Source organism: Aquabacter spiritensis, assembly GCF_004346185.1.
GTDB lineage: Bacteria > Pseudomonadota > Alphaproteobacteria > Rhizobiales > Xanthobacteraceae > Aquabacter > Aquabacter spiritensis.
The window spans coordinates 56,758-98,330 of sequence record NZ_SMAI01000019.1 but is presented as its reverse complement, the minus strand read 5'-3'; the positions used below and the strand labels follow the sequence as shown (position 1 = coordinate 98,330).

General features: G+C 66.6%; 29 protein-coding genes and 1 other annotated feature (1 of these 30 running past the window's edge). Of the genes, 16 read left to right on the top strand and 13 right to left on the bottom strand.

Annotated features, from left to right (window positions below; genetic code table 11):
* From EDC64_RS23650 to EDC64_RS21810, 3 genes are all read left to right on the top strand, one after another.
* A partial coding sequence (locus tag EDC64_RS23650) for an MBG domain-containing protein (RefSeq protein ID WP_274594963.1) occupies positions 1–731 on the top strand: 731 nt, incomplete at its 5' end.
* A 3-nt stretch (positions 732–734) separates the two neighbouring features.
* Positions 735–2,537 carry a ShlB/FhaC/HecB family hemolysin secretion/activation protein gene (locus tag EDC64_RS21815; protein ID WP_132035586.1) on the top strand — a complete coding sequence of 601 codons (1,803 nt, stop codon included), beginning with the start codon at positions 735–737 and terminating at the stop codon, positions 2,535–2,537.
* A 141-nt stretch (positions 2,538–2,678) separates the two neighbouring features.
* Positions 2,679–2,734, top strand: a sequence feature (sul1 is cis-regulatory element that is thought to sense ions involved in sulfur or methionine metabolism; They are found in Alphaproteobacteria).
* A gap of 63 nt (positions 2,735–2,797) precedes the next feature.
* Entirely contained in the window at positions 2,798–4,279 is a 1,482-nt protein-coding gene (locus EDC64_RS21810) for a SulP family inorganic anion transporter (protein WP_132035608.1), read from the top strand.
* A 45-nt stretch (positions 4,280–4,324) separates the two neighbouring features.
* On the opposite strand, the gene EDC64_RS21805 is transcribed toward EDC64_RS21810, so the two are convergent.
* The 8 genes from EDC64_RS21805 to EDC64_RS21770 form a co-directional block, all read right to left on the bottom strand.
* Positions 4,325–5,854: an FAD-dependent oxidoreductase gene (locus tag EDC64_RS21805; RefSeq protein ID WP_245504834.1), complete on the bottom strand. Its 1,530-nt coding sequence runs from the start codon at positions 5,852–5,854 to the stop codon at positions 4,325–4,327.
* Between the two features lie 9 nt (positions 5,855–5,863).
* Complete coding sequence (locus tag EDC64_RS21800; RefSeq protein WP_207916159.1) at positions 5,864–6,697, bottom strand: NAD-dependent epimerase/dehydratase family protein; 834 nt, start codon at positions 6,695–6,697, stop codon at positions 5,864–5,866.
* Positions 6,698–6,701: 4 nt separating this feature from the next.
* Positions 6,702–7,682, bottom strand: coding sequence for a Bug family tripartite tricarboxylate transporter substrate binding protein (locus EDC64_RS21795; RefSeq protein ID WP_132035584.1), 981 nt, complete (start codon positions 7,680–7,682; stop codon positions 6,702–6,704).
* A 28-nt stretch (positions 7,683–7,710) separates the two neighbouring features.
* Complete coding sequence (locus EDC64_RS21790) at positions 7,711–8,763, bottom strand: SDR family oxidoreductase (RefSeq protein ID WP_132035582.1); 1,053 nt, start codon at positions 8,761–8,763, stop codon at positions 7,711–7,713.
* Between the two features lie 70 nt (positions 8,764–8,833).
* Positions 8,834–9,823 (bottom strand): Bug family tripartite tricarboxylate transporter substrate binding protein, encoded by a 990-nt coding sequence (locus EDC64_RS21785; RefSeq protein WP_165933857.1) that lies wholly within the window; start codon positions 9,821–9,823, stop codon positions 8,834–8,836.
* A gap of 488 nt (positions 9,824–10,311) precedes the next feature.
* Entirely contained in the window at positions 10,312–11,160 is an 849-nt protein-coding gene (locus EDC64_RS21780; RefSeq protein WP_132035576.1) for an IclR family transcriptional regulator, read from the bottom strand.
* Positions 11,161–11,256: 96 nt separating this feature from the next.
* The gene (locus EDC64_RS21775; RefSeq protein ID WP_165933856.1) at positions 11,257–12,669 is read right to left on the bottom strand and encodes an MmgE/PrpD family protein; all 1,413 of its coding nucleotides are present in this window, start codon (positions 12,667–12,669) and stop codon (positions 11,257–11,259) included.
* Positions 12,670–12,728: 59 nt separating this feature from the next.
* On the bottom strand, positions 12,729–13,706 hold the full coding sequence (locus EDC64_RS21770; protein ID WP_132035570.1) for a Bug family tripartite tricarboxylate transporter substrate binding protein: 978 nt from the start codon (positions 13,704–13,706) through the stop codon (positions 12,729–12,731).
* A gap of 437 nt (positions 13,707–14,143) precedes the next feature.
* Between EDC64_RS21770 and EDC64_RS21765 the strand changes: the two genes are divergently transcribed.
* The 9 genes from EDC64_RS21765 (at position 14,144) to EDC64_RS21725 (ending at position 31,855) form a co-directional block, all read left to right on the top strand.
* Positions 14,144–15,292, top strand: a complete 1,149-nt coding sequence (locus EDC64_RS21765) for an alpha/beta hydrolase (RefSeq protein ID WP_165933855.1) — start codon at positions 14,144–14,146, stop codon at positions 15,290–15,292.
* 57 nt (positions 15,293–15,349) lie between these two features.
* Positions 15,350–16,249, top strand: coding sequence for a DJ-1/PfpI family protein (locus EDC64_RS21760; protein ID WP_245504833.1), 900 nt, complete (start codon positions 15,350–15,352; stop codon positions 16,247–16,249).
* A complete protein-coding gene (locus EDC64_RS21755) occupies positions 16,246–17,334 on the top strand; it encodes a Glu/Leu/Phe/Val dehydrogenase family protein (protein WP_132035564.1) in 1,089 nt (362 codons plus the stop codon). The genes EDC64_RS21760 and EDC64_RS21755 overlap by 4 nt, the downstream gene beginning before the upstream one ends.
* A gap of 332 nt (positions 17,335–17,666) precedes the next feature.
* Positions 17,667–18,878 carry an ABC transporter substrate-binding protein gene (locus EDC64_RS21750; RefSeq protein WP_338023420.1) on the top strand — a complete coding sequence of 404 codons (1,212 nt, stop codon included), beginning with the start codon at positions 17,667–17,669 and terminating at the stop codon, positions 18,876–18,878.
* A 147-nt stretch (positions 18,879–19,025) separates the two neighbouring features.
* On the top strand, positions 19,026–20,546 hold the full coding sequence (locus EDC64_RS21745) for an amidohydrolase family protein (RefSeq protein ID WP_132035559.1): 1,521 nt from the start codon (positions 19,026–19,028) through the stop codon (positions 20,544–20,546).
* Positions 20,539–21,474, top strand: coding sequence for a CobW family GTP-binding protein (locus EDC64_RS21740; RefSeq protein WP_132035556.1), 936 nt, complete (start codon positions 20,539–20,541; stop codon positions 21,472–21,474). The genes EDC64_RS21745 and EDC64_RS21740 overlap by 8 nt, the downstream gene beginning before the upstream one ends.
* 96 nt (positions 21,475–21,570) lie before the next feature.
* Entirely contained in the window at positions 21,571–22,782 is a 1,212-nt protein-coding gene (locus tag EDC64_RS21735; RefSeq protein WP_245504832.1) for an NAD(P)/FAD-dependent oxidoreductase, read from the top strand.
* Between the two features lie 491 nt (positions 22,783–23,273).
* The gene (locus tag EDC64_RS21730) at positions 23,274–30,044 is read left to right on the top strand and encodes an MBG domain-containing protein (protein ID WP_132035553.1); all 6,771 of its coding nucleotides are present in this window, start codon (positions 23,274–23,276) and stop codon (positions 30,042–30,044) included.
* Between the two features lie 8 nt (positions 30,045–30,052).
* Positions 30,053–31,855 (top strand): ShlB/FhaC/HecB family hemolysin secretion/activation protein, encoded by a 1,803-nt coding sequence (locus tag EDC64_RS21725; protein WP_132035550.1) that lies wholly within the window; start codon positions 30,053–30,055, stop codon positions 31,853–31,855.
* Between the two features lie 133 nt (positions 31,856–31,988).
* On the opposite strand, the gene EDC64_RS21720 is transcribed toward EDC64_RS21725, so the two are convergent.
* Positions 31,989–32,675, bottom strand: coding sequence for a DJ-1/PfpI family protein (locus EDC64_RS21720; protein WP_132035547.1), 687 nt, complete (start codon positions 32,673–32,675; stop codon positions 31,989–31,991).
* 93 nt (positions 32,676–32,768) lie between these two features.
* Between EDC64_RS21720 and EDC64_RS21715 the strand changes: the two genes are divergently transcribed.
* Together EDC64_RS21715 and EDC64_RS21710 are read left to right on the top strand one after the other, a co-directional pair.
* Entirely contained in the window at positions 32,769–33,707 is a 939-nt protein-coding gene (locus EDC64_RS21715) for a GlxA family transcriptional regulator (protein WP_132035544.1), read from the top strand.
* A 135-nt stretch (positions 33,708–33,842) separates the two neighbouring features.
* Entirely contained in the window at positions 33,843–35,012 is a 1,170-nt protein-coding gene (locus EDC64_RS21710; protein ID WP_132035541.1) for an acetyl-CoA acetyltransferase, read from the top strand.
* Positions 35,013–35,083: 71 nt separating this feature from the next.
* Here EDC64_RS21710 and EDC64_RS21705 read toward each other — a convergent pair whose 3' ends face one another.
* The gene (locus EDC64_RS21705; RefSeq protein ID WP_132035538.1) at positions 35,084–36,601 is read right to left on the bottom strand and encodes an ABC transporter substrate-binding protein/permease; all 1,518 of its coding nucleotides are present in this window, start codon (positions 36,599–36,601) and stop codon (positions 35,084–35,086) included.
* A 34-nt stretch (positions 36,602–36,635) separates the two neighbouring features.
* Positions 36,636–37,388: an amino acid ABC transporter ATP-binding protein gene (locus tag EDC64_RS21700; protein ID WP_132035535.1), complete on the bottom strand. Its 753-nt coding sequence runs from the start codon at positions 37,386–37,388 to the stop codon at positions 36,636–36,638.
* A gap of 247 nt (positions 37,389–37,635) precedes the next feature.
* Between EDC64_RS21700 and EDC64_RS21695 the strand changes: the two genes are divergently transcribed.
* The gene (locus EDC64_RS21695) at positions 37,636–39,864 is read left to right on the top strand and encodes a transglycosylase domain-containing protein (RefSeq protein WP_132035532.1); all 2,229 of its coding nucleotides are present in this window, start codon (positions 37,636–37,638) and stop codon (positions 39,862–39,864) included.
* A 64-nt stretch (positions 39,865–39,928) separates the two neighbouring features.
* Here the strand turns inward: EDC64_RS21695 and EDC64_RS21690 are convergent, their stop codons facing one another.
* The gene (locus EDC64_RS21690; protein ID WP_132035529.1) at positions 39,929–40,252 is read right to left on the bottom strand and encodes a hypothetical protein; all 324 of its coding nucleotides are present in this window, start codon (positions 40,250–40,252) and stop codon (positions 39,929–39,931) included.
* Positions 40,253–40,822: 570 nt separating this feature from the next.
* On the opposite strand from EDC64_RS21690, the gene EDC64_RS21685 reads away from it, so the two are divergent.
* Positions 40,823–41,500, top strand: a complete 678-nt coding sequence (locus EDC64_RS21685; protein WP_132035527.1) for a protein rhiA — start codon at positions 40,823–40,825, stop codon at positions 41,498–41,500.
* Positions 41,501–41,511: 11 nt separating this feature from the next.
* Here EDC64_RS21685 and EDC64_RS21680 read toward each other — a convergent pair whose 3' ends face one another.
* Positions 41,512–41,573, bottom strand: the 3' end of a protein-coding gene (locus EDC64_RS21680) for an ABC transporter substrate-binding protein (protein ID WP_132035524.1). The gene runs 1,003 nt beyond the window's last position; only the last 62 of its 1,065 coding nucleotides appear in the window; its start codon lies off the right edge, out of view — the gene reads right to left on this strand; it ends in the stop codon at positions 41,512–41,514.

Below are 41,573 nucleotides of genomic sequence, written 5' to 3'. Positions count from 1 at the left end.
CTTATGCCGACGCCGCGACCGGGCTGAGCGTCACCCAGCGCGCCCTCACGGTGACGGCGGTTGGCCAGAGCCGGGCCTATGGCGACGACAATCCGCCGCTCACCTATGTCGTGGGCGGTGCGGGCCTGGTGAATGGCGACAGCCTGGCCGGCGCGCTGGCCACGGCGGCGGGCGCGGCCTCCAATGTCGGCGGCTACGCCATCACCCAGGGTACGCTGGCGGCCTCTTCGAATTATGCCATCACCGCTTTTGCGCCCGGGACGCTGACGGTGACGGCCCGTCCGCTCACGGTGATCGCGAACGATCAGAGCCGACTTTTCGGCGACGCCAATCCGCCGCTCACTTATGTCGTCGGCGGCGACGGGCTGGTGAACGGCGATGCGCTCTCGGGGGCCCTGGTCACGACGGCCGACCCTGCTTCGCTGCCGGGCGCGTATCCGATCCTGCAAGGAAGCCTCGCCGTGTCGCTGAACTATGCCCTGACGTTCGATCCGGGGGAATTGACCGTCACCGCGCGCATGACCAGTCCCGCGCTCCTCGCCGCGCTGCTGCAGCCGACCTTCGTCCAGACCGGCGCGGCGGATCAGACCGGCGGCACCGTCGTCACCTTCATGCCGGTCGGCGGGGCTGCGGACACGAGCGGGGGATCGGACGGGACAGGCGGCGGAAACGATGCCGCGAACGATGACAGCATCGTCTATAGTCCCCGGCTGAAGCTGAAGTTGAACTGAGCGATGCGCCGTCCCACCCTCCTTCCGGCCGGCCTGTGCCTCGCCGTCGCGCTTGTCGCCACCCTCGTCGCGGCGAGCGGTTCCGCTTGGGCACAGGGCCGCGCGGCGCCGCCGATCGAGCGCAACCTGCCGCCGGTCCTGTCCGGGGAGGGGCGGCTTCTGATCGGGCCGCAGGATCTCGGCATCAGCTCGGACGACACCCCGTTCGGCGTCGCCCTCGTCGGCTTGCGCCTCGTCGGGCCGAAGGACAGCCTCGCCGCTGCGACGCGCCGCGGCATCGCCATCGGTGCCGTCGGCGACATGCCGCACGCGGCCCTCGATCGGGCCTTGGCGCCGTTTCTCGGCCGGCCGATGTCGCGCAAATTGATCGGCGAGATCCAGGCGGAAATCACCAAGCTCTATCGCGCGGACGGGCATCCCTTCGTGTCCGTCACCTTGCCCCCGCAGGAGATTACCGGCGGCGTGCTCACGCTGCGGGTGGTCGAGTTCCGCGCCGGCGGGGTCGAAGTCCGGGGGGGCCCGGCGGAGCTGGCGCAGCGGGTGCGGATCGTGCCCGGGCAGCGGATTGCGGCCGAAGCCCTCGACGAAGACATTGCCTGGCTGAACCGGTATCCCTATCGGTCGATCAGCGGCGTGTTCGCGCCGGACGATGAACTCGGCTTCAGCACGCTCACCCTCGAGGTCACGCCGCAGAAGCCGTGGCAGGTGTTCGCCGGATGGTCCAATACCGGCACGCGGGCGACCGGCTATGACCGCTATTTCGCCGGTTTCGGGGCGGCTTTGCCGCTGCTGCCGGACAGCTACGTGTCGTATCAGGCGACCGGCAGCGCCAATTTCTGGACTGACCCGGGCAGTGTCGGAACCGGCCCCAGCCAGCCGGACTATTACAGCCAGGCCGGCCGCGTGGTGATCGGCCTCGGCGACCGGCAGAGCCTCGAAATCGTGCCGAGCTATGTCGCGACGCGGCAATCCGGCCTCATCCCGGTCTTCGACTATACCAATGCGACGCTCGAAATCCCGGTCTATTACCGCACCGCTATCTCCAATTTCATGCCGGGGATCTTTCTCGGCGACCTGATCCTGGGCGCCTCCTTCAAGAGCGTGGCGCGCTCCAGCTATTTCGACGCCGTCGGGGTCGGCGGCGCGGATGCCGGGATATTTGAACTGATCCTCGGCTGGGCGGTGTCGAAGGCCGATCCCTATGGCGTCACCAGCCTCGACCTGCGGCTGCTCGGCAATCCCGGCGGGGTGGTGGGCGGCAATGACCGAGAGAGCTGGCTCGTCTATAGCGGCGGGCGCGTCAGCGACATCGATTATGTCTATGGCATCGCCGATCTGTCGCGCGTCACCCGGCTGCCGGCGGGCTTCAGCTGGGTCACGCAGTTTTTCGGCGTGGCGGCGGGCCAGGCTTTGCCCGATACCGAGCAGATCAGCCTCGGCGGGCTCTACGCGACGCGCGGCTATACGCTCGACGACGGCAATGCCGATACCGGCTTCTTCTGGCGCAACGAGCTGCGCACGCCGGCCTTTTCTCTTCTGTCGGCGCTCGGCGCGAGCGGCGTGACGGACCAGCTCTCGCCCTTCGCCTTTCTCGATCTGGGCTGGGGCTATAATTACGCCTATGACGGCGTCCTGGGGCGCATCGGCAGCTACGATGTCAGCATGGCGGGTGCCGGGGCGGGCTTCGATTACGCCATCGCGCGCAATCTGACCGCCACCTTCGTCGCCGGCATTGCGCTGACCGAGGCCGGATACACCTCGCCCGGGGATCTCACCGTCCAGGGGCGGATCGCGGTCAGCTATTAGGCCGGGGCCGCACGCCACCCGAAACCCGCGGCCCGTCTGACGCGCGACACAGCGGCGGATTCGTGCGGCCGCCGCGGCGCGGGCCTGCGCCGTCACGCCTGTTGCACTGCAGCAGCGGGCCTTGTAAGTGAGGCGCATTCGTCAGGACCCGGTGAAAAGCCGGGTGGCTCTTCCGGCCGCCGAACCGCCGGACAACCCCTATGACATCTCGACGCCGCGGCGCGCTGCGCGCCGGCGTCCGTCACATGCGGGCCCATCTCATGCTCACGTCTCCCCTGCGCTCCTATCTGCGCCAATGGTTCGGCAATGTGCGGGGCGACGTTCTCGCCGGCATCGTCGTCGCGCTCGCGCTCATCCCCGAGGCGATCGGGTTTTCCGTCATCGCCGGGGTCGATCCGAAGGTCGGCCTTTATGCGTCCTTCGCGATCGCCTGCGTCTCCGCTTTCGTCGGCGGCCGGCCGGGCATGATCTCGGCCGCCACCGCCGCGACGGCGGTGGTGATGGTCAGCCTGGTGCGCGACCACGGGCTGAACTATCTGTTCGCGGCGACCATCCTCATGGGCGTTCTGCAGATCGGCGCGGGCTTCCTGAAGCTCGGCCGGGTCATGCGCTTCGTCTCGCGCTCGGTCATCACCGGCTTCGTCAATGCTTTGGCGATCCTCATTTTCATGGCGCAGCTGCCGGAACTGATCGGGGTCTCGGTCGAGACCTATGCCATGGTCGCGGCCGGGCTCGCCATCATCTATCTGTTTCCCCTGGTCACCAAAGCGGTGCCCTCGCCTCTGGTGGCGATCGCCGCGCTGACCGTCTTCGCCTGGGGAACGGGCATGGAGCTGCGCACCGTCGCCCATCTCGGCGAGCTGCCCTCCAGCCTGCCGACCTTTTTGCTGCCGGACGTGCCGCTGACCTTCGAGACGCTGCAGATCATCTTTCCCTATTCGGTCACCCTTGCCGCGGTCGGCCTGCTGGAATCGCTGCTCACCGCCCAGATCGTCGACGACATGACCGACACGATGAGCAATAAGAGCCAGGAATGCATCGGCCAGGGCGCGAGCAACATCGCCGCGGCCGTCCTCGGCGGCATGGGCGGCTGCGCGATGATCGGCCAGTCGGTGATCAACGTCTCCTCCGGCGGCCGCGGGCGCCTGTCGTCCTTCGTCGCCGGGACGTTCCTGCTCTTCCTGCTCCTCATCCTGGACGATCTGCTGCTGATCATCCCCATGGCGGCCCTGGTGGCGGTGATGATCATGGTCTCGATCGGCACGTTTTCCTGGCGTTCGCTCCTGAGCCTGCGGACCACGCCCTTGCCCTCCACCGTGGTCATGCTGGCGACAGTCGCCACCGTGGTCGGCACGCACGATCTCGCCAAGGGCGTGCTGGTGGGCGTGCTGCTCTCGGGCGTGTTCTTCGCCGGCAAGGTGGCGCGGCTGGTGGCGGTGGCGCGCGCGGAGGAAAGCGGGCGCACCGTCTACCGGGTGACGGGGCAGATCTTCTTCGCCTCGGCCGAGACCTTCCTGCGCGGCTTCGATTTCGAGGCCAGGCCTCGCGAAGTGCTGATCGACCTCACCCAGGCGCATTTCTGGGACATCACCGCGATCGGCGCGCTCGATAAAGCGGTGCTGAAATTCCGCCGCAGCGGGACGCAGGTGACGCTCCTCGGGCTCAATGCGGCGAGCGCCACCATGGTCGAAAAATTCGCGCTCCACGACAAGGACACCCCCGCCGCGCAGCCGCTTCACTGATGCGGCGCGGCGGGCGTCGGTATCGCTGTCGCTACGGCGGCCCGATTATCGGTCCGCCGCCGCGGCCGTCCGCTGCGCGGCGATGTGCCGGGCGCAGAGGCGGCCGGAGATGAAGGCCCAGTCGAGATGGTGGCCGTGGCCCTCCAGAAGGAGGCCGCCTTGGCCGACAGAGCCCACGGCATAGAGGCCGGGAATGCGCACGCCGTCGGCGCCGATCACCGCGAAGGTCTCGTCGATCCTGAGCCCACCCTCGGTGAAGACGACATAGGTCCGCACCGGCCCGAGCGCATAAAACGGTCCGGTCCGGATCTGCGGCCGCGCCGCGCCCAAGGCGGCATTGTGCGCGGCGATGGTCTCCGCAAGGGCCGTCGCGGGCATGCCGAGCCTCTCCGCCAGGCCCGCGAGGTCCGGCGCCTCGGCAAAGATGTCGGGCCGGCAGCGGCGGTAATCGTCGACATAGGCATAGGCGATGCCCGGCGCAGTCGAGACGAAATACGGCCAGCCGGAGAACTTCGTCGCCAGATGCTGGTCGAAGACGATGTACGCGTCCTTGCCCGGCTGATCGGCGAAGGCCTTTGCGGGCGAGGACAATTCGTCGGTGAAGCGCCTGCCCGCCCGGTTGACCAGAACCGCGCCCTCCTTGAACAGAGCGGGGGAGGGCCCGAGCACGGTGGTCAGGAATTTCATCAGAAACGGCCGAAGGACGACCTGCGGCAGCGTTCGGGTGGCCCAGGCGATGAGATGGGCGACCGGCCGTAGCGGCGGCAGACGCTGGATCAGATTGCGCCGCGTCGGCGGCACGAAGCGCAGGATGGGGCCGCGGATGATGTCGCCGTTCAGCACTTCGGCGCCCAGCGCGATCGCCATGCGGTGGCCGTCGCCCGTCGAGGTCGGGGCGACGCCGTCCACCTCGGCCATTGCGGGGGAGGAGAAGGTCCGCTTGAAATCCGCAGCGGCGCTGAAATCGCCCGTGGCGAGGATCACCCCGTGTCTGGCGACGAACCGGCGCACCGTGCCGCCCGTGTCGGCGTCTGCGCCGACGACCCGGCCGTTTTCCGTCACCAGGCGTTCGATCCTGGTGCCGAGGCGGATCTCGACACCCTGCCGCCGGCAGGCGCGCTCCAGATGATAGGCGAAGGCCGCGCTGCTCGGCACCACGTTCAGCATGCGCGGCGCGCGGTGGGGCGGGTCGGGCATGGGGCCGGTGAAGACGATGCCGAGCCGGGTCAGCCAGTCGACCATCTCGGTCGTGTGGTCGACCAGGATCCGGCGGAGCCGCAGATTGTCCCGCGGCGCGAGCCCGCCGGCATGGTGGCCGAGATCCTCGAAATGGGCCTCGACGCTGTCGGCGATGCCGGCGGCGATCTGGTGGGGCGTGTTCACGGCCGTCACCGTGCCGACGCACCAATTCATCATGCCGCCGGTCCCGTCGGCCTTTTCGAGCAGAATGGTGCGCAGCCCGAGCCGCGCCGCCTCGCTCGCCGCCGCGAGCCCGCTGGCGCCGGCGCCGACGACGAGGAGGTCGGTCTCGATCGTTTCCGGCGGGGCGCCGGCGGGGGTCGCCATCGTGGTCATGCGGTCGCTTCAATCCACCTGCGAGGGATCGCCGGCGAATTCCGCCGCGCAATAATAGCCGCCCTGGAACAGGGCGGTGACGGCGCCATGGCCGGTCGGACGTTCCGCGAGCCCCGCCGCATGATCCTCGGCGCTGTCCTGCGGCACGTAGCCGATCTTGTCCGCGTCCGGATTGGTCCAGAAGGCGCGGGGATTGGCGGAGACGCCATAGAGCATGAGGTAATGATAGCGCGGCGCCTCGATGCAGCGCGCGACGAGGCGGGCGAAATCGTCCTCGCTGATCCAGACGCTGAGGTGACGCAGATCCTCCGGCCGGGGGCGCACCACGCCGATGCGGATGCAGGCGACGGCGAGGCCGTATTTGTCGGCATAGAGCCGGCCCAGCGCCTCGCCGAACACCTTGCTGACGCCGTAGCGGCTGTCCGGCCGCGGGGCGACGTCGTTTCCGATGACCGCGTCGCGCCGGTAAAAGCCGACCGCATGGTGGGAGGAGGTGAAGACGACGCGCTCCACGCCCTTCTCCCGGGCCGCCTCGAACAGATTGGCGACGCCCATGATGTTCTTGTCGAAGAGGACGGTCCAATCGGCCTCGACGGCCTGGCCGGCAAGGTGGACGACGCAGTCGATCCCCTCCAGCGCGGCCGCGATCGTGGCCGGATCGGTGACGTCGAGGCGGCACACCTCTTCGTCCGGCCCGGCCTCCAGCGGCACGATGTCCGCCAGCCGCAGCACCTGATAGCGGCCGGCGAGCTTCCGGCGGAGCACACGGCCGACGCGGCCCGTCGCGCCCGTGACGAGCACCTTGTGCGGCAGCGGGCCGGCGGTTTCGGGGAGACCAAGCAAGGGCCTATTCCACCTTGATGCCGGTGTCGCGGACGATCTGGCCGAGCCGCTTGATCTCCGCCTTGATGAAGGCTTCGAATTCCTTCGGCGGCATCGGCGCGGGCTCGGCGCCCAGGGCCTGGATCCGCTGCCGGACCGCGGGCTGGGCGAGCACCAGCTTGGTCTTCTCATAGAGCGCGTCGATCTGCGCCGGGTCCATCTTCGCCGGCGCGACGAGGCCGTACCATTCGTAGATTTCGAGGCCCTTCAGGCCGGCTTCCATGGCGGTCGGCACGTCGGGCAGTTCGGGCGAGCGCGTGGCGCTGGTCACCGCCAGCAGGCGCAGCTTGCCGGCCTTCACATTGGCGATGGCGGACGCCATGGAGATGAACAGCACCTGGGTCTGGTTGCCGAGCACCGAGGTCATGGCCGGGCCCGCGCCCTGATAGGGCACCGGCAGAAGGTCGACGCCCGTGAGTTTGTTGAACTCGGCAAGCGCGAGATGGCCGGGCGTGCCGAGGCCGGCAATGGCCGCGTTGAGCGTGCCGGGCTTCGCCTTCGCAAGCGCGATCAGCTCCTCGACCGTGTTGGCCGGCACGGAGGGGTGGACCACCAGCACATAAAGGCCCTTGGTGAGCAGGGTGATGCCGGCGAAGTCGGTTTCGGCATTGAACGGGATGCTGGGATAGATAGCCGGGTTGATGGCGAGATTGCTGGTCGCCATGCCGATCGTGTAGCCGTCCGGCGTCGCCTTCGCCGTGGCGTCGAGACCGATATTGGTGCCGGCGCCGCCGCGATTTTCCACCACGAAGGGCTGGTGCATCTGCTCCGAAAGCCCCTGCGCCACGAGCCGTCCGACCGCATCCGCCCCGCCGCCGGGCGGATAGGGAACGATGATGCGCACGGCGCGGCTGGGATAGGCGGTCTGCGCCGCGATCGGCGGGGCGAGCGCGAACAATGCCACGACACACAGGCCGATGGCCGCGACCGTGTTCAGGATCTTCATTCTTGCCTCCCTGGTTCTTGGTTCTTCTTCAGGGGATGAGGCGTTCCGCCCTCAATTGCCCGAAGATCTTCTGGAACATGGCGCCACTGTCGATCGCCTCGCAGAACCCCGCCTGGCGCAGGCGGACGGTGTCGGCGATCACGTCATACGTGCAGGCGAGGCGGGAATTGGGCGGCTGATATTCGCCGAGGCTCCAGCGCGGCAGCCGGTCATAGGGAAACGGGGCGAGCCGGTGATCGCGTACGAGGGCGTCCCAAACCGGCTTCTGCTCTTCAAAGAATGCGGTGAGCGAGGCGCCGCTCGGCCCCCCCGGCTTCAGGCCGAAAAAGGCGGCGATGGACGGCCAGAGCGTCTGCCAGCGGAAATAATCGCCGTTATTGATATTGAAGGCGCGGTTGCGGCCCTGCGCCAGGGTCGAGACATGGATGGCGGCGCGGGCGAGAAGGCCGGCATCCGCCACCTGGAACAGGCTGCGGAAGGCGGCGTCGGTACCGGGGAATGCGAGCGTGTCTCCCAGCGCCCGCTGCATCGAGGCATAGACCGCCACGGCGCTCGCCACATTCACCGGATTTCCGGCCGAGAGGCCACAGACCGAATGGGGCCGCAGCGTGGTCCAGGTCCAGGCCTGTCCCGCCTGGCGCGCCTGGATCATGTCTTCCTCGGTGTAATAGAAATCGCAGCCCGGCACGCGCGGGTCGGTTTCCTTCGCCGGTGTTGGGAAAGGGCCGAGATGGCAGCCGTAATATTTCATCCCCTGGATGAAGTTGATGTTGGTGAAATGCGGCAGTGTCTCCAGCCCGTCGAGCAGCGAGCCGATCATCTCCTTGCGCGCCTCGGCGGAAGGCGAGTTGGCGCAGTAAAAGACATGCGTAACGGCGCCGAGATCGGCCAGTGCGGCGTGGGTCCGCGCCCCGTCGTCGAGGTCCACCGGCAGATGAAAGAGGCTCTGCACGGGCGTTCCGGATGCGAGCTGCGGCACCCTGCGGGACAGGGCATGCACCCGCCATCCGGCCCGGAGGAGCTGCTCGCACAAGGGAGCGCCGGTGACGCCGGTGGCGCCGACGACGAGCGCGACGGTCATGTCGTTTGTTCCATTGTGCCAGTCGTTCTCATATCGCTGGATCGGCGTTCCGGGGCGGCGGGCGAGGGGCTCACTCCAGCGCGATCTTCGCTTTGGCGGCGATGTCCTTCCACGTTCCGATCTCCCGCTCGACCGTGTCGGCGAGCTCTTCGGGCGTGGAGGACAGCATCACGATGCCGGGGCTCTTTTCCTTGATGTCGGCCCGCCCCGCGAGTTTGCGGGCCTCGTCGCGCCATTTCGAGACGGCGATCTTCGGCATGCCCTTCGGGCCGATCAACGCCCACCATTCGGCGGTGACCAGATCGGGATAGCCCAATTCCTTGAAGGTCGGGACGTCCGGCACGGCATCGGAGCGGGAGGCGGAACTCACGGCGAGGGCGCGGATCTTGCCGGCGCGGATCTGCGGTACGGCGGTGGTAAGCGAGGCGATCATGATCTTCACATGACCTGCGATGAGATCGGCCATTGCCGGCGCGCCGCCTTTATAGGCGACGTGCTGGATGTCGATGCCGGTCGCGAGCTTCAGCATTTCGCCGGTGAAATGGGTGTTGGTGCCGGTTCCCGACGAGGCATAGCCCTGGCCGGGGTCGGCCTTCGCCCGCGCCACGAAGTCCTTGAACGTCTTCGCGGGGTACGCGGCGGTCACCACCAGCACGTTGGGCACGCTGGCGATCATGGAGATGAATTCGAAATCCTTCACGGAATCGAACGGCAGCTTCGCGTTCAGGACCGGATAGGTGGCCAAGGCGCCGGTGAGCAGACCGATCGTGTAGCCGTCGGGCGCCGCCTTGGCGATGAGGTCGGTGCCGATGAGACCGCCGGCGCCCGCCCGGTTGTCGACCACCACGGGCTGTCCCCAATCGCGATTGGCGCTCTCGCCGAGCTGGCGGGCGAGGAAATCGGTGGTTGCGCCGGGGGCGAAGGGGACGATGAGCCGGATCGATCGGGTCGGATAGGCCTCGGCGGGATCGGCGCTCTGGGCCTGTGCCTGCACGCCTGACAGCAGTGTCAGCAACGTCGCGGCCAGCGCGCCGCGAACGAATAGCGCCGGAGTTCTCATGGTCGGTCCTCCCTGTGCGGCTCTCTCGTCGGAGCCTTTGCCGGGCGATCCGCATGCCAAGCGGCGCGCCCCCGCGACGGCGTTGGCGCGCCGGCGCAGTTTGAAAGTCGACCGTAGCAATTTTACGATACCGCAGACAATACCATAATGCGGGTGATTTGCGCCTCCGGGACCGATTGCGGGGATCGGGTGGACGCGCAATTGCGCGTGCCATTTCTTGGCTCTCCAGCTGTACCAAGCCATCATCTGCGATGATCGGGGGGAGGCTGCGTCCGGAAAGGGCCAAAGTTGCCGGATCGATTCCGGCTATGTGAGTGGAAAGAGAGGCGTTCGAGCGATGTCGGACGCCTGCGTTCGACGCGGCGAACAGGATGACGCCCACGGAATTGAACGCATCGCGTCATGGCGGCCCGACCGGCGCGCTTACGTGAAAGCCGGCTGCGGGAATGAGATCGGCCCGGCGTGGGCAGCTCGGCGCCGGCTGACGGTCAGCCCGGCTCCGCCGAGACCCAGCCGAATTCCGTCGACAGACGATCGGCCGCCTGGCGGACCAAGCGGGCTTTCTCCTGCAGGGTCTGGATCGACAGGCGCCAGATCGGACCGGAGATGCCGATGGCGCCGACGGCCTGCCCGGTGAAGTCCCAGACCGGCGTCGCGCAGCAGCGCACCTCGGTATTCAGCTCGCCATCGTCGAAAGCGGTGCCGTTGCGGCGGACATTGTCGATTTCCCGCACCAGAAGATCCGCGTCGGTGAGAGTCTTCTGGGTGAAGGGCGCGAGGGTCGCCGTCTTCAGATAACGGTCGAACTGGGGCGGGGTCATCGCCCCGAGAAGCGCTTTGCCGAGCGCCGTGCAATGGGCGGGCCGCACCGCGCCGGCGCGCGATACCATCTGGAACACGCCGTCTCCCGCCCGCTCGGCCACGATCAGCACCTGGTTGCCCATGCGCACGGCGAAGTGAGAGGTTTCCCCGGTGTCGTGACAGAGATCCTCCAGCACCGGCGTCGCGAGGCTGACCATCTCGATCTCGTCCAGCGAGCTCGCCGCGAGCGCAAACAGGGGGCGACCGATCCGGTAGCGCTTGCTGTCCTTGATCTGCCGCACATAACCGAGCGAAACCATGGTCTTGACGAGATGGAACGTGGTGCTGTTGTGAAGCTGCACGCTCTTGCTCAGTTCCGCGAGGCTGATGCCGTCGCGGTTGCGCGCGATCTCCTCCAGGATGGAAAAGGCGCGCGCCAGCGATTGCACGCCGCCGCCCTTGGTCTCGTCGTCGCGCACGGGGGCGACATCTTCAACCGCGGCTTGCTTGGAGGCGGCAGTGCGGGGCAAGGCCATTCAATCCTTTGCAGCAGGGGAGGGCATCCCCTTATCTCTCATGGCGCCACCTCGCTTTCAAGTCGTGGTGTCCGCGGCGGCTACACCTCGGACATGTTACAGTCGGGTCGCCCCGGGACGTGTCTCCGGCGCAGCGAGGATTTCGGCGAGGCGGCTCACGTCGGAAAGCCGCGCCACGCCGAGGATCAGGTCCAGCGCCTCCCGCGCCCGCCGCGGGGGGAAGATCAGTTCGGCATTGCGCAGGAATTTCTCCATCATCTCGGTCTCCGACAGCGGCCTTTGCGGCGATCCGCGGTCGATATCCTCGCGCACCGTGAAGCTGCGCCCGTCCGTCGCCCGCACGCTCACTGCGCCGCCATAATGCGCGGGAAAGCTCGTTTCCGGGTCGGCGGCGTAGGTCACCTTGTCCGCCAGAGCCAAGATTGCCGGATCCGTCAGCCGGTCGGGGGCGATGTCGGCGAGCGTGAAGCCGCCGGTGAGGAAGCCGGTGGCGGTTGCGAAATAGGCGCTGAACTGGGCAGTGTAGCCGTCCGCGGGCCGCCGCTTGGCGTCGCGCGGCTCGCAGACGGTGGCGATGGCCGCCTCGGGCACCAGCACGCGGATTTCCGCCACCTTGTCCGCGGAAATCCCGCTCTCGCGTGCCGCCCGCGCGGCGGCATCGATGAGCGGAATGTTGAAATAGCAGGCGGCGAGGGGTTTTACGGAAATGTCCTGGAGCAGCCAGCGGGCGCCGAGGTCGGCGGTCGCGCGGGCATAATCGAAGCCGCCTTCCACCGCGCCGAGATACAGCCGATAGAGGCCGAAGCGCCCTTCATAGGGCATAAGCGGGCCGGTGAAGCCGCCTTTGGCTAAAGTGGCGGCGGTGATGCCGGCCGTCGCGGCCCATCCCGGATGGAACCGCTTGGTCCAGGCCATTTCGGTGGTGAATTCCTGATTGCCCGCCGCGGCGCTATAGGCGATGCCCTGCGCCATGGCGAGCCGATGGGCGTCGAGCCCCAGCAGCCGGCCCGCCACGAACGTGCCGCCGAACACCCCAATGACGCCCGAGGGATGGAAGCCGCGCTTCTGAAATCCGCCCTGCGCCACCGCACCGAGGCGGATCGCGCCCTCGAGGCCGGCGATATAAGCGGCGAGCATCTGGGCGCCGGACGCCTTCAGATGGGCCCCGAGGGCGAGCGCGCCGGGGACGCAGGCGGAACTCGGATGGACCCGGCCGTAGATCGACGTGTCGTCGAAATCGATGCCGTGGATCAGCATGCCGTTGACCAAGGCGGCATCGCGCACCGTGAGGCGTTCGGCCGAACCGATGACCGGGCTCGCGCCCCGCTCAACCTCGGCCAGTGCGGCGGCGGCGATGTGGCCGAACGACAGCGACGCGGAGGCCAGTGCGACGCCGATCGAATCCATCAGCAGGAGTGTGGCGCGATGGCGGACGGCGGCATCCACGCGGTCGAGGTCGAGCCCCGCCACGAACGCGCCGAGGGTCTCGGAAATGGTGGGGGCGGCCATGGATCTCGGTTCCTGGGACGGGCCGAGCGTGCCGGCGGAGAGGCCGGCACGCGCAGCATCTATTCGGGCTTCAGATTGCCGTCGCGCACCACCTTCCCCCATTTGGCGATCTCTGCCGCGAGGAAGGCCGCGAACTTGTCCGGGTTGCTCCCGAGCACGCGCTCGGCGCCGATGGCGCGGAACCGTTCGACCACATCAGGCATGACCAGGACCTTCTGGAGCGCCGCGTTCACGATGTCGATCTGGTCGCGCTTGGTGCCTTTGGGGGCGTTCAGCCCGTACCATTCATACACCACGAAGTTCGGCAGGCCGGCCTCGATGGCGGTGGGCGTTTCCGGCAGCAATTCGCTGCGCGCCTCGCTGGTGACGGCGAGCACGCGCAAGCGGCCGGACTTGACGTTCGGCAGGACGCCCGCGAGCGTCGTGAACATCATTTGGATTTCGCCGCCGATCAGGCCCGTCACCGCCGGTCCCGTGCCCTTATAATTCACGTCCGTCGCCTTGACGCCCGCGACACGCTGGAACTGGAGCAGGCCGAGATGGCTCGGCGAGCCGTAGCCGGTGAACCCGGCATTCACGACCTCCGGCTCCTTCTTCATCTTGGCGATCAGCTCTTCGACCGTCTTCGGCTCGAAACCGGCGTTCACCACGAGCACATAGGTGCCGGTGCCGAGCAGCGCGACCGGCTCGAAATCCTTCACGGTATCGTAGGGCAAATGCGGCTGGAGCGTCGCGTTGACGGCGAAGCTCTGGGTCGGGAAGCCGAAATTATAGCCGTCGGGTGCGGCTTTGGCGGCCGCGTCCATGCCGATCATGGTGCCGGCGCCACCGCGATTGTCGACGATGATCTGCTGCCCCAGAACTTCGCTCGCCTTGGCGGCGAGGATGCGCGCCACCGCGTCGGTCCCGCCGCCGGGCGGCCAGGGCACGATAAAGCGGATGGTTCGGGTGGGGTAGCTTTGGGCGAAAGCCGGCAAGCAGGCCGCCTGGGCCAGGACGATGCTCGCTGCCAGCGCGATCAGGCGCTTGATTTTCATCGGGATTCCCTCCGTGGATCGTGTTTTTGGGGGCCGTCAGGGACGGCGCCTTCGGTGCGCCTCCGCCTCTGCTTTGCGGGATCCCTTGGCGTGGATCGCGCATTGTCGGGGCGAAGCTTTCATTATCGGATGACCGCCTCCGCCCGGCCCCCTTCCGTCCCGCGCCGGATCAAGGGGGCAGCCGCCCCTGCGCCTTGGGGAGGTCTGTCGGCGTCTGCCGGCAGACATTTGGCGGTCCGCTCCGGAAATTTCTCCCTCTTTTGGGGCGGCGGGTCGGGCAGTTTTATCGCATATTGCGAAAATGAAAACCTCAATGTAGTAGATTCATCGGCTGCTCCGCTTCTGGGCGCATGCCTTCCGCGGACGTCGAACAGCCACCGGGCGGCGCACGCCGCCGGTCGGCCGCCGGACGAAAAGAACAAGAGAGAGGACACGCCATGGGCGGCTGGATCGACCAATTCCCCGATAATTTCCTGTGGTCGAACGCCACCATCATCATCAAGGGCATGGTCCCCTATGGCGTGGTCTCTGCCGAGGAGATCGACCGGGTGTGCGAAAAGCTCGCCGGCCGCCAGGGCGAGGCGGAGGCCTGGTGGGAGGAATGGACCGGGATGGGACGGGCGGTCGAGGCGCGTGCCCTGGAGGCCGTCGCGGAAGGCCGCCAGCGCACCGCGGGTGCGCTGTTCTTGCGCGCGGCGCATTATTACTACACCGGCGAACGCTTTATGCTGCCGGGAGACGAAAAGAAGAAGCTCTCGGAAAAGTCCTTCGCCTGCTTCCATGCCGGCCTGCGCCTGCGCTATCCGCAGATCGAATTTGTCGAAATTCCTTACGAGAATGCCAGCCTGCCGGCGCTGTTCTTTCCCGCCGTCGATACGTCGAAGCCAGCGCCGACCGTGGTCGTCTTCAACGGCATGGACAATTGCAAGGAGATGAGCATCGTCTTCGCCGGGACGGAGTTCTCGCAGCGGGGATTCAACACGCTGTGCGTGGACGGGCCGGGGCAGGGTGAGATGCGGCGGCTGCGCGACGTGCCGGCGCGTTACGATTTCGAGGTGGCCGGCACCGCAGCCTACGACTATGCCGTCACCCGTCCGGAAGTCGATCCCGCCCGGGTGGTCGTGATGGGCTACAGTTTCGGGGGCTATTATACCGGCCGTGTCGCCGCCTTCGAGAAGCGCTATGCCGCCTGCGTCGCGATGAGCGCGCTGCACTGGGACCTCGCCGCCTGGCAGCAGAGCATTCTGGACCGCGCCCGCGCGGCGCCCAAGAGCATCGCGCAGTCGAATTTCCAGTTCCAATGGGTGGTCGGTGCCGACACGCCGGAGGAGGCGATCGAGATCGCCCGGAAATTCACCCTCAAGGACGTGGCGAAGGACATCACCCAGCCCTTCCTCGTCACCCACGGCGCAAACGACAGGCTGGTGCCCGTGGCCGCCGCGCATCTGCTCTACGAAGCGGTGGGCGCGAAGAACAAAACCATCAAGATCTTCACGGGGGACGAAGGCGGCGCGGAACACTGTTCCATCGACCATCGCCCCACCGGGATCGACTATATCGCCGACTGGATCGAAGCGAACGTCTGACGCCCGGCCCGGCACGGGGCGAAAGCGGTCTGAAGGGGCGGGGGACCGATCTTCGTCTTGAAGCCGTCCCGCGGCCTCGTTTCCGACGACCCGTCCCGGCTTGGCTGGGCGGCTCTCCGCTTGGCAGAAAAGGAGGGAAGAACGTCGTTTCCGCCGCACCTGGTTCATGCGCAAGATGTGCCCTCGGCAGCGATGGGGGCTTCATTGAGTAAAGAACCTTTGGAAATCGGACTTCTGTTCTTCCCCGGCATGACTCAACTCGACGTCACCGGGCCTTTCGAAGTCCTGGCGCGGCTGCCGGGGGCGCGGATACATCTGCTCTGGAAGCGCATCGAGCCGATCACGAGCGATGTCGGCCTGACTCTGCTGCCTACGACGACGTTCGCGGACTGTCCGAAGCTCGACGTGCTCTGCGTCGGCGGCGGACCCGGCCAGATGGCGCTGATGGACGATCTCGAGGTCCTGGGCTTCGTGGCCCGGGCCGGCGCCAGCGCGCGTTACGTCACATCGGTGTGCGCGGGGTGCTTGATCCTCGCGGGTGCCGGGCTTCTGAACGGCTATAGATCCGCGTGCCATTGGCTGTCCCGTGACCAGCTCACGGTGTTTGGGGCGATCCCAGTCGAGGAACGCATCGTCGTGGATCGCAACCGCATCTCCGGCGGCGGGGTGACGGCCGGGATCGATTTCGGGTTCAAAGTCGCGGCCGAGCTTTGCGGAGACGAGGTCGCCAAGCGCCTGCAATTGATGCTCGAATACGACCCGCAGCCGCCGTTCGACATCACCGAGCGCAATGCACCCGCCGAGATGCTGGCCGATATTCGCACAGCGGCCCGCCCGATGCTCGAAGAGCGGTTGCGGTCGAGCCAGAAAGCCTTCGCCCGCTTGCAGGACGGAGCCTTCCCTTTCGACCAGACCGCTCCGGACCCGGCGTCGACAGACCAGGAAACGGTGCGATGACGCTCCGGATCAGGGCATCGGAAGAGGAGGGGCAGCGCCTCTTCTGGTTCGAAGCGCCGAGTTGCGATCTGTCCGGCGTCGTCGCCATCGATTCCCTTGCGCTCGGCCCGGCGGCCGGAGGGTGCCGGTTCTGGCGCTATGACGATGCGGCGGGCATGCAGGCCGACGCGCGGCGGCTCGCGCGCGGGATGAGTTATAAGAACGCGATGGCGGGCCTGCCCCTCGGGGGTGGCAAGTCGGTGGTCCAGCGGCCGCAGCATCCATTCGACCGGGCCGCGCTGTTTCGCGCCTTCGGGCAGGTGCTGAACGCGCTGAAGGGGGAATATCTCGCCGCGGAGGACGTCGGAACGACGCCGCGCGACATGGAAATCGTGCGGTCGGTGTCGCCGCATGTCTTCGGCCTGCCCGCGAAAGACGCCCTTGCGGGCGGCGATCCTTCGCCCTGGACCGCCTTGGGCGTCTTTCTGTCCATCGAACACGTTCTCTCGCGCAACGGACTGCCGCTGGCGGGAAGCCGGATCGCCGTGCAGGGGCTGGGCAATGTCGGGGCGGACCTGTGCCGGAAACTGCACGCGCGCGGTGCTGTCCTCGTCGTGGCGGACGTTCACGACCAGGCGATCGCGCATCTGTGCGCCGATGTCCCGGCCGAGGTCGCGTCGCCCGATGCCATCCATCGCAGCCGGGTGGACGTGTTCGCGCCCTGTGCGCTCGGGGGCGGGCTCAATAGCAAGACAATTCCCGAGATTTCGGCACGGTTCGTCGTCGGCGCGGCGAACAACCAACTCGCCAGCCCCTGGGACGAGGCGCTTCTGCACAGCCGGGGCATTCTGTATGCCCCCGATTATGTCGTGAACGCCGGCGGCATCATCAACGTCGCGGCGGAGTATCTGGGCAGCGCGCAAGGCGAGGTTCTCGCTCGCGTCCGCCGTATCCCGGAGCGCTTGTCGGCCGTCCTGGATCGCGCGGAGGCGACGGGACGCCCGCCGTCGCACATCGCGGATTCGATGGCGCGCGACCTGATCGCGTCCGCGGCGGCGCCGGCCAATCGGACGCCGATCGACGAGAGCGCGGCCCGATCGATCTGAACCGATCCCATCGGCCGCTCATTCGGACCCGACGACAGACCACTCCCGGGCACGCCCGGGCGGGCGAAGACGTGCGCGCCTGCGCCTCCCCGCGCGGGAGGCCCTTTGGTGCCGGCGGACGGACTCGGATGGCAGAAAATGATGGAAATCCGCCATTGTAGACCCGCTCTGCGCGGCGCTAGCTTCGAGATCAGAACGGTATGGCGGTCGGAGTGCGCGGCGATTTCGCCTTCGGCTCCGACAGTAAAAATGCCGCGACAACCGTGCCACCAGGGGAACACAATATGAAACAGGATCGCGCTGCGCCGTCCCGGAACGGATTATTTCGCAGGTTGCTCATATCGACAGGCGGCGCATGTGCGCTGTTGGCGGTGATGGCGGGGCAATCCTCGGCCGACATCTCCGGAAAAGTCGTCAAGATCGGCGTCATCAACGATCAATCCGGACCGCTGTCCGACCTTTCGGGGCGCGGCGGCGTGATCGCCGCGAAGATGGCCATCGAAGATTTTCACAAGCTGAATCCCGCCCTCAAGGTCGAGCTTCTGACCGCGGACCACCAGAACAAGCCGGATATCGGCGCGCAGATCGTGCGCCGGTGGTACGGAGAAGACGGCGTCGACATGGTCGTGGACGTCAGCAATTCGGCGGTTGCCCTGGCGGTTCAGGCGATCGCCCGCGACAAGAACAAGCTGGTCATCTACTCGGCCGTCGGCACCGGAGAGATCACGGGAAAGCAGTGTTCGCCGACCGGGCTGGCGTGGCTCCACGACAATTACAATCTGGTCTCCGGGCCGATCCGAAAACTGGTGGGGCAAGGTCTCAACACGTGGTTCTTCATCGCGGCCGACTATGCGTTCGGGCGGAACATGGTGGCGGAATCGGAGCGCGTCTTGGCCTCGGTGGGCGGCAAGACCCTGGGCGCGGTCTTCCATCCGCTGGGAAATGCGGATTACGGCTCGTTCCTCCTGCAGGCGCAGAGTTCGGGGGCCAAGGTCGTCGCGTTCGCAAATGCCGGCGAACAGCTCGTCTCCGTCATGAAGCAGTGGAGCGAGTTCGGCATGAGCACGGGATCGCAGACGCCGGTGGCGCTGCTCATGTTTCTGACCGACGCGCACAGCATGGGCCTGAAGACGGCGCAAGGTCTGACGACCGTCACGGCCTGGTATTGGGACCTCAATGACGAGACCCGGGCCTTCGCCAAGCGCTTTTTCGCGGCGCATGGCGCGATGCCCACGGCGCCGCAGGCGGCGGTCTATTCGGCCGTGCTGCATTATCTGAAGGCGGTCGCGGCCGTGGATTCGGACGAGACCGCGCTGGTTCTGGAGAAGATGCGGACCACTCCCGTCGACGATTTCTACGCCCCCGGCGCCACGCTGCGCGCGGACAATAAGCTGGTCCACGATTTCTATCTCGTCCAGGCGAAGGAGCCCGGCGAAATGGAAAAGCCCTGGGCCTATTACAAGGTGGTCCAGAAGATCGCCGCCGACGACGCCTACAAGCCCTTGAGCGAGAGCGAGTGTCCGCTGGTCGCAAAGGCGAAGTAGCGGTCGAACCGCGATCCCCGCTCGCGGGGATCGCACGCCATCCGATCACCTGAAACCGTTCGTCGGTGCCAGGTGGTCGGGCCTCGCGCCGGCGCCGATGGCGTCCCGGAACACCGGTCGTCGCAGCCTTCAGGGAGTGAGAAACGCGTGTCGCGCCGTACGTTCGATCTCCTCATCGCAGGCGCCCGGATCCTTGATCCAGAGACGGATCGGGACGAGGTCGCGGATATCGGCATCGTGGCGGGCGCGATCGCGCGGATCGGGGCGATTTCAGCCGAGGCGAGCGACCATGTGGTGGACGCGGCGGGAAAGGTGGTCTGCCCGGGCTTCATCGATCTCCACGCCCACGGCCAGTCGGTCGCCGCGGACTGGATGCAGGCCTTCGACGGGGTCACCACGACGCTCGAACTCGAGGTCGGCGTTCTCCCCGTGCGGTCCTGGTACGAGCGCCAGGAGGCAGCGGGACGCGTCCTCAATTACGGCGCGTCGGCGAGCTGGATCTTTGCCCGCAAGCAGGTGATGGCGGAGATCCGTCCGGACCCGGAAAAGCACCCTATGGAAATGATGGGCGAGGGGGCGGACAATCGGGGCGGCTGGTCGACCGACATCGCCACCCCCGACCGCGTCGCGGACATCTGCGCCATCATCGAAGCCGGCATGCGGGACGGCGGCATCGGGATCGGCATCCCGCACGGCTATGCGCCGGGCGCCGGCGTCAAGGAGATGATCGACGTCTGCGGCCTCGCCGCGCGGTGCGGCGCGCCGACCTTCACGCACATCCCGTTCATGTCGAATGCCGACCCGCGGAGTTCGGAGGAATCCTACCTCCGGATCATCGGCTATGCCGCCGCGACCGGCGCCCACATGCACATCTGCCACCTCAATTCCACGTCGCTCCACGACATCGAACGCTGTCGCGCGGCGCTCCTGAACGCGCAGGCGCGGGGCCTGCCGATCACGGTGGAAGCCTATCCGTACGGGACGGGTTCGACCGTCGTCTCGGCCAGCTTCTTTTCGGACGCTGATTTCACGCAAAGGACAGGGTCCGGCTACGGCAGTATCGAACTGATCCACAACCGCCATCAGATCCAGGACCGCGCGGATCTCCTGTCGGCCAAGGCGGCCGATCCCGCGGCGCTGGTGGCTTGGCATTTCCTCGATATCGCGCGCGATCGGACGCACCAGGATCTGCTCGATCTGTCGGTTCTCTATCCCGGCGGGGCGATCGCGTCCGACGCCATGCCCTGGGTGGAGCCCGACGGCGCCATCTATCGCGGCGAGGACTGGCCGCTGCCGACGCGATTGTCCTCCCATCCGCGCTCCGCCGGCACCTTCACCAAATTTCTTGGCGATTATCAGCGCACCCGCGGCAAGATCGGTCTGATGGCGGCGATCGCGAAATGCACCCTCGTGCCGGGCCGCATCCTCGAAGCCTGCCTGCCCGAGATGCGGCGCAAGGCCCGCCTTCAGGAAGGGTGCGATGCCGATCTCGTGGTGTTCGATCCCGAAACGGTCGCCGGCAAAGCGAGCTTCGCCGACATGACGGCGCCGGCCCTCGGGGTGGAGGCGCTCCTCGTGGGGGGCACGCCGGTCATCCTGAGCGGTCGGCTCGACCCCGGCGCGCGGCCGGGCCGGCCCCTGCGGCGCGGGGTGCGGGCTAATGGCTGACGCCGGCGCGCCCGCGATACCGGTCCCGGTGCTTCTGGTCACCGGCGTGCTCGGCGCGGGCAAGACCACCTTGATCAACAGCCTGCTGAACGCGGACCATGGCCTTGCGCTCGCGGTGGTCGTGAACGATTTCGGCGCGATCAATATCGACGAGGTCATTCTTTCCGGCACGGGCCACCCCGTCTTCGGGTTGAAGAACGGGTGCATCTGCTGTTCGCTGCAAGGGGATCTTCTGCGGACGCTGCGCGCCATCCTTTCGGTCCGGGCCGCCCCGGATGCGATCGTGATCGAGGCGAGCGGGGTGTCAGATCCACGCGGGATCCTCGAGGCGCTGTTCGATCCGGTGTTGCGGGAGGCCGTGCGGCTCGACGCCGTGGTCACCGTGATCGATGCCGAGGACCACGATCCGGACGACGCGCTGTGGCGGACGCAGGTGCGCGCCGCCGACTTCGTCGTTCTCGCAAAGGGGGCGGCGATCGATCCGAGCGCGCTCGCGGCGCTCCGGGCGACCCTTGCTTCGATGCACAAGACGCTCGTCTTCGCCGCCGATCGCGATGGCGGCGTGCCGCTCGATCTGCTTCTCGCCGGGGGTGTCCGGCACGGGGCGGAAGGCGGGATCGATCCGTCCCCGCGCCTGCGGGACGACCGCTTCGTGCGGCTCGAATGGTCGTCGCCCACGCCGATCTCCCTGCCGCGCTTTCAAGCGACGATCCAGCACCTCGCGCCGCATCTCGCCCGGGCGAAGGGGATCCTCTGCGTCGAGGGCCCCCCTGGGAGGACCTATGTGTTTCAACTGGTCGGGCGACGGGCCACCCTCACGCCGGCGGCCCTTCCGGCTGTCGGGGCACAGCTCGTGCTGATCGGACGGAGCGGGATGTTCGACGCCCGCCGCGCAGCCGCGACGCTTGAAACGATGATGCAGAGATGAGCGTCGAAGCGCAGCAGAGCGGCCGCGCGGAGATCAGCCGGCTGGTCGACCCGGCGACACGCAGGCGAACCGGCGTCCGAGCTGGGAGGGCTTAAAGTGGACATCGCCGTTCTCGGCGCCGGCATGGTCGGCGTCTCGACCGCCCTCGCCCTGCAGGCGCGCGGCCACGATTGCGTCCTCGTCGACCGGTCGCCGCCGGGGGCACAGACCAGCTATGGCAATGCCGGGATCATCCAGGCCGAGGCCGTCGAGCCCTATGCGCTGCCGGTAAACCCTCTGCCCCTGCTGCGCATGGCGTTCGGCTGGAAGAATGCGGTCGATCTCGACTGGCGCACGCTGCCGGGGCAGGTACCGGCGCTTGCGGCCTATTGGCGTGCCTCGCTGCCGCGCTCCTTCCAGAAGATCATTCCCCTCTGGCATCGGCTCGTGTCGGAGGCCGTCTTGCGCCACGCGGCGCTGATCGAGGCGGCGGGCGCCGATGCCCTGATCCGCAAGGACGGCTATTGGCAGGTCCACGAGACGGAGGCCGCGCTCGCCGCGGCGATCCTGGACGCCGAACGGCGAAGGCAGCGCTATGGAATTCCCTTCACGCCCGCCGACCAGGCCGCATTGTCGCGCGCCGAGCCCGCCTTGCGCGCCCGGCTCGCCGGCGCGATCCATTGGACGTCGCCCTGGACCTGCCGCGCGCCCGGCGATCTGGTTCGCGCCTATGCCGAACTGTTCGCGGCACAAGGCGGCCGGATCGTGGTCGGCGATGCCGCCTCGCTCGCGCGATCCGGCGCAGGCTGGCGGGTCGCCGGCGAAGATGCGGAGCATGTCGTGGTCGCGCTCGGCCCATGGTCTCCCGATCTGCTGAAGACGTTCGGATACCGGGTGCCGATGGTGCGCAAGCGCGGGTATCACCGGCGCTATAGCGGCGATGCCGGTCTTCGGCGCCCGATGATCCTGGCGGACCATTCGGTCGTTCTGTCGCCGATGCGCGAAGGTCTCCAGATCGCCACCGGCGCGGAGTTGTCCGCCGCCGCGCCGCGCCGCGATCCGCGCCAATTGGCCCGGGGGGAGGCCGTCGCGCGGTCGCTGCTGGATCTGGGCGCGCCGGTCGCGGGCCCGCCGTGGTCGGGGACGCGGCCGTGTTTGCCCGGCATGCTGCCCTTGGTCTGCCCCGCCCGCCGCCATCCCGGTCTCTGGCTGCATCTCGGCCATGGACACCAGGGCTTCACCCTCGGCCCGGTGACCGCCGAGCTTTTGGCACGGGCCATCGACGGCGATGCCGCCGCGATCACCGGCCTCGATGGCGGGATCCGCTAGAGTAAAGACGGACTTCGCCTCGGCCCGAACTTATGCAGGCAAGCGTCCGGACATGGCGGCATCTTGAAGCTGACGTCCGGTATCCGACCGCGAATAGCGGATCGACCCGGCGAGCCGCTTTTCTCGATCCCTCCTGACATTCTGGGCTCATCGATGTCGAACCAAGCGCACAAGTTCGCTGTCGCACCGTGGCGCCCGGAGGTCACGGCTCGGCAGGTCCCCTTGATGTCGCCTCGGCTGGCACCGTCTCTGGGCGTCGCTCGTCACGATCGACGCCGCCGCGAACATCGCTGTCCTGGGACGCATCGGCGGGGTGTCCGTTCGTCGGACGCCGCCGCCATATCATCTGCAACTCCTTTGCTTTGAGATGTAATTCTAATACATTTTGTTACATATTCTATCATTAGAATACCGCACTTTTTATCTTGAACATGTAATGGTCGCTGCTAGTGTCTGGCATATTTCGTATAGAGCGATCGGTTGAGTCAGACATGATCCGTATTCGAAGCCAGGCATCGCCGAGCTATCTTCTTGCGAGCGTTGCGTTTCTTGTCATGGCAGCTCCGGTGCACGGTCAAAGCGGTCTTCCGACCGCGCCTTCCGTTAGGTCGGGGGCGGCGGTCGTCGCTTCGCCATCCGCCACAAGCGTCCTCGTCACGCAGTCCTCCGCCAAGGCCATCATCAATTGGGGCTCGTTTTCGATCGGCGCGGGCAATTCGGTGCGCTTCGAGAACGGTTCGGGCGTCACGCTCAACCGCGTGACCGGCTTTTCGCCCTCGCAGATCGATGGATCGCTTTCCGCCTCCGGCAGCCTTTATCTTGTCAATCCCAACGGAATTGCGATCGGGCCGGGTGGCAGCGTGATGACGGGGGGGGCCTTCATTGCCTCCACCCATGACGTCGCAGATGCCGAATTCCTGGCCGGCGGCGCGATGACCTTCAAGGGCGCGAGCACGGCGTCCGTCACCAATTACGGTTCGATCGGATCCCTCGGCGGCGACGTCGCTTTGATCGCGCGCAAGGTGGAAAACGCCGGCACTCTCACGGCACCCGCCGGCACCGCGGCGCTGGCGGCGGGATATGAGGTGCTGGTGCGCGACGGCGCGCTCTCGGACGGCAGGTTCGTCGTGAAGGTGGGTGGCGCGGACACCGAAGCCAAGACGAGCGGCGTCATCAAGGCGGCGGAAGTCGAACTGAAGGCCAATGGCGGCAACGTCTATGCCTTGGCTGGCAATACCGAGAGCCTCACCCGGGCTAAGGGCGTCGCAACGCAGGGCGGTCGCATCTTCCTGACTGCGGGCAGCGGCACTGTCAGGGTGACGCAGAAGGTGTCCGCCCGCCGCGCCGCCGGCGCCTCAGGAAAGGCCAAAGGCGGGGAGATCCGGATCGCTGGTGGCGTGGTCGACCAGTCCGGCACGCTCGATGCCGAGGGCGAGGGCGAGGGCGAGGCCGGCGGCGCGATCCGCGTCGATGCGACCAGTCTCTACCATGTCGGCCAGATGCTGGCCTCGGGCAACGCGGGCGGCACCGTCACGCTGCGCGCCGCAGCCCTGCTGAATGCCGGCGTGATCGACGTCTCCGCCACCGAGGGCGCTGGCGGCGCGATCGATGCGCAGGCATCGGACACCTATGTCGAGACCGCCGCCGGCAGCCTGAGGGCGGATGGCGGAACGGCCGGCGGGCGCATCACCCTCGACGCGCCGCGGGTTTTCTCCTCGGGTACGCTCACGGCCAATGCCGCGCAGGGCACCGGCGGCACGCTGACGCTGACGGGGTCCGACATCGACCTCGTCGCGGCGCGGCTCGATGCCAGCGGCGCGAAGGGCGGCGGCACGATCCGGGTCGGGGGAGACTATCAGGGCGGGGCAACCCTGCCCGCCGCCAAGACGCTGGATATTTCCCCGGCGACGCGCATCACGGCGGATGCGACGTCCGCCGGCGCCGGCGGGAGCATCGTGCTGTGGTCGGACGAGGCCACCGCCTTCTACGGCACGGTCTCGGCGAATGCCGGTCCCGCCTCGGGCGACGGCGGCGCGATCGAGATATCGTCCAAGGGCCTGCTCACCATGGCGGGCACGGCCACCGCCTCCGCCGCGAACGGCGCGAAGGGTATCCTGCTGCTCGATCCGAAGAACATCGTGATCGACGATGCCACCGGCGTCCTGGCCCAATATGAACTGATCGATCCGAGCGGCGGGCAAGCCGGCACCTCGTTCGGCACCAGTGTTGTCCCACTTTCCAATGGCAATGTCTTCGTCTCCGCCCCGAGCGACGATTTCGGGGCTTTGGACGTGGGGGCGGCCTATCTGTTCAATGGCACCACCGGGGCCCTGATCTCTGCCATTTACGGCGATACGGCAGGCAATTCCGTTGCGAGCCAGGCGGCCATCGAACTGACCAACGGAAATTATGTCTTCGGATCCCCCAATTGGGACAATGGCAGCACGACGAATGTCGGAGCCGTGACTTGGGCAAACGGGACGACGGGCATTTCGGGTGTCATCTCCAGTTTAAATTCCGTGATCGGAACTACGGGAAGCGATTTTGTCGGCAGTGCCGGCGTTGTGGCGCTTCCCAGCGGCAATTACCTCATCAGAAGTCCAAATTGGGACAATGGCAGTCTTTCCAATGCCGGTGCCGTCACGTGGGCGAATGGCGCGACCGGCAGCACCGGTTTTGTATCGATTTCCAACTCCCTTGTCGGCGGATCGGCAAACGACAACGTCGGATCAGGCGCAAGCGGCGTCGTGGTGCTCACAAATGGAAATTATGTCGTTGTCACGCAAAACTGGGACAACGGTGCCGTGGGGGATGTCGGTGCCGTCACTTGGGGGAGTGGGACGGGCGGGGTTTCGGGCCTCGTTTCGAGCGCCAATTCTCTCGTCGGCTCCACCGCATCGGACACTGTCGGGTTGGGGGGCGTTCTGGCGCTCGCCAACGGCAATTATGTCGTCCAAAGTCCCTATTGGGACAATGGCGGCATCACGAATGCCGGTGCCGCGACGTGGGGCAGCGGCACCGGCGGCATTGTGGGCGCGGTGTCGAGCACAAACTCTTTGGTCGGCGGAAAAGCGAACGATCAAGTCGGCCTTCATGGCGTGACGGCTCTGACCAACGGCAATTATGTCGTCCTAAGCCCCAATTGGGACAATGGCAGCGTCAGCGATGCCGGCGCGGCGACCTGGGGAAATGGCACGACCGGAGTTTCCGGCCTCGTATCAAGCACCAATTCCCTCGTCGGATCCACAGCAAACAATCAGGTCAGCTACCAGGGCGTCACCGCGCTGACCAACGGCAATTATGTCGTCAGAAGCGCCTACTGGGACAATGCGAGCGTGCAGAATGTCGGCGCCGTGACCTGGGGGAATGGGTCGACCGGCACTGTGGGCGTCGTCTCTTCGTCGAATTCGTTGGTTGGTTCTTCCTCTAGCGATCAGGCCGGCAGCGGTTTTGTCCTTGCGCTCGCCAATGGCAACTACGTGGTCGGAACCTCCGGCTGGGACAACGGGAACGTGTCGAATGTCGGCGCCGTCACGTGGGGATCTGGAACGAGTGGCGTCACTGGGACCGTTTCGATTTCCAATTCCCTCATCGGCTCGACGGCGAACGATCAGGTCGGCAGCTCTTTGATAGTCCTCACGAACGGACATTATGTCGTCCTCAGTCCAAACTGGGACAATGGCAGCGCGGCGAACGCCGGCGCGGCGACGTGGGGGAATGGCGCGACAGGGATCACTGGCCTCGTTTCAAGCGCGAACTCCCTCGTCGGGTCGGCCTCCAACGATTCGGTCGGCTACAAGGCCACTGCGCTTACGAACGGCAATTATGTCGTCGCCACTCAATACTGGAACAATGGCAACATCGCGGCTGCCGGCGCTGTGACGTGGGGGAACGGCGCGACGGGTATTGCGGGCGTTGTTTCAAGTGCGAACTCCCTCGTCGGTTCGACGGCCAACGATAATGTCGGCAACGGTAACATCGTCGCGCTTGCCAACGGCAATTACGTCGTTCGGAGCCATAATTGGGACAATGGCAGCACGGTGAATGCCGGTGCGGTGACCTGGGGGAATGGGGCGACGGGGATAACGGGCGTTATTTCTAGCGCCAACTCGCTCGTCGGTTGGGGCACGAACGCTTATCTTGGAAATTCAGGCCTCCTCGCATTTGCCAATGGCGACTATGTTGTCGTCAGTGGAAATTATAGATACGGCATCGTGACGTCCGCCGGCGCGGTGACATGGGGCAGCGGAGCGTCCGGGATTACGGGCGTCGTTTCGGCGCAGAACTCTCTGATTGCACCGACATCAAGTACCCCGCTGGCAAGTTCCGGGTCGATCCCGTCCGCCGACATTTTTCTCGCGAGTGGAGGAGGTCGGGTCTATGTGGGGCTGACCGAGATCGACGCCGCATCCGGCGGCCTGACCTTTGCGCGGGCCACCGGCCAGAGCGTCACGCTCACCAGCGCGGCGTTGACGGCGGTGCTGAATTCCGGCACCGATCTCGTCCTGCAGGCCTCCAACGACATCACCGTCCAGAGCGCCGTCATCTCGAGCACGGCCGCCTCGCTGACGCTGGAGGCGGGTCGCTCCATCCTCCTCTCGGTGAACGTGAGCGTTGGCGGGGATTTGACTCTGCGCGCGAACGCCCCTCAGAGCGCCGGCGTCGTCGCCGCCGATCGCGACGCCGGTGCGGCGGTGATCGATGCAGAGGCCGTCACCCTCGCGGCCGGCGGCACCCTGACCCTCACGCTCGACACCGGCGCGGGGCGTGACGAGAACGGCAGTGGAAATATCCTTCTCGGTGCGGTTTCCGCCGATACGCTCGCCATCGCCAATCTCGGCCCGACGGACGGCTCCGCGATCACCCTTTCGACCTCGATCAGCACCGTTCTCGGCCAGACCTATACCGGTGCGCTGCTGATTTCCGCCGCAAATGTCGTTCTTTCGGCGGGAACCGAAGTGACCTGGACAGACGAGGCGACGGCATCGATCTTCGCGACCACGGCCGGCAACGCCATCAGCTTCGTGGAGGGGGGAACGACCACCCGCATCGGCGTTCTCGACACCGCGGACGCGGCGCGGATCGCGATGGGGAGTTCCAAAGCCAGCCGCGCTTACGGCGACAGCAACCCCGACGTCGACACGCCGGTGCTCGTCTCCGGAACGATGCGTGCCGGCGACAGCATCGACACCCTTCTCTCGCCCGAGGCCGTGTTTGCCTGGGATGGCGGCAGCGCCCCGACGCAGGCGAGCAATGCCGGAGACTACGGTTATACCTTATCGGGAAGCGGTGTCGCGCTCGCACCTGGGGCGCAGGGTTACTTCGTCGATGTGAGCCCCATTACCGGCGTTCTGACGGTGACGCCGGCCATCCTCAGCGTGACGGCCGATCCCGGCACAATGGTCTATGGCGATGCCGTCCCCACCGGGTTCGGCTATACGAGTTCCGGCTGGAAGAATGGGCAGGATGCCAGTCTGCTCTCTGGAGTGACGGTGACGACAAACGCCACCTCGACTGCGAATGTCGGGACCGGCTATGCGACCACTGCCGCGGGCGGGGTGCTGTCGGGCGCGGCGGCGGGGAATTACACTCTGTCTTATGTCGGCGGTAGCTTCGCGGTCACCGCCCGTCCGATCACGGTGACGGCCGACGCGCAGAGCATGACCTATGGCGACAGCGTTCCGGCTCTGACCTATGCGGTGACGGCGGGATCGCTGGTCAATGGCGACACGTTGGCGGGGGCGCTGGCGACGACGGCGACGCCGACCGCCAATGTCGGCACCTATGGGATCACGCAGGGCACGCTCGGCAATGCGAACTATGCCATCGGCTATGTCGGGGCGAACGTGACCATCGGCGCCGCGCCGCTGACCGTCACCGCCGATCCCGGCACGATGATCTATGGCGATGACGTGCCGACGCTCGGCTATACCAGCGCGGGCTGGAAGAACGGGCAGGGCCCCGGACAGCTCTCTGGGGTGACGGTGACGACAAACGCCACCTCGACTGCGAATGTCGGGACCGGCTATGCGACCACTGCCGCGGGCGGGGTGCTGTCGGGCGCGGCGGCGGGGAATTACACTCTGTCTTATGTCGGCGGTAGCTTCGCGGTCACCGCCCGTTCGATCACGGTGACGGCCGACGCGCAGAGCATGACCTATGGCGACAGCGTTCCGGCTCTGACCTATGCGGTGACGGCGGGCTCTCTGGTCAATGGCGACACGCTGGCGGGGGCGCTGGCGACGATGGCGACGCCGACCGCCGATGTCGGCACTTATGGGATCACGCAGGGCACGCTCGCCAATGCGAACTATGCCATCGGCTATGTCGGGGCGAACGTGACCATCGGCGCGCGTCCGATCACGGTGACGGCCGACGCGCAGAGCATGACCTATGGCGACAGCGTTCCGGCTCTGACCTATGCGGTGACGGCGGGATCGCTGGTCAATGGCGACACGTTGGCGGGGGCGCTGGCGACGACGGCGACGCCGACCGCCGATGTCGGCACTTATGGGATCACGCAGGGCACGCTCGGCAATGCGAACTATGCCATCGGCTATGTCGGGGCGAACGTGACCATCGGCGCCCGTCCGATCACTGTGACGGCCGACGCGCAGAGCATGACCTATGGCGACAGCGTTCCGGCTCTGACCTATGCGGTGACGGCGGGCTCTCTGGTCAATGGCGACACGCTGGCGGGGGCGCTGGCGACGATGGCGGCGCCGACCGCCGACGTCGGCACCTATGGGATCTCGCAGGGAACTTTGGCGGCCTCGTCCAACTATGCGTTGAACTATCTGGCCGCTGACGTGACCATCGGGCGGCGGGCCGTGACGGTCACGGCGCTCGACCAGAGCCGTCCGCAAGGCGCCGCCAATCCGATTTTCACCTATCTGGTCGGGGGGCTCGGGCTGGTTAATGGCGACGACTTCCAAGGCAGCCTTTCGACGCCCGCGACCCCTCTCTCCCCGCCCGGCTCATATCCGATCCTGCAGGGCAGCCTTTCGCTCTCTGAGAATTACACGGTCGCCTATGTCGAGGGCAGCCTGACGGTATTGCAGACGGAATTCATCATCATCCCACAGCCGCCACCCGACCAGTGGGCTGTGACGGCCGAAACCGTCTCGCTGATCGCGACGAGCGAAGCGGGGGAAGCCGCCCCTGACGCGACGAGCGGCTGCCGGGACGATGCCGTGTGCCCCTACCAACCTCACCCGGACAACCGCAGCTTTGGCCGCTGGCTGAGCTTCCGCACGCAGTGAGCATCGCCATGGCCCTTTTCACCACGACCCGCCGCCGTGCGTGCGGCGCCGTCCTCGCTCTGCTGGCTGCCACGGTCGCGCCTGCAATGGCCCAAAGGGCGGCTCCCCTCGAGCGCAATCTGCCGCCGGCAGTCTCAGGACAAGGCGGCCTGGTCATCGGCCCGCAAGATCTCGCCGGTACGACGGACGACACGCCCCTCGGCGTAAACCTCTCGGGCATCAATCTGATCGGGCCGCAAGAAAGTCTTTCGCGACGCCCCGCCGCGGGAATCCGTATCGGCGCGATCGGCGCCATCGACCGCACCGCGCTGGAGGCCGCGCTCGCCCCCTTCCTCGGACAACCGCTGAGCCGTAAGCGCATCAGCGATATCCAGGCGGCCATCGCCAAAACATATCGCGCGGCCGGCTACCCTTTCGTCTCCATCGTCGTGCCCCCGCAGGAGGTGACGGGAGGCGTGCTGGTGTTGCGCGTTGTCGAGTTCCGAACCGGCTCGGTCCGGGTGAGCGGCGCGGAACCCGGAACCGAAGCGGCGTTGTCCGCGCGCGTGCGGGCCACGCCTGGGGCGCGGATCTCCGCCGAGGCGCTGGAGGAGGATCTCGTCTGGCTGAACCGCTATCCCTACAGATCGGTCAACGGAGTCTTCTCGCCCGGCGACGATCTCGGCCTCAGCACTCTGACCTTGGAGGTGACGCCGCAGAAGCCGTGGCAGGTGTTCGCCGGCTGGTCGAATACCGGCACCCACACCACCGGTTTCGATCGCTATTATGCCGGCTTCGGCGCGGCGATATTCGGCATGCCGGAGAGCTTCCTCTCCTATCAAGTCACAGGCAGCCCAAATTTCTGGACCGATCCCGGTTCGGTGGGGACCGGGGCGCAGCAGCCGAGCTATTATAGCCAGGCGGCGCGCATCGTGATCTCCACGGGCCCGCGCCAAAGCCTGGAGATCGTTCCAAATTACGTTGCGACACGGCAAAATAGCGTAGGTACGCCCTTCGCGTTCGACAATACGACGCTGGAAATTCCGGTCGTTTATCGCACTGCTGTGTCCAATCTCGTGCCAGGGCTGTTCGCCGGTGACCTGCTTCTCGGGGCGAGCGCAAAGACCGTGGAGCGAAACAGCTATTTTGCGAACGAGACGGTGGGTGGAGCCTCGGCCGACCTTTTCGAGATGACTCTCGGCTGGTCCATTGCGCGCCCAGACGCCTGGGGATCGACCAGCCTCGAGGCGAAACTGGTGGGCAATCCAGGCGGCGTGCTCACCGGCAACAGCATCGAAAATTGGGTCCGCTATTCCGCCGGCAGGGTAACGGATGTCACATATGTCTACGGAGCGGGCGCGGTTTCGCGTGTGACGCGGCTGCCCGCCGGCTTCACATTCGTGAGTGACCTTTCGGCTCTCGCCGCCGGACAGCCTCTGCCGGATACGGAACAACTGAGCCTGGGCGGTCTCTATGCGACGCGCGGCTACACGCTGGACGACGGCACCGTGGACACTGGCTTCGTCTGGCGCAACGAAGTGCGCACGCCCACTTTCGCACTTCTGACGCCTCTCGGCGTGGCGGGGACGCATGACCAAGTCTCGCCATACGCTTTCCTCGATCTAAGCTGGGGGCGGCTCTACGGCTATGACGGCGTGCTCGGACCGGTGGGACGCACCGACTATTCCTTGGCGGGCCTGGGGCTCGGCGTCGACTACACTTTGAACCGCAACCTCACCGCCACTTTGGTGGGTGGCCTCGCGCTGAGCGATGCCATCTACACCCGCGCCGGGGACTTCACCTTCCAGGCCCGGATCTATGTGAGCTATTGATCCGGGGTGGGGTAAGGAACCGGCGCTGGAGTGGACGTCGACGGTGATGTCGATCGCTAAACATGCTTTAGAGCGCGCGGTGTCTGATCAGCTTGCACTGCATCTAATCGGCCCTGACGGAGGCTCGGCGCTCTCAACGCCGGTCCGCTGCGACCTGCCGGGCCAGCGCCAACCTTGCCTGCCGGGCGACTTTCATCCTGTCCTCCAGCATTGCGAGAACCTCCGGCGGCGCGGTTTCCGGAGACCCCGCATTGAAGGGCGGGGCCGGATTGTATTCCAGGCGCAATTGGATGGCTTCGGCGGTCCGGCGATCCGCCAGTTCGGCGACCACCGTCAGGCCAAGGTCGATGCCCGCCGTGATGCCTCCGCCGGTGATGCGGTTCCGGTCGATGCAGACGCGCTCGCGGGAGATCGTCGCGCCGAGAATGGGAAGGACCTCGATGGCGCTCCAATGCGTCGTGGCGCGATAGCCGGTGAGCAACCCCGCTGCCGCGAGCACGATCGACCCGGTGCAGACCGACGTCACGTACCGTGCACCGCCCGCCTGGCGGCGCAGGAAATCCAGCACCTCCGCGTCGCACATCAAATCGTCGGTGCCATAGCCGCCCGGCACGCAGATGACGTCGAGCTGCGGACAGTCCGCGAAGGTCGTGGTCGGTTGGATGGAGAGGACGGTATCGCTCGGCACCCCCTCGATCCGCTTCCAGACCAGATGGATTTCGGCGCCGGACAGGCTCGAGAACACTTGGAGCGGGCCGGTCATGTCGAGCTGCGTGATCCGGGGGAAGACGAGCAGACCGATCTGCAATGGCTGGGGCATTCTCTGACCTTCGAATTCGACCTTGACCCGCGCAACGTGCCATGGTGGCCTTTGATCTCAAATGCCTCAGTTCCCTCATTTGCGGACATTTCCATGATCGGGATCCTGGTGTTTCCGGATTTCCAATTGCTCGATGCCGCCGGACCGGCTTCGGTCTTCGAGCTGGCACGGCGCGTCGTTCCGGCGGCCCCGAACGTCCGGATGATCGCGCTGCAGGCCGGGCCGGTGCGCAGTTCCTGCGGCGTGGACGTGCTGGCATCCAGCCTGCGCTCCAAGAGCGCGATCACGACGCTCATCGTTGCAGGTGGCCTCGGAGTCGAGGCGGCCACCGAATGCCGGACGACCCTGGCCTTCGTGCGGCGCCTCGCCCGCCGCGGCGTACGTGTCGCCAGCGTGTGCTCGGGCGCCTATATCCTGGCGGCCGCAGGCCTGCTGGATGGCCGCAAGGCGACCACGCATTGGTGCCGCACGCAGGACTTCGTCTCGCGTTATCCCAAGGTGAAGCTCGATCCCGACCGGATCTTCCTGCGCGACGGAAATGTGTGGACCTCGGCCGGCGTCACCGCGGGGATCGACCTCGCCCTTGCGATCGTCGCCGACGATCATGGCGAGCCGGTCGCCAAGGAGGTCGCCTGCCAACTCGTGCTCTACCATCGCCGCAGCGGGGGCCAGTCGCAATTCTCGTCCCTGCTTGAATTGAAGACCCCCAATGGGCGGTTCGGTCCTTTGCTCAGCTGGGTGCGGGAGCATCTGGACAAGCCGCTGACCGTCGACGACCTGGCCGACCGCGCCGGCCTCAGCCCCCGCCACTTTGCCCGGGTCTTCACTGCCGAGACCGGTTCGACGCCGTCTAAGGCCATCGAGAGGCTGCGGCTGGAGGTGGCGCGCGAGCATGTCCAATCGTCTGGCGAATTGATCGAGCGCGTTGCCGAGGCAACCGGTTTTCGCGATGCCGAGCGCATGCGGCGGGCCTTCGTTCGCGCCTTCGGCCAGCCACCGCAATCGCTGCGCCGCGCCGCCCGCAGCCGGTAGAGCTGAGGGCCTCACCAGACCGTCCGGCTCCCTTGGTGCGCGGCTCCGGCATTGACCTTATGCGCGCGCCGCGCTTGGGTGCGGGGACCGCGCGGCGGGGCATGCCCGCGCAAGAGCCGCGCATCGGAGGAACCCATGACCAAATCCGCCATTGTGGGCTGGGCCCACTCCCCCTTCGGCAAGCTCGAGGATGCCGACACCGAGGCGCTGATGGGCCGGGTCGCTGGCACCGCGCTCGAGCATGCCGGTATCGAACCCGGTCAGGTGGACGGCGTGTTCGTCGGCGTCTTCAATTCCGGCTTCCAGAAGCAGGATTTCCAGGGCGCGATGCCGGCTCTCTCGGTGCCGGACCTCGCTTATACGCCGGCGGTGCGGGTGGAAAACGCCTGCGCCACGGGCTCGGCGGCGATCCATACCGCGCTCGACTTCATCGAGAGCGGGCGCGGCAAGGTCGCTCTGGTGGTCGGCGCGGAGAAGATGACGGCGAAGCCCACCGCCGAGGTCGGCGACATCCTGCTCAACGCTTCCTACCGCAAGGAGGAGGCGGACATCGAGGGCGGGTTTGCCGGCGTGTTCGGCCGCATCGCCCAGACCTATTTCCAGCGCTATGGCGACCGCTCGGAGGAGTTGGCGCACATCGCCGCGAAGAACCACCGGAACGGCGTTGCGAACCCGTTCGCGCAGATGCGTAAGGATTTCGGCTTCGAGTTCTGCAACACGATCTCCGAGAAGAACCCCTATGTCGCCGGCCCGCTGCGCCGCACCGATTGCTCGCTGGTCTCGGACGGCGCCGCCGCTTTGGTGATCGCGGCGCCGGACGTGGCCGAGAGCCTGGCGCGCGGCATCGCCTTCCGCGCCCGCGCCCAGGCGAACGACATCATGCCCATGTCGCGCCGCGACCCGGTCGCTTTCGAGGGCGCGCGCCGTGCCTGGGCGAAGGCGCTGGAGGCCGGCGGGCTCACGCTCGACGATCTCGACCTCGTCGAGACCCACGACTGCTTCACCGTGGCCGAGCTGATCGAATATGAGGCGATGGGCCTCGCCAAGCCGGGCGAAGGCTACAAGGTGGTGCGCGAGGGCATCGCCCAGAAGGGCGGGCGGCTGCCGGTCAATCCCTCGGGCGGGCTGAAGTCCAAGGGCCATCCGATCGGCGCCACCGGCGTCTCGATGCACGTTCTGTGCGCCATGCAGCTGATGGGCGAGGCGGGCGACATGCAGATCGACGGCGCCAAGCTCGCCGGCATCTTCAATATGGGCGGCGCTGCGGTGGCCAATTATGTGAGCGTGCTCGAACGCGTGAAGTGAGCGAGACCGGCGGCGTCCACGGGCTGCCGCCGGTCGTCGGCGGGCCGACCGGCCGAGGCCGGTCGGTCCCGTCACTTCGTGGTGCGCGTCATGCCCCGGCTGACATGGCGCTCGGCCCATTTGGCGAGGCGCACGAAGGGCAGGCCGAGCAGCAGGTACATGCCGGCCACCAGGAGCCCGGTGCCGAAATAGTCGTAATAGGTGGTCGAGATCAGCTCATAGGTCTTGGTCAGTTCGACCAGCGAGATCACCGAGACCAGCGACGAATCCTTGATCAGCGAAATGAAGTCGTTGGTGGTGGGCGGCAGCACGATGCGCGCCGCCTGCGGGATCACGACATGGCGCAGCGACTGGCGCTCGGTCATGTTGAGTGCGATCGCCGCCTCCATCTGGTGACGCGGGATGGCGAGGAGACCGGCGCGGTAATTCTCCGCCTCGTAGGCGGCATAGTTCAGCCCGAGCGCCAGCACGCCGGCGATGAACGGGTCGAGCTGGATGCCGATCTTGGGCAGGCCGTAATAGATGAACAGGACCTGGATCAGCAGCGGCGTGCCGCGAACCACTTCGATATAGACCTGGGCGAGGCGGTCGAGCCAGACGCCGCCATAGACCCGGCACAGCGCCAGCGTGGCGCCGAGGCCGACGGCAATGAACATGGCGAGGATCGAAATCTCCATGGTCATCACGGCGGCCCACAGCAATTGGGGCATGAAGCGCATATAGCGCTCGAGCTGGGCCTGCCAGCCCTGGGGTTGGGTCGCCTCGACGAAATGGTTGTAGGCGTCGGGCTGCGCCTGCATCGGTCTGGCATCGCCGGTAAACTGCGCCATCATGGGCGTCCAGATGCCCCAGCGGTCGAGAATCTTGCGCATCTCGCCGTCCTGGATCATCTGCGACAGGCCGGTATTGATCTGCGCGAGAAGCTGCGGATTGCCGCCCTTCTTGACCGCAATGCCGTATTCGATGCGGCCGACCGGAGCGCCGGTGAACTGGAGTTCGCGGTCCGGCTGCGCGTAATAGACCGCGATCGGAAAATCCATCACGGTGGCGTCGATGCGCTTCAGCTTGAGGTCGGAATAGGCGTCGATTTCCTCCTCGTAGCTGCGCACGTCGATGCCGCCGAAACTGCGCAGCACATATTCCATCTGGCTCGATTTGAGGGTCCCGACGCTCTTGCCACGCAGGGCGGCGATGTCGGGGACGTCGGCGTCGCCGCGCCGGATCACGATCTGGCCGAACGTGACGTAATAGGGGATCGAGAAATCCGCCGCCGCCTGATGCGCGGCGGTGATTTCGAGGCCGTTGATCACCGCATCGTAGAGTCCGGCATTGAGGCCGGGGATCAGATTGCTCCAGTCGTTCTGGACGAATACCGTCTTGCGCCCGATCTCGATCCCGAGCTGGGTCATGATGTCGACTTCGAACCCGACCGTAATGTCCGGATCAGCGGGATCCTTGAACGTGTAGGGCGCGCCGGAGGTGCTGTCCCCGCCATAGCGCAGCGGGGTGCTGGTGGCCGGCGGGGGGCTCTGTGCCAGGGCTTGGCCGAGCGAGAGTAGAGTCAAAAGGACGGCGAGGGCGAAGCGCATGGCGATCCCCGGTTCAGGTCCGACGGGAAGGGGGTCAGGCGAAGCGATGCAGGAATTGGCGGGTGCGCGGATCTTTCGGGTTCTCGAAGATCTCGTCCTCGTCGGAAATCTCGACGATATCGCCCTTCTCCATATAGATGATGTAGTCCGAGGCATCGCGCGCGAAGCGCATCTCGTGGGTGACGACGATCTGCGTCATCCCCTCGGCGTCCAGCTCCTTCATGACGTCGAGCACCTCGTCGACGAGGCCGGGATCGAGCGCCGAGGTCGGCTCGTCATACAGCATGATCTTCGGGGCCATGGCGAGCGCGCGGGCGATCGCGCCGCGCTGCTGCTGGCCGCCGGACATGTTGATCGGGTAGCGGTCCATCTGCTCGTACAGGCCCACCTTCTTGAGCAGGCGCTCGGCATTCGCCTCGGCCTCCTCCTTCTTGGTGCCCTTCACGACCATCGGTGCCATCATCACGTTCTGGAGCAGGGTCTTGTGGGGAAAGAGATTATATTGCTGGAATACCATGCCGACATTGCGCCGCAGCCGGTGGGCCACCTCGCCGGGGACCTCGGGCGCGCCGGGCTTGCGCTCGAGGCGCACGCCGCACGCCTCGATCATGCCGGAATCCAGGGTTTCCAGGCCGTTCAGGCAACGCAGCAGCGTGGACTTGCCGCAGCCGGAGGGGCCGATGATCGAAACGAGGTCGCCCTCTTCGATCTGGAAGCTCACCCCCTTCAGAATGTGCGTCTTGTCGAACGACTTGTGCACGTTCTCGGCGCGCAAGATCGGCTGCATCTGGAAGTCCCCCGTCCCGATCCTTCCGGCGTATCGGCCGCGTATGACAGAGCCGTGACAAATCTGTTACCGCTTGCCGCTACGTCCAAGCCGGTGCCGGAAGTGCCGGCGTGTCGCCCGCGCGCCACACCCGGCCGTAAGCCCGCCGCGCTCTGGCATGTGCCGCCGGGTGGCCGTTAACTCCTCCTTAAACGGCCGCATTGAAGGTCTTTCAGGTCTGCTCGAACCAATGGCGGGCGGAAGCACCATGGCGTGGCGAGGACGGGACGAAGACACGCGGCGGGAACCCGTTCTCGAACGGCCCGAGACGCTGTTCGACATTCGCCTCCAGGAAGGCGATCGTGCTGCCGGGCCGCGGGTGGACGAGCGGCCGAAGCGCCGCGCCCGGGCGGAGCATCGCCCGGAGGACAGCGAAAGGAGCGCGGTGGCGCACACCGTTCAACGCAGCCGCTCCGCCGGCGGGAAGGCCCAAGCCGCCGCACCGCGCCGCGGCAAGGCCGAGCCGAAGCGCGCCCCGGCCCGCCGCCGTCGGCGCGGCGGCCCGCTCCTCTGGCTGGTCAAATGGTGTCTCATTCTCGGCCTGTGGGCGGGGATCGCGGCGGCGGGCCTGGTTGCCTTCGAGGCGTCGAAGCTGCCGCCGATGCACACTTTGATGGTGCCGAAGCGGCCCCCGACCATCCTGATCCAATCGGCGGACGGTCAGCCGCTGGCGGCGCGCGGCGACATGGGCGGGGCGGCCGTGCCCCTGAAGCAATTGCCGGCCTATCTGCCCAATGCCTTCATCGCGATCGAGGATCGGCGCTTCTACGACCATTGGGGGCTCGATCCGCTGGGGCTCGCGCGCGCGCTCGCTGCCAATATGGTGTCCGGCCGTGTCCGTCAGGGCGGCTCGACGCTGACCCAACAGCTCGCCAAAAACCTGTTCCTGACCCAGGAGCGGACTTTCTCGCGAAAGATCCAGGAAGTGGTCCTCGCGCTCTGGCTGGAGCAGAAATTCACCAAGGCCGAGATCCTCGATCTTTACATGAACCGGGTTTATTTCGGCGCCGGCGCCTATGGCGTGGAGGCGGCGGCGCAGCGCTATTTCGGCAAATCGGCACGCACGGTGACCCTGGCCGAGGCGGCGATGCTCGCCGGCATCGTCAACGCCCCGTCCCGCCTCGCCCCGACGCGGAATCTCGCCGCCGCACAGGAGCGCGCGGCGCTGGTGCTCGGCGCGATGCGCGAGCAGAAGTTCATCTCCCCCGAAATGCAGGCTGCGGCGCTGGCCCGGCCGGGCGTCGTCGCCCCACCTTCGGCCCCCGGCTCGATCGGCTATGTCGCGGACTGGGTGGTGGAGCAGCTCGATTCCTATGTCGGCGAACTCTCCGGCGACGTGACGGTGCGCACCACGATCGACGGCGCCATGCAGGCGCAGGCGCAGGCCGCGCTTTCCGAGACGCTGGGGAAATCCGGCGGCAAGTTCGGCGTGCAGCAGGGCGCACTGGTCTCGCTCGATACCGACGGCGCCGTGAAGGCGCTGATCGGCGGCCGGTCCTATGAGGAGAGCCAGTTCAACCGCGCGGTGACCGCGCGGCGTCAGCCGGGCTCGGCCTTCAAGCCCTTTATCTATCTTACGGCGCTGGAGCGCGGTCTGCGGCCCGACACGGTGCGCGAGGATGCGCCGATCCAGCTCAAGGGCTGGCGTCCGGAGAATTCGACCCACGATTATCGCGGCCCCGTCACGCTGCAGCAGGCGCTCGCCGCTTCGCTCAACACGGTGTCGGTCCGCCTGGTGCTGGAAGTCGGCCCGAAAGCGGTTGTGGCGACGGCGCGGCGCCTCGGCATCGCTTCGCCGCTTGAACCCAACGCGTCGATCGCGCTCGGCACATCCGAGGTTTCGGTGCTGGAACTCGCCTCGGCCTATGCGCCGTTCGCCAATGGCGGCATCGGCGTGATCCCTTATGTGATCGAGAGCGTGCGCGGCGCCGACGGGAAAATGCTCTATTCCCGTTCGGCCTCGGGTCCCGGACGGGTGATCGCGCCGGAATATGCCGGGATGATGAACCGGATGCTCCAGGAAACCCTGCTCACCGGCACCGGACGCCGCGCCGATCTGCCCGGCTGGGAGGCCGCCGGCAAGACCGGCACCTCGCAGGATTATCGCGACGCCTGGTTCGTCGGCTATACCGCGCGCCTCGTCACCGCGGTCTGGCTGGGCAATGACGATGCCTCGCCCACCAAGAAGGCCTCGGGCGCCAATCTGCCGGTCGAGATCTGGAGCCGCTACATGAAATCCGCCTTGCAGGGCGTGCCGGTGGCGAGTCTGCCGGGTGGCGGGCCGACGCTCGCCGGGTTCGGCTTTCCCGGCGCCGTCCCCGAGGAGGCGCCGGCGGCGGTCGTCGGCACGCTGCCGCAGGGCCAGGCGCCGCGCCAGCAGGAGCCCATGACCCTCGACCGCTGGTTTGTCGACACCTTCCTCGGCGGTCGGCGATAGGGTGGGCTCGGGTGGCAATGCCATCCGATCGTCGCGCAGTCCGGTCGGAACGGGACCGCTCCGCTCAGCGCCGGGCGGTTTCCGAGCCGCGACTGCGCCGCGTCGGGGCCTCGGCCTCCTCCGAGGGCGCATATTGGAAGACGCAGTCCACCGCGCTTGTCGGGTTGGTGATGTAGATATTCTGGCCGCCCCCATAGGTCGCGTTCAGCGCCTGCCCGTCCGGAAAGGGCCAGATGCCGAAGCGCTTGTAATTCAACTTGTGGTAGGTCACGCGCGCCACCCCGACCGCGACCACGACGGCTTCGCCGCCATTTGCAGTCGAGCTGATCCCGTTTTCCTGGGTGAACGTCATCGGATCCAGTTGTCTATTCGTGATCGTCCAAGACATTTGTATCTCCCGCGCTCAGTTCTTTAGAAAAGACAGCCATACACCCAACTAAAAAAGAAGAGGATTGGCCAAGGGGAACCCCTCGGATCCGCTCGCATGCCAGGAATCTGCATATTTCGACGGGCAGGGCGGCGGATCTGTGGGGCCGATAGCCTGTCCGGCGACGCGTTTCGCAAGCACGCCGCCACCATATTAATGCTACTTATGGTTGTCAATTCTTGACGTAACAATTTTAGGGTGCGATAAGGCGACTGCCACGCTTAAGAGGTTCCCCCTGCAAAGGCATGTCCGATCTGCAATCTAAAATTGTATGAGATGTCGCGCGCCGGCCTGCGTGGATGCCGGCCTTCCGGTCGCGCCGCTGCCGCAAGTGGCGGGCAGAAGACCGGAGGACGGATCTGGATGGCGCCGTGCCGCTCGGGCGACGATCCGAGCCGGACCGGCTCCATCCCAGTCGTTGGAGGCGGATCGCCGACCGGGTGACGTCGCCCGATCGGCCTCCGGCTTCTGGATCCGGAGGGACCCTCAGAAGGCAGGCAAGTCCCAACAGCACACAGTCGGAGGTTCACAATGACCCAGTATACGCTGCGCTTCATCAACAACAGCTCCGCGACCCGCTCCTTCCTGACCTATCAGCAGGACCCCAATATCGGCGTGCCGGACGTGGTGTCTCTGGCCTGGTTCGCCAAGCAGGCGCGACCGGGAACGGTGATCGATTTCAAATGGACCATCGATTATTCGTTCGTCTGGTCGGAGACGGGCGAACTGAAGCCGGGCGTGACCTTCATCGCCAGCCAGGTCGTCCCGGCGGACCCCGCGGGCGTCAACAAGATCCAGTTCGATTATGTGTCCGGCGCCTACGGCTTCGAGGCCCCCACCACCGGCGGCAGCCCCGGTTCACTGACCATCAATACGGCGAGCGGCTTCCCGCCCAATCAGGCCTCGATCGGAATCGGCATGTCCGGCGCCGGCACGTTCGCGGTCCAGGCCTATCCGAACGACAATGCGATCTTCACGCCCCACCCGCAATACTGGGTGGCGTTCGGAAACTTCCTCCCGGGGCAGGTGCTCGACACCACGACGATCAACAATCCGGCGAACGTCGCCTTCCCGGTCAATGTCTATGCCATGGTGGCGACGTTGAACTCGGACTTCAGCTGGACCGTCGCGCCGCTCAGCGCCTCCAATGCGGAGATGCTGCGTTCACCCCGCCGCAGCGCGGAATACGCCTATCTCGCCGCGGATTGACGGGCCGCCCTTTAAAGGCTGATCCGATCGGGCGAGAGCGCGCGTCGGTCATGCCCTCCGGCCAGCCTCCCTC

Excerpts from the sequence above, each read along its gene's own strand:
- EDC64_RS21795 (WP_132035584.1), bottom strand. The coding sequence starts at position 7,682 with ATGAAGATCCTGAACACGGTCGCGGCCATCGGCCTGTGTGTCGTGGCA.
- EDC64_RS21720 (WP_132035547.1), bottom strand. The coding sequence starts at position 32,675 with ATGCCCCAGCCATTGCAGATCGGTCTGCTCGTCTTCCCCCGGATCACG.
- EDC64_RS21785 (WP_165933857.1), bottom strand. The coding sequence starts at position 9,823 with ATGAGAACTCCGGCGCTATTCGTTCGCGGCGCGCTGGCCGCGACGTTG.
- EDC64_RS21765 (WP_165933855.1), top strand. The coding sequence starts at position 14,144 with ATGGGCGGCTGGATCGACCAATTCCCCGATAATTTCCTGTGGTCGAAC.
- EDC64_RS21725 (WP_132035550.1), top strand. The coding sequence starts at position 30,053 with ATGGCCCTTTTCACCACGACCCGCCGCCGTGCGTGCGGCGCCGTCCTC.
- EDC64_RS21770 (WP_132035570.1), bottom strand. The coding sequence starts at position 13,706 with ATGAAAATCAAGCGCCTGATCGCGCTGGCAGCGAGCATCGTCCTGGCC.
- EDC64_RS21790 (WP_132035582.1), bottom strand. The coding sequence starts at position 8,763 with ATGACCGTCGCGCTCGTCGTCGGCGCCACCGGCGTCACCGGCGCTCCC.
- EDC64_RS21780 (WP_132035576.1), bottom strand. The coding sequence starts at position 11,160 with ATGGCCTTGCCCCGCACTGCCGCCTCCAAGCAAGCCGCGGTTGAAGAT.
- EDC64_RS21700 (WP_132035535.1), bottom strand. The coding sequence starts at position 37,388 with ATGCAGCCGATCTTGCGCGCCGAGAACGTGCACAAGTCGTTCGACAAG.
- EDC64_RS21755 (WP_132035564.1), top strand. The coding sequence starts at position 16,246 with ATGACGCTCCGGATCAGGGCATCGGAAGAGGAGGGGCAGCGCCTCTTC.
- EDC64_RS21705 (WP_132035538.1), bottom strand. The coding sequence starts at position 36,601 with ATGCGCTTCGCCCTCGCCGTCCTTTTGACTCTACTCTCGCTCGGCCAA.
- EDC64_RS21710 (WP_132035541.1), top strand. The coding sequence starts at position 33,843 with ATGACCAAATCCGCCATTGTGGGCTGGGCCCACTCCCCCTTCGGCAAG.
- EDC64_RS21730 (WP_132035553.1), top strand. The coding sequence starts at position 23,274 with ATGATCCGTATTCGAAGCCAGGCATCGCCGAGCTATCTTCTTGCGAGC.
- EDC64_RS21740 (WP_132035556.1), top strand. The coding sequence starts at position 20,539 with ATGGCTGACGCCGGCGCGCCCGCGATACCGGTCCCGGTGCTTCTGGTC.
- EDC64_RS21815 (WP_132035586.1), top strand. The coding sequence starts at position 735 with ATGCGCCGTCCCACCCTCCTTCCGGCCGGCCTGTGCCTCGCCGTCGCG.
- EDC64_RS21805 (WP_245504834.1), bottom strand. The coding sequence starts at position 5,854 with ATGACCACGATGGCGACCCCCGCCGGCGCCCCGCCGGAAACGATCGAG.
- EDC64_RS21695 (WP_132035532.1), top strand. The coding sequence starts at position 37,636 with ATGGCGTGGCGAGGACGGGACGAAGACACGCGGCGGGAACCCGTTCTC.
- EDC64_RS21690 (WP_132035529.1), bottom strand. The coding sequence starts at position 40,252 with ATGTCTTGGACGATCACGAATAGACAACTGGATCCGATGACGTTCACC.
- EDC64_RS21810 (WP_132035608.1), top strand. The coding sequence starts at position 2,798 with ATGCTCACGTCTCCCCTGCGCTCCTATCTGCGCCAATGGTTCGGCAAT.
- EDC64_RS21775 (WP_165933856.1), bottom strand. The coding sequence starts at position 12,669 with ATGGCCGCCCCCACCATTTCCGAGACCCTCGGCGCGTTCGTGGCGGGG.
- EDC64_RS21715 (WP_132035544.1), top strand. The coding sequence starts at position 32,769 with ATGATCGGGATCCTGGTGTTTCCGGATTTCCAATTGCTCGATGCCGCC.
- EDC64_RS21685 (WP_132035527.1), top strand. The coding sequence starts at position 40,823 with ATGACCCAGTATACGCTGCGCTTCATCAACAACAGCTCCGCGACCCGC.